Source organism: Streptomyces sp. NPDC127190 (genome assembly GCF_042672505.1).
Taxonomy (GTDB): Bacteria; Actinomycetota; Actinomycetes; order Streptomycetales; family Streptomycetaceae; genus Streptomyces.
In genome coordinates this window covers 59,120-116,790 of the sequence record NZ_JBHXVE010000012.1, presented here as the reverse complement: position 1 = coordinate 116,790, position 57,671 = coordinate 59,120, and the positions used below count along the sequence as shown (strand labels likewise).

Annotated in this window: 44 protein-coding genes (1 of these 44 cut by a window edge); 28 read left to right on the top strand and 16 right to left on the bottom strand. The window is 71.7% G+C overall.

Features of this window, described 5'->3' with window-relative positions; all coding sequences use genetic code 11:
- Together metF and ACFVIU_RS20030 are read left to right on the top strand one after the other, a co-directional pair.
- Positions 1–101: the final stretch of a methylenetetrahydrofolate reductase [NAD(P)H] gene (metF, locus tag ACFVIU_RS20035; RefSeq protein WP_385843977.1), read on the top strand. 823 nt of this gene lie to the left of the window's left edge; 101 of the gene's 924 nt are visible here — the last part of the coding sequence; its start codon lies beyond the left edge, outside the window; it ends in the stop codon at positions 99–101.
- A 56-nt stretch (positions 102–157) separates the two neighbouring features.
- A complete protein-coding gene (locus ACFVIU_RS20030) occupies positions 158–1,060 on the top strand; it encodes a hypothetical protein (RefSeq protein WP_385843976.1) in 903 nt (300 codons plus the stop codon).
- A gap of 15 nt (positions 1,061–1,075) precedes the next feature.
- On the opposite strand, the gene ACFVIU_RS20025 is transcribed toward ACFVIU_RS20030, so the two are convergent.
- From ACFVIU_RS20025 to ACFVIU_RS20010, 4 genes are all read right to left on the bottom strand, one after another.
- On the bottom strand, positions 1,076–2,587 hold the full coding sequence (locus tag ACFVIU_RS20025; RefSeq protein WP_385843975.1) for a phytoene desaturase family protein: 1,512 nt from the start codon (positions 2,585–2,587) through the stop codon (positions 1,076–1,078).
- 392 nt (positions 2,588–2,979) lie between these two features.
- Positions 2,980–3,609, bottom strand: coding sequence for a TetR/AcrR family transcriptional regulator (locus ACFVIU_RS20020; RefSeq protein WP_385843974.1), 630 nt, complete (start codon positions 3,607–3,609; stop codon positions 2,980–2,982).
- Positions 3,610–3,656: 47 nt separating this feature from the next.
- Positions 3,657–5,741, bottom strand: coding sequence for a YhgE/Pip family protein (locus tag ACFVIU_RS20015; protein ID WP_385843973.1), 2,085 nt, complete (start codon positions 5,739–5,741; stop codon positions 3,657–3,659).
- Complete coding sequence (locus ACFVIU_RS20010; RefSeq protein WP_385843972.1) at positions 5,713–6,582, bottom strand: ATP-binding cassette domain-containing protein; 870 nt, start codon at positions 6,580–6,582, stop codon at positions 5,713–5,715. The genes ACFVIU_RS20015 and ACFVIU_RS20010 overlap by 29 nt, the downstream gene beginning before the upstream one ends.
- Before the next feature lie 168 nt (positions 6,583–6,750).
- Here ACFVIU_RS20010 and ACFVIU_RS20005 point away from each other — a divergent pair, with 168 nt between their 5' ends.
- The 3 genes from ACFVIU_RS20005 to ACFVIU_RS19995 all read left to right on the top strand — a co-directional run bounded on the left by ACFVIU_RS20005 (position 6,751) and on the right by ACFVIU_RS19995 (position 8,946).
- Positions 6,751–7,323, top strand: a complete 573-nt coding sequence (locus ACFVIU_RS20005; RefSeq protein ID WP_385843971.1) for an SAV_6107 family HEPN domain-containing protein — start codon at positions 6,751–6,753, stop codon at positions 7,321–7,323.
- 124 nt (positions 7,324–7,447) lie between these two features.
- Positions 7,448–8,275 carry a methyltransferase gene (locus ACFVIU_RS20000; protein ID WP_385843969.1) on the top strand — a complete coding sequence of 276 codons (828 nt, stop codon included), beginning with the start codon at positions 7,448–7,450 and terminating at the stop codon, positions 8,273–8,275.
- A gap of 287 nt (positions 8,276–8,562) precedes the next feature.
- Positions 8,563–8,946 carry a DUF3040 domain-containing protein gene (locus ACFVIU_RS19995; RefSeq protein ID WP_385843968.1) on the top strand — a complete coding sequence of 128 codons (384 nt, stop codon included), beginning with the start codon at positions 8,563–8,565 and terminating at the stop codon, positions 8,944–8,946.
- Positions 8,947–9,038: 92 nt separating this feature from the next.
- On the opposite strand, the gene ACFVIU_RS19990 is transcribed toward ACFVIU_RS19995, so the two are convergent.
- The 4 genes from ACFVIU_RS19990 to ACFVIU_RS19975 all read right to left on the bottom strand — a co-directional run bounded on the left by ACFVIU_RS19990 (position 9,039) and on the right by ACFVIU_RS19975 (position 14,613).
- Positions 9,039–11,420 carry a DUF3488 and DUF4129 domain-containing transglutaminase family protein gene (locus ACFVIU_RS19990; protein ID WP_385843966.1) on the bottom strand — a complete coding sequence of 794 codons (2,382 nt, stop codon included), beginning with the start codon at positions 11,418–11,420 and terminating at the stop codon, positions 9,039–9,041.
- Complete coding sequence (locus ACFVIU_RS19985) at positions 11,417–12,778, bottom strand: DUF58 domain-containing protein (RefSeq protein WP_385843965.1); 1,362 nt, start codon at positions 12,776–12,778, stop codon at positions 11,417–11,419. The genes ACFVIU_RS19990 and ACFVIU_RS19985 overlap by 4 nt, the downstream gene beginning before the upstream one ends.
- Complete coding sequence (locus ACFVIU_RS19980) at positions 12,778–13,818, bottom strand: AAA family ATPase (protein WP_385843964.1); 1,041 nt, start codon at positions 13,816–13,818, stop codon at positions 12,778–12,780. Before ACFVIU_RS19980 ends, ACFVIU_RS19985 begins: the two co-directional genes overlap by 1 nt.
- Before the next feature lie 246 nt (positions 13,819–14,064).
- Positions 14,065–14,613, bottom strand: coding sequence for a beta-class carbonic anhydrase (locus ACFVIU_RS19975; protein ID WP_385843962.1), 549 nt, complete (start codon positions 14,611–14,613; stop codon positions 14,065–14,067).
- Positions 14,614–15,032: 419 nt separating this feature from the next.
- On the opposite strand from ACFVIU_RS19975, the gene rsmH reads away from it, so the two are divergent.
- From rsmH to ACFVIU_RS19895, 16 genes are all read left to right on the top strand, one after another.
- A complete protein-coding gene (gene rsmH / locus ACFVIU_RS19970; RefSeq protein ID WP_385843961.1) occupies positions 15,033–15,989 on the top strand; it encodes a 16S rRNA (cytosine(1402)-N(4))-methyltransferase RsmH in 957 nt (318 codons plus the stop codon).
- A 73-nt stretch (positions 15,990–16,062) separates the two neighbouring features.
- The gene (locus tag ACFVIU_RS19965) at positions 16,063–16,620 is read left to right on the top strand and encodes a septum formation initiator family protein (protein WP_385843960.1); all 558 of its coding nucleotides are present in this window, start codon (positions 16,063–16,065) and stop codon (positions 16,618–16,620) included.
- Between the two features lie 5 nt (positions 16,621–16,625).
- Complete coding sequence (locus ACFVIU_RS19960; RefSeq protein ID WP_385843959.1) at positions 16,626–18,590, top strand: peptidoglycan D,D-transpeptidase FtsI family protein; 1,965 nt, start codon at positions 16,626–16,628, stop codon at positions 18,588–18,590.
- A 192-nt stretch (positions 18,591–18,782) separates the two neighbouring features.
- Positions 18,783–20,303 (top strand): UDP-N-acetylmuramoyl-L-alanyl-D-glutamate--2,6-diaminopimelate ligase, encoded by a 1,521-nt coding sequence (locus ACFVIU_RS19955; RefSeq protein ID WP_385843957.1) that lies wholly within the window; start codon positions 18,783–18,785, stop codon positions 20,301–20,303.
- A 4-nt stretch (positions 20,304–20,307) separates the two neighbouring features.
- Complete coding sequence (gene murF / locus ACFVIU_RS19950) at positions 20,308–21,714, top strand: UDP-N-acetylmuramoyl-tripeptide--D-alanyl-D-alanine ligase (RefSeq protein ID WP_385843956.1); 1,407 nt, start codon at positions 20,308–20,310, stop codon at positions 21,712–21,714.
- On the top strand, positions 21,711–22,784 hold the full coding sequence (gene mraY / locus ACFVIU_RS19945; protein ID WP_385843955.1) for a phospho-N-acetylmuramoyl-pentapeptide-transferase: 1,074 nt from the start codon (positions 21,711–21,713) through the stop codon (positions 22,782–22,784). The genes murF and mraY overlap by 4 nt, the downstream gene beginning before the upstream one ends.
- Complete coding sequence (gene murD, locus ACFVIU_RS19940; protein ID WP_385843954.1) at positions 22,766–24,196, top strand: UDP-N-acetylmuramoyl-L-alanine--D-glutamate ligase; 1,431 nt, start codon at positions 22,766–22,768, stop codon at positions 24,194–24,196. Before mraY ends, murD begins: the two co-directional genes overlap by 19 nt.
- 68 nt (positions 24,197–24,264) lie before the next feature.
- Positions 24,265–25,623, top strand: coding sequence for a putative lipid II flippase FtsW (ftsW, locus tag ACFVIU_RS19935; RefSeq protein WP_385843952.1), 1,359 nt, complete (start codon positions 24,265–24,267; stop codon positions 25,621–25,623).
- A gap of 6 nt (positions 25,624–25,629) precedes the next feature.
- Positions 25,630–26,718, top strand: a complete 1,089-nt coding sequence (gene murG, locus ACFVIU_RS19930; RefSeq protein ID WP_385843951.1) for an undecaprenyldiphospho-muramoylpentapeptide beta-N-acetylglucosaminyltransferase — start codon at positions 25,630–25,632, stop codon at positions 26,716–26,718.
- 28 nt (positions 26,719–26,746) lie between these two features.
- Positions 26,747–27,538: a cell division protein FtsQ/DivIB gene (locus ACFVIU_RS19925; protein WP_385843950.1), complete on the top strand. Its 792-nt coding sequence runs from the start codon at positions 26,747–26,749 to the stop codon at positions 27,536–27,538.
- A 279-nt stretch (positions 27,539–27,817) separates the two neighbouring features.
- Positions 27,818–29,029, top strand: a complete 1,212-nt coding sequence (gene ftsZ, locus ACFVIU_RS19920) for a cell division protein FtsZ (protein WP_385843948.1) — start codon at positions 27,818–27,820, stop codon at positions 29,027–29,029.
- Positions 29,026–29,757 carry a peptidoglycan editing factor PgeF gene (gene pgeF / locus ACFVIU_RS19915; protein ID WP_385843947.1) on the top strand — a complete coding sequence of 244 codons (732 nt, stop codon included), beginning with the start codon at positions 29,026–29,028 and terminating at the stop codon, positions 29,755–29,757. Before ftsZ ends, pgeF begins: the two co-directional genes overlap by 4 nt.
- 6 nt (positions 29,758–29,763) lie before the next feature.
- On the top strand, positions 29,764–30,483 hold the full coding sequence (locus ACFVIU_RS19910; RefSeq protein WP_385843946.1) for a YggS family pyridoxal phosphate-dependent enzyme: 720 nt from the start codon (positions 29,764–29,766) through the stop codon (positions 30,481–30,483).
- Between the two features lie 128 nt (positions 30,484–30,611).
- Positions 30,612–31,253, top strand: a complete 642-nt coding sequence (locus tag ACFVIU_RS19905; RefSeq protein ID WP_385843945.1) for a cell division protein SepF — start codon at positions 30,612–30,614, stop codon at positions 31,251–31,253.
- A 61-nt stretch (positions 31,254–31,314) separates the two neighbouring features.
- Positions 31,315–31,605, top strand: coding sequence for a YggT family protein (locus ACFVIU_RS19900; protein WP_385843943.1), 291 nt, complete (start codon positions 31,315–31,317; stop codon positions 31,603–31,605).
- A gap of 54 nt (positions 31,606–31,659) precedes the next feature.
- Entirely contained in the window at positions 31,660–32,805 is a 1,146-nt protein-coding gene (locus tag ACFVIU_RS19895; protein ID WP_385843942.1) for a DivIVA domain-containing protein, read from the top strand.
- Positions 32,806–33,032: 227 nt separating this feature from the next.
- On the opposite strand, the gene ileS is transcribed toward ACFVIU_RS19895, so the two are convergent.
- Positions 33,033–36,176, bottom strand: a complete 3,144-nt coding sequence (ileS, locus tag ACFVIU_RS19890) for an isoleucine--tRNA ligase (RefSeq protein WP_385843941.1) — start codon at positions 36,174–36,176, stop codon at positions 33,033–33,035.
- A gap of 592 nt (positions 36,177–36,768) precedes the next feature.
- Between ileS and ACFVIU_RS19885 the strand changes: the two genes are divergently transcribed.
- The 4 genes from ACFVIU_RS19885 to ACFVIU_RS19870 all read left to right on the top strand — a co-directional run bounded on the left by ACFVIU_RS19885 (position 36,769) and on the right by ACFVIU_RS19870 (position 39,824).
- Positions 36,769–37,704 carry a TraR/DksA family transcriptional regulator gene (locus ACFVIU_RS19885; protein WP_385843940.1) on the top strand — a complete coding sequence of 312 codons (936 nt, stop codon included), beginning with the start codon at positions 36,769–36,771 and terminating at the stop codon, positions 37,702–37,704.
- Between the two features lie 67 nt (positions 37,705–37,771).
- Complete coding sequence (gene lspA, locus ACFVIU_RS19880; RefSeq protein ID WP_385843939.1) at positions 37,772–38,341, top strand: signal peptidase II; 570 nt, start codon at positions 37,772–37,774, stop codon at positions 38,339–38,341.
- Between the two features lie 74 nt (positions 38,342–38,415).
- Complete coding sequence (locus ACFVIU_RS19875) at positions 38,416–39,360, top strand: RluA family pseudouridine synthase (RefSeq protein ID WP_385843938.1); 945 nt, start codon at positions 38,416–38,418, stop codon at positions 39,358–39,360.
- The gene (locus tag ACFVIU_RS19870; RefSeq protein WP_385843937.1) at positions 39,357–39,824 is read left to right on the top strand and encodes a GNAT family N-acetyltransferase; all 468 of its coding nucleotides are present in this window, start codon (positions 39,357–39,359) and stop codon (positions 39,822–39,824) included. Before ACFVIU_RS19875 ends, ACFVIU_RS19870 begins: the two co-directional genes overlap by 4 nt.
- 34 nt (positions 39,825–39,858) lie before the next feature.
- Here the strand turns inward: ACFVIU_RS19870 and ACFVIU_RS19865 are convergent, their stop codons facing one another.
- Positions 39,859–45,135 (bottom strand): trypsin-like peptidase domain-containing protein, encoded by a 5,277-nt coding sequence (locus tag ACFVIU_RS19865; protein WP_385843936.1) that lies wholly within the window; start codon positions 45,133–45,135, stop codon positions 39,859–39,861.
- A gap of 11 nt (positions 45,136–45,146) precedes the next feature.
- On the bottom strand, positions 45,147–45,458 hold the full coding sequence (locus tag ACFVIU_RS19860; protein ID WP_385843934.1) for a trypco2 family protein: 312 nt from the start codon (positions 45,456–45,458) through the stop codon (positions 45,147–45,149).
- A 246-nt stretch (positions 45,459–45,704) separates the two neighbouring features.
- On the opposite strand from ACFVIU_RS19860, the gene ACFVIU_RS19855 reads away from it, so the two are divergent.
- On the top strand, positions 45,705–47,291 hold the full coding sequence (locus tag ACFVIU_RS19855; protein ID WP_385843933.1) for a Na+/H+ antiporter: 1,587 nt from the start codon (positions 45,705–45,707) through the stop codon (positions 47,289–47,291).
- A gap of 25 nt (positions 47,292–47,316) precedes the next feature.
- Here the strand turns inward: ACFVIU_RS19855 and ACFVIU_RS19850 are convergent, their stop codons facing one another.
- Positions 47,317–48,411 (bottom strand): mechanosensitive ion channel family protein, encoded by a 1,095-nt coding sequence (locus ACFVIU_RS19850; RefSeq protein WP_385843932.1) that lies wholly within the window; start codon positions 48,409–48,411, stop codon positions 47,317–47,319.
- A gap of 105 nt (positions 48,412–48,516) precedes the next feature.
- Here ACFVIU_RS19850 and ACFVIU_RS19845 point away from each other — a divergent pair, with 105 nt between their 5' ends.
- Positions 48,517–49,095 carry a dienelactone hydrolase family protein gene (locus tag ACFVIU_RS19845; RefSeq protein WP_385843931.1) on the top strand — a complete coding sequence of 193 codons (579 nt, stop codon included), beginning with the start codon at positions 48,517–48,519 and terminating at the stop codon, positions 49,093–49,095.
- A gap of 36 nt (positions 49,096–49,131) precedes the next feature.
- On the opposite strand, the gene ACFVIU_RS19840 is transcribed toward ACFVIU_RS19845, so the two are convergent.
- The 4 genes from ACFVIU_RS19840 to ACFVIU_RS19825 all read right to left on the bottom strand — a co-directional run bounded on the left by ACFVIU_RS19840 (position 49,132) and on the right by ACFVIU_RS19825 (position 53,843).
- Complete coding sequence (locus tag ACFVIU_RS19840; RefSeq protein ID WP_385843930.1) at positions 49,132–50,802, bottom strand: alkaline phosphatase D family protein; 1,671 nt, start codon at positions 50,800–50,802, stop codon at positions 49,132–49,134.
- Positions 50,803–50,892: 90 nt separating this feature from the next.
- On the bottom strand, positions 50,893–51,702 hold the full coding sequence (locus ACFVIU_RS19835) for a DsbA family protein (RefSeq protein ID WP_385843928.1): 810 nt from the start codon (positions 51,700–51,702) through the stop codon (positions 50,893–50,895).
- A 66-nt stretch (positions 51,703–51,768) separates the two neighbouring features.
- Positions 51,769–52,449 (bottom strand): hypothetical protein, encoded by a 681-nt coding sequence (locus ACFVIU_RS19830; RefSeq protein ID WP_385843927.1) that lies wholly within the window; start codon positions 52,447–52,449, stop codon positions 51,769–51,771.
- 68 nt (positions 52,450–52,517) lie between these two features.
- Entirely contained in the window at positions 52,518–53,843 is a 1,326-nt protein-coding gene (locus tag ACFVIU_RS19825; RefSeq protein ID WP_385843925.1) for a DUF2252 domain-containing protein, read from the bottom strand.
- Positions 53,844–54,019: 176 nt separating this feature from the next.
- On the opposite strand from ACFVIU_RS19825, the gene dnaE reads away from it, so the two are divergent.
- Positions 54,020–57,559, top strand: coding sequence for a DNA polymerase III subunit alpha (dnaE, locus tag ACFVIU_RS19820; RefSeq protein WP_385843924.1), 3,540 nt, complete (start codon positions 54,020–54,022; stop codon positions 57,557–57,559).
- Positions 57,560–57,671 lie beyond the last annotated feature (112 nt).

Genomic DNA, 57,671 nt, shown 5'->3' with positions numbered 1-57,671 from the left:
CCGAGGGAGTGCCCGGACTGCACTTCATCACGCTCAACAACTCCACGGCGACCCTGGAAATCTACGAGAACCTGGGCCTGCACCACCCTCCGCAGGCCTAGACCGGCCACACCGCCGTACGACACACTGCGGAACGGCCACTGGGAGAGGGGCGTACATGGGCTGGACGGTCCTCTACATCGCGTTCGGCGTCGTCGCACTGTGGTTGTTGGGCGAGGTGCTGCTTCAGTACAAGGCGCGGCTGCGCTGGCGGCTGCTCGCCTTCGCCGGCTTCCTCGGTGTCGTGCTGGGTGTGCTCATCCCGTCCGTCATCGTGATCGGCCTCGGCGCGATCGCCTTCGCGGTCGGCCAGACCTACGTCACGCTGTCGTTCCGCCGCGGCTTCGCGGCGGGCTGGGCGGTCAAGCGGCCCGAGGCGGAGTCCGGCGGCGGCAGCAAGCGCCGCCGCGGCCGGGCGGACCGGCAGGAGGCGCCCGTGGCGGGCACCGGGCCGGAGCCCGCCGCCGACGAGCCGGGCCCGGACCAGGACGCCTACGGCACCCCGCAGGGGGGCTACGAGGACTACGACCGCGACGACGTCTTCACCCCCGCCCAGCCGCTCCCGCACGCCGCCGCCGAGACCACCACCGTCTACGAGCCGCAGCCGCTGCCCGAGGACACCGGCAACTACGGCGTCTACAGCGACACCGCCTACTCGAACCCCACCCAGCCCCAGGCCAGCGAGCAGCAGGCGTACGCCTACGACTACTCGGCCTACGGCACCCAGGGGTACGGCTACGACTCCGGCGGCCAGCAGCAGGGCTACGCCAACTACTCCGACCCGTACATCGGCAGCCAGTCCTACGGCGGCGGCGCCTACGACACCGGCTACCAGCAGCAGGGCTACGCCCAGGACCCGTACGCGGGCGGCGGGTACTCCGAGACCCCGCCCGGCGGGGTGTGGGTGCCGCAGCAGCGCACCGACGAGACCCACGGCGGCGAACTCCCGCAGGAGCAGCCGTACCCGTACCACGGCCAGCCGCAGCCGGGCGCCGAGTACGGCGAGCAGTACCGCTTCTGAGGCCCCGCGGCCCGCTCACTGCGAGCCGCGGAACTCCGGGCCCTCCACGATCAGCCCCGCCACCAGCGCGCCCGACATGCCCGCGTGCGCGAGCCCGCCGCCGGGGTGGGACCAGCCGCCCGCCCGGTAGAGACCGGGCAGCCGGGTGGTGTTCGCCGGGTGCAGGAAACGTCCCTGGCCGGCGGCGAGGGCGGGAGCGGGCACCGCCCCGAGGGAAGCGCCCGTCTCCTCGGCGGTGTGGGCCGGGGTGCGCACCTCCTGCCACAGCACCCGGTCCGGCAGCCCCGGGACCGCCGCCCGCGCGGCCTCCAGTACCAGGTCCGTGTACCGGCGGACGGTGTCCGGCCGGTCCCAGCCGGCGTCGGCCGGCACCACCGCGGACAGCACCACCGACTCGTGCGCGTCGTCCGGTCTGAGCGCGGGGTCGTCGGGGCGCAGCACCGTCACCGTGGGACACCGGGGCAGATCACCGCCCGGAGAGACCAGGAAGTCCAGCTCCGCCTCCTCGTCCGGGGCGTGGACCACCGTGCGGTGCACGGCGTCCGCCTCCCGGCCGCCGCGCAGGGCCAGCGACACGGTGAACCGCCCGGGCCGGAACGCGTCGGCGGCGGCCCGCACATCGCCCTCGGCGTCCAGCGGATGCCCGGTCAGCGCCGCCAGCCGCGCCGGATGCACATCGGCCACGACCTGGTCCGCCTCCGCCACCGACCCGTCGCCCAGCTCCACGCCGGCCGCGCGGCCGTCCTTCTCCACGATCCGGGTGACCTCGGCGCCGAAGACGAACTCCACCCGCCGCGCCAGACACCGCTCGTACACCGCGCGCGCCAACTCCCGGATCCCGCCGCGCACATACCAGGTGCCGAAGGCGTGCTCCATGTACGGCAGCACCGCCGCGCTCGCCGGGGCGCTCCGCGGATCGAGGCCGTACCCGAGCACCTGGCTGTACAGCAGGGCTCCCAGCCGCTCGTCGCGCAGCTCCCAGGCGGCGATCTCGGCCGGTGTGCTCGCCCGGCGGGTGCGCAGCAGCCGCTTGTGCGGGACGGCCGGGTACGGCTCCTTCGCGGCCAGCACCTGCCAGTCGGGCCACAGCGGCTCCTCCAGCAGCGGGCGGCGGGTGCGGTCCCAGGCCTCGCGGGCGCGGATCAGGAAGTCGCCCCAGCGCTTGCCCGCACCCGCGCCGAGCGCCTCCTCCAGCGCCGCGACGACGCCCCCGCGCGAGGCGTTCGGCAACCGGACCTCGGTGCCGTCCGCGAAGAGGTGCCGCGAGGACGGGTCGACCTGGACCAGTTCGACGCAGTCCTCCAGCGGCTCCCGGCCGGTCTTGACGAACAGGTCGCGGTAGACGGCGGGCAGGGTCAGCAGCCCCGGGCCGGTGTCGAAGGCGAATCCGTCGCGCTCCAGCCGGCGCACCGCGCCGCCGTACGTCTCCGTACGCTCGTACACCGCCACCCGGTGGCCCGCGACGGCCAGCCGGGCAGCGGCCGCCATCGCGCCCATCCCGGCGCCGATCACCGCAATCCGTGCCATGCCTGCGACTTTATCGACCCGCACCGACCATCCGGTCCGCGGGCCGGGGTGCGGGCTTCTGAGTACCCGTACCTAGACCGCGAGATGAGTACCCGCGCGGATGGGCCGGGGCCCGCGCGGGCGACACAGTGGAGGCACGGCAAGGGGCGCGGCCCGGCACCGCCGGCACGGGGCGGCGGAACGGCGCCCGCCACCTGGCCGCTCCTTCCGCCGATCCGTCGGCGGAAGCGAGACGGGGGACCCGGGGACGACCACCCACGGGGGACAACGGGGACACCGTGCGGGGGAGCACGGTGCGGTACGGGGAGCGGGAGGCGCCGGTCCGGTGACGGGCCGGCGCCTCCCCGCGTCCGCCCGTCCGCCGTCACCCCTCGCGCTGCTCGCCCGCCGGCTCAGGCCCGCCCGCTGACCCGGCCCTGGAGCAGCCGGGACAGCGCCGCGTGCACATCGTCCAGGGAGCGCTCCGGCTGGAAGGACTTCCAGTCCAGCGCCGCCACCAGCACCATGCCGACCAGCGCGGCCGCCGTCAGCGGGATGTCGATCTCGTCGCTGAACTCGCCGCCCGCCACGCCCTCGCGCAGCACGCCCTCGACCACCGCGACGGCCTCCTGCCGGACCACCATCAGCGTGGACTGCCAGGCGCGGTTGGTGCGCCACAGCTCGGCCACGTAGAGCTGGGTGAAGGCCGGGTAGCGGTCGATGAAGACCAGCCCCGCGCGGACCATCGCGTCCAGCGCGTCCACCTTGCTGCCGCCCTGGGCGGCCGTCCGCTCCGCCGCCTCCTGGAGCGAGGCGGTGAGCAGGCCCACTCCGTGCCGCAGCAGCTCCTCGAAGAGGACCGACTTGCTCGCGAAGTTGTAGTAGACCGTGCCCTTCGCGACCCCGGCCCGCTCGGCGATCTCGTCCACCGTGGTGGCGGAGAAGCCCTGCTCGGCGATGAGCGTGACGGCCGCCTCGTAGAGCTTCTGCCGGGTGGCCTCGCGGCGTGTACTCCCGCCCGACCTGGCGCTGCTGCTTTCCATGGGCCAGATTCTCACAGGTACGCGCGTGTGCGGTGCGCTCCCGGGGGTCACAGGCTCAGCTCCGGGTGCAGCCGGTCCAGCGTCCACACCTGGCGGCGCCGGGCCGCGAGCGCGGTGAGCGCGAGGGCGCCCGCGGTGAACGCGGTGAGCACCGCGCACGCCTGCCACACCGGGCCGAGCCCGCCGCCCGTGATCAGCCGGCGCAGCGCCGACACGACGTAGCTCATCGGCAGGTACGGGTGGATCGCGGAGAAGAAGCCGGGGCTGGTCTGCACCGGGTAGGTGCCGCCCGCCGAGGTCAGCTGGAGCATCAGCAGCGCGAGGACGAGGATCCGGCCGGCCGCGCCGAAGCGGGCGTTCAGCCACTGCACGATCGCCGCGAAGCACGCGCTGACCAGGAACAGGAAGCCGACCGTGCCGCCCGCCCGCTGCATGTCCAGCCCGACCGCCCAGTGCAGCACGGCCATCAGGGCCGCCACCTGGAGCACGCCCACGGCGACCACCGGCAGCCAGCCGGCGAGCGCGATCCGCCAGGCCGGCGCACCGGCCGCGAGCGCACGCCGGTTGAGCGGCGCGATCAGCATGTAGGCCACCATCGCGCCGACCCACAGGGACAGCGGGATGAAGTACGGGGCGAACCCGGTGCCGTAGTTCGGCGCCCGGTGCAGGTCGTGGGAGGCCAGCTGGACGGGGTCGGCCATCACGCCGGTGCGCTTGTCCCGGTCCTGCCGGTCGTAGTCGGGGATCTTCCTGGCGCCGGAGTGCAGCCCGCCGGCCAGCTTTCCGGAGCCGTCGGAGAGCTTGTACAGGCCGCCGTTCAGGGTCTCGGCGCCCGACTTCGCCGTACCGATGCCCGTGTCCAGCGCGGTGGCGCCGGTCTGGGCGGTGCCGAGCCCGGTGTGCAGCTTCTTGGCGCCGGCGGCCACCTTCTGGGCACCGGCGTTCAGCTTGTCGATCTTCTTGACGGCGTCGCCGACGTCCTCGGCCAGGTGCGGTGCGCGCTCCTGGAGGGCCTCGGCCTGCTTCTGGAGGGTGGCGAGGTTGGCCCGCATGGTCGTCAGGTCGCCGTTCTGGTCGGCGATGAGGGTGTTGAGGTCGTCGGCGACGCCGGCCACATCGGTGGCGGCGGTCCTGGCCTTCTTCAGCTCCGGGCAGGCGGGGTCGGGCACGGTCGCGGTCTCGCAGCGGGCCGTGTAGACGTCGCTCAGGACCTTCGCCGAGGCATGCGCGGCCTTGGCGGCGCCGGGTGCGGCCTTCACCAGCGTGTCGAGGTTGTCCTTGACGGTCTTGGCGGAGTCGGCGACCAGCCGGGCGGTGTCCCCGATGGTCTTGCCGTTGTCGTTCAGGAACGGGCCCGCCTTGGCGTAGACGCCGTCGACCTTGTCGGCGAGGGCCTGGGTGCCGTCGGCGACCTGCTGCGAGCCGTCCTCGAGGTCGCCGGCGCCGGTGTTGAGCTTCTTCAGGCCCTTGAGCAGCTTTCCGCTGCCGGTCTTGGCGTCCTTCAGCCCGTCGGCGAGGTCCTTGGAGCCCTTCTCCGCCTTGCCGATGCCGGTGTCGAGCTTGTCGGCGCCCTCGGCCGCCGTGACCGTGCGGTCGTGGATGGTGGAGAAGGAGACGAAGATCCGGTCCAGGAAGGCCCGGGAGGACTTGGTCGACGCGGCCGTGCGGATCTCGCTGAAGACCGAGCGGGAGATCTGGCCGACGATGTAGTTGTTGGCGTCGTTGGTGCGCACCTGGAGGGCACCGGCCACCGGGGTGTCGCCCGAGCTGGACGCGATCCGCCTGCTGAAGTCGCGGGGCATGGTCAGCGACAGGTAGTAGGTGCCGTCCTCGACGCCCTTGCGGGCCTCCGCGTCGCTCACCCGGTGCCACTCGAAGGTCCGGCTGTGGCGGAGTCCGGCGACGATGTCGTCGCCCGCGGTGATCTTCCTGCCGTCCGCGGTGGCGCCCTTGTCGTCGTTCACCAGGGCCACCGGGATGCGGTCGAGCCGGCCGTAGGGGTCCCAGAAGGAGCACAGGTACAGGGCGCCGTAGAGCAGCGGCAGCACGAGCAGCGCGATGAGGGCGGCGCGCGGCAGCCGGCCGCGGCCGAAGCGCCTCAGCTCAAGCGCGGCCAGCCTCGGTGAGCGCATCACCGGCGTCCTCCTTCCGCTCGGTGTGCGGCTCGGTGTCCTGGTGCACGGTGCCGGCCGGCTCGGTGTCCTCGTCGGGGGTGGCGGCCGGTTCGGTGTCTTCGTCGGGGGCGCCGGTCGGCTCGGTGTCCTTGCCGGTGGTGCCGGTGGTGCCGGCGCTGCCGGTCGGCACGGTGATGCAGTCCTCGGGGGCCGTCCGGCACACGGCGGCCACCGTCGTCCCCGCGCGCGTGAGGGACCGCAGCAGGTCCCAGACCTCGGCGCGCTCGGCGTCCGAGAGCTTCGTCTCGATGTCGTCCACCCCGAGCAGCCGCGGCCGGCCGAGCAGGGCCAGTGCGATGGACAGCCGCAGCTCCTGGAGCCGCTCCAGGTCGCGTACGGCCGTCCGGGAGCCCTTGGGCAGTTCTTCCAGGTCGAGCCCGGCGGCGGCCAGGGCCGCGTCGATCCGCAGCCTCGCCTCGTGCGTGCGCTGGGGGCGGGGCCGCAGCAGCTCGCGCAGCGAGTCGCCGAACCGGCGCTGGAGCAGGGCCCGCTCGCGCAGGTGCTCCCCGACGGTCAGCGCGGGCTCCAGGTCCGTCACCCCGGCCACCCCGGCGACCGCGCTGATCCGGCGCAGCGCGGCCATCTGCCGGGGAAGTTTGGCCCCGCCGACGATGGCCACTCCCTCGGTGGGCTTCATCCGCCCGGTGAGTGCGAGCAGCAGACACGTACGGCCGGAGCCGGACGGTCCCTCGATGGCGATCAGCGAGCCGGGCTCCGCGGTGAAGGTGATGCCGCGGAAGGCCCACCCCCGCGGCCCCTTCAGCCCGAGGCCCTCGGCCGTGACGTCGACGCCGTCCACAAGCCCCCCTGCCTGGTTCCCGTATTTTTGAACTGACTGGTCAGTTCAAAAATACGCCCGAACCTGCGATCGAGGCAAAACCCCAGGTCAGAACGGATTGTCAGTGGCATACCGCACGATGTGCACATACGGCACCCGTGCCGTCACCCAGACGACAGGAGGTTCGTCATGGCCCACTCGTCCGCCGCCGCCCGCCGGCGCGCCGCCACCGGCCCTGCCCCCTCACTGACCGGCCCGGCCAGCGATGTGCACCCCGTGCTCCGCCGCGCCCCGGCCCCGCCCGCCGCCCTCGACCTGCTCGCCCAGGCCCGCGCCGGCCTGACCGAGGCGGCGCGCCTGGACCCGCCGAACGAGCGCTACGCCACCGCCCACCTCGCCGCCCTGCGCACCGCCGCCGCCGTGCTCGCCGCCCGCGGCCGCCCCGAGACCTCCCCGCGCCGCCGCGCCCGGATCCGCAGCGCCTGGGAGGTGCTGCCCGAGATCGCCCCCGAGCTGACCGAGTGGAGCGCGCTGTTCGCCTCCGGCGCCGCCCGCCGGGCCCGCGCCGAGGCCGGCATCCGGGGCGCCGCGAGCCGGCGGGACGCCGACGACCTGATACGGGACGTGGCGATGTTCCTGCGCATCGTCGAGCGGCTGCTCGTCCTCCAGCCCGTCCTGCCCCAGCCCCGCCAGGACACCGGCGAGCCGCCCGGCCCGGGCACCCCGGCGGGGACGCGGAGCGACCTTCCGGACGCGGGCTGACCACCGGCTCGTCCGCCCGGCGAGACGGACACCGCCGCCACCCCGCGCGATGAGGGGCCGGGGCGCCGAAGGCAATAGGGTGGGGTTGCCTGAAGCCGTCCAGCCCCGCGAGGAGTCAACTGCCGTGTCGGACCCGATGCGCCCGCCCGTCTCCCACCACCACGCGCAACGGGAGTCGCTGCGCTCCGGCACCCCTCGGTCCCGTGCCTCGCTCCGTACCGCCGTGGTGTGGGAGGTCCTCCAGGACGCCCTCGACGGCCGGGTCAAGGCCACCGGCCGGGAGTCGCTGGACGTCCTCGACACCGGGGGCGGCAGCGGCAACTTCGCCGTGCCCCTCGCCCGGCTCGGCCACCGTGTCACCGTGGTCGACCCCAGCCCCAACGCGCTCTTCGCGCTGGAGCGCCGCGCCGCCGAGGCCGGTGTCGCGGACCGGGTCACGGGCGTGCAGGGCGACGCCCACGGCCTGTTCGACGTGGTCGAGCGCGGCGGCTACGACGTCGTGCTGTGCCACGGTGTCCTGGAGTACGTCGACGACCCGGCCGAGGGCGTGCGCAACGCGGTCGCCGCGCTGCGCCCCGAGGGTGTCCTCAGTCTGCTCGCCGCGGGCCTCGGCGGCGCGGTGCTCGCCCGCGCCCTCGCCGGCCACTTCACCGAGGCCCGGCGGGCGCTCCAGGACCCCGAGGGCCGCTGGGGCACCGGCGACCCGATGCCCCGCCGGTTCACCGCCGAGCAGCTCACCGCGCTGGTCGAGGACGCGGGCCTCACGGTCGGCGCGGTGCACGGCGTGCGGGTCTTCGCCGACCTGGTGCCCGGCGTCCTGGTGGACACCGAGCCCGGTGCCCTGGACGCGCTGCTCCAGCTGGAGGCCGCGGCGGCCGAGTTGCCCGCCTTCCGCTCCGTGGCCACCCAGCTCCATGTGCTCGGCGAGACGCCGGGTGGCGCGGAGGCCTGAACGCATCGCCGGTGCGCCTCCCGTACCCGGCGCTGATCAGGGGCTCGGCAGCGGATGGAGTACGCCACAAGCCCCCCGAACGAGCGGTTTGCGCCGTATGATCGAGGTACACCACCCGGCATGACGGGTCGGCCGCCGGGGAATGGAAGCCTCAGCGAGCCGGATGGCCACCACGCACCGTGGTTGGTCAATTGGCGTAGAGGGGCGGGTTTCACGGGGGCGATTCCCTGCCTATCCTGAAGGGACCCCCCGGGTCGCCCCGGCGACTGCACGATGAGGAGGACTCCGTGCCGCTCTCGGAGCACGAGCAGCGCATGCTCGAGCAGATGGAGCGAGCGCTGTACGCCGAAGATCCCAAGTTCGCGTCAGCGCTTGAGGGAAGCGGGCTGCGTACGTACACCCGGCGGCGGGTCTACCAGGCGGTCGCGGGCTTCCTCGTGGGTATCGCGCTCCTCATGACCGGAATGGTCATGCAGCTGATCTGGGTCAGCGTGGTGGGTTTCCTCGTCATGCTGGGCTGTGCCGTGCTCGCCGTCACCGGCTGGCGCAAGGCGCCGAAGCCGGGTGAGCACCCGGTGGGCGCCGTGCGCCGTCAGGCCCGGCCGAAGCGCTCCATGATGGACCGGATCGAGCAGCGCTGGCAGCGTCGCCGGGACGAACACGGCCGCTAGCGGTCACACGGCCCGTACAGAGACTCCGTGAGGGGCGACCACCACTCGGTGGCCGCCCCTCACGCATGTGCCGGCGCCCTCGCGCCCCCGTGCTAGCCCCGCTGTTCGGAGGCCCTGCGCAGGGCCGGGCGGGGCATGCGGAGGCTGGAGCGCAGGGCCGACCAGCGGGCGGATGCCGCCCACAGCAGCCGGGCCGACGAGCGGGGCAGGAACCGCGCCCGCAGCCGCACCCCCGTGCTCACCGTGGCACGCAGGGCCGCGATCACCCGGCGCACATCCTCCGCCGCCCCGGTCGCCGGACGCGGCCGGGGTGCGTACAGCACCTGCTCCACCGCGCCCGCCAGCCGGTGCACCGCGTCCCCGGACGCCGGGTCCAGGCGGCCCAGCCGGACGATCCGCTCGGCGGCCCGGCGCGGGGTCAGCGACTCGTCCGGAGCGATGCCGTGGTCCCAGGCGCTGTCCGTCAGCTCCTGCCAGGCCGCCAGGGTGTGGGCCGCCGCCCCCTCCTCGGTCCGCGCGTGCCCGCCGAGCCGCGCGGAGCGCACCCGCGCCCGCCACAGCATCGGCGACAGCGGCACCGCCAGGACCAGCAGTGCGGCCAGCCCGATCAGCAGCGGCCACCAGGGGCCCGTACCGCTGTCGCCGCCGGCCGGAGCCGCCGCGGCCGAGGCGCTGGAGCAGGCGTCCAGCTTCTTGAGCTGACCGGTGCAGCTCTCGCTCGGCGAGGCCGCCGCCGAGGGCGCCGAGGAGGCGTTCCGGGACGGCAGGGCCGGGTCCGGCAGCGAGGTTCCGGGGCTGCTCGACTGGGTGTACGACGGCATGGTGCCGCGGGTGGGGGTGGGCTCGAAGCGGGTCCAGCCCACACCCTCGAAGTACAGCTCGGGCCAGGCGTGCGCGTCCTTCAGATTGACCGCGACCGTGCCGTCGGCCTGCGGGGTGCCGGGCGCGAAGCCCACCGCGACCCGGGCCGGGATGCCCAGGGTGCGGGCCATCGCCGCCATCGCGAAGGAGAAGTGGACGCAGAAGCCCTCCTTCTTCTTCAGGAAGTTGGCGATCGCGTTCGGCCCGCGGCCGACCGCCACCTGGGTGTCGTACTGGAAGCCGCCGCTGACCGCGAAGTAGTCCTGGAGCTTGACCGCTTCCTCGTAGTGGTTCGCCGCGCCCGCGGTGACCTGCTGGGCGGTGCGGGCCACCACCTGCGGCAGCGACGCCGGCACCTTGGCGTACTCGCGCTCCAGGGCCGCCGGCGGCTCCGGCGCGGAGGCCAGCTGCTGGGCCGTCGGCCGCACGTCCAGGCTGGTCACCTGGTAGTGCGCGCTGCGGGTGTTCTGGCCGTGGTCGCCGACGAGCGTCATGCCGACCGGCTCGTACCGCCAGTTGCCGTCGATCCGGACCGAGCTGGGCGGGTACGGCATCGGCAGCCAGTCCTGGGCGTACCAGTCCGCCGTCGTGACGTTCGTCCGCACCGTGCTGCGCTTGATGTCCGGGCCCAGCCCGATGGGCGTGGGGAAGGTGTCGGGTACGCCGACGATGCGCCGCTGGGCCGGCTTCCAGGTGGTGCCGTCGAAGTCGTCCAGCGAGACGATCCGCAGATACAGGTCCGAGATGTCGTTCGCGCTGGTGCGCACGGACAGCACCTCGCGGTCGTTGTTCGTGTTCAGGCTGTCGCGCAGGGACACCAGGGGGTTGACCGCGGAGATGGTGCCGCCGGCGCCGCCGTCCCCGCCCACCCCGGTGCCGGCGGCGGCCAGCAGGCCGCCCTGCATGCCGGGCAGGGCGAGCGGCACGATCAGCGCCACCCCGAGCGCGACCGCGCCGATCCGGCGTCCGGTGCGCACCGGTGCCACGGCGCCTTCGGGGACGCCCGTGGAGCGGGGGCCGCCGCCGAAGACCCGGCCCCACTGGGCGAGCCGCTCCCGGCTCTCCGCGAGCAGCAGCATCAGGTAGCCGCCCGCCGCCACCAGGAACCACAGCCAGTCGGCGCCCCCGTCGGACAGGCCCGCGGCCACCGAGTACAGGGCGAGCAGCGGCAGCCCGGCCGGAGCCGCGCTGCGGAAGGTCACCGCGAGGCTGTCCACCAGCAGACCGATCAGCAGCACCCCGCCGATCAGCATCAGCCGGATGCCGTCGGTGAGCGGTGCCGGTATCGCGTACTGGTTGACGTCCTGCGCGCCCTGCCGGAACAGCTCGGCGAAGAACCGGAAGGTGTCCGGACCCGGGATCAGCCCGAGCAGCGCGTGCCGATGGGCGAAGACCAGGGTCAGCAGGACCAGCGTGGTGAGCGCCTGCGCCGCCACGGTCAGCGGCCGGGCCAGCGGCACCCTCCGGGCCGCGGCGCCCACCCCGGTCTGCACGGCCACCAGCGGGACCAGTTCCAGCAGCCAGGTCGGCCGGTCCACCAGGGGCAGCAGCGCGGTCGACGCCATCAGCGTGGCCGCGGCGGCGAACAGGGACAGTCGTGCCCGCCCGCTCATCGAGACGCCTCCCCGCTCAGGGCGGCCAGGCCGGAGCGTTCCCGCTCGGCCTGCCGCCACAGGTCGTCCAGCGCGGCACCGCGCGGCACGCTCAGCGCCGTCCAGCCCGCCTCGCGCAGCAGGCGCAGCCGCTCGCCGTGCCGGTCGCCCGGGCGCGGCACATCGGTCGGCTCCCGCACCCAGGTGTCCGGGTCCAGCACGAAGGCGACGGCACCGCCGCTGCGCCGGCTCATCTTGGCGGCGGTCGCCGCCTGTCCCTCGTCCAGGTCGCCGAAGAAGGCGATCAGCAGGCCCTCGTGGCCGCCGCGCAGCACGTCGTACGCCCGGGACAGGCCGGTGCCGTCGGAGTGGTCGATCACCGCGAGGGTGTCCATCATCAGCCCGGCCGCGTCCGCGGTCTCCGGGCCGCTGCCCGCGAACCCGTCGGCGCCCTCGCCGGGCACCACGCTGCCGCTGTCCGTCAGCAGCCGTACCGAGAAGCCGCGTTCCAGCATGTGCACCAGCACCGAGGCGGCACCGGAGACGGCCCACTCGAAGGCCGAGTCGGGGCCCGCGCCCGCGTAGGCGCCGCCCCGGGTGTCGAGCAGCACGGTGCAGCGGGCGCGCCGGGGCTGCTCCTCGCGGCGCACCATCAGCTCGCCGTAGCGCGCGGTGGACCGCCAGTGCACCCGGCGCAGGTCGTCGCCGTAGCGGTAGCCGCGCGGGATCACGTCGTCCTCGCCGGCCAGGGCCAGCGCGCGCTGCCGCCCGTCGCCGTACCCCTGGGCCTCGCCGCCGAACCGGACCGGGGCCAGCGGCGCCACGTGCGGGACGACCGTCAGCGTGTCGAACGCCGAGAAGGAACGGGTCAGTTCGCACATCCCGAACGGGTCCGTCAGCCGCAGCTGGAGCGGGCCCAGCGGATAGCGGCCGCGCAGATCGGAGCGGACCCGGTAGGAGACCTCGCGGCGGCCGCCCGGCTCCACCCGGTCCAGCACGAAGCGCGGGCGTGGTCCGAGGACGTAGGGCACCCGGTCCTGGAGCATCAGCAGACCGGTGGGCAGCCGGGAGACGTTGTCCACCCGCAGATGCACCCGGGCCTCGCTGCCGGCGGGTACGCGCGCGGGGGACAGACGGCGGGTGCCGGCCACCTGGTAGCGGGTGCGGTACAGCACGGTCGTGCAGATCAGCGGCAGCGCGGCGAGCAGCAGACCGACCCGCAGCAGATCGCTCTGGCCCAGCACATAGGCGCAAGAAGCGGCGGCGATCCCGGCCGCCAGGAAGGAGCGGCCGCGGGTGGTGAGGCCCGCCAGGGCCGTCCGGACCCCGCCCGCCTCCCCGCGGTCCGGCTCGGCCGGGCCGGTCCCCCCGGCGCTCATCACAGACTCCGCGGGGGCTGCTGGGGATAGTCCGGCAGGTTCCGGCCGAGCACGCCGAACGCGTTCTGCTGTCCGGGGGTCGCGGGCACCGGCGTGTGCTGGAGGATCTCCAGGACGACCTGCTCGGCCGTACGGCGGTTCAGCTGGGCCTGGGCGGTGGGCAGCAGCCGGTGGGCGAGGACGGCGACGGCCAGCGCCTGGACGTCGTCCGGCAGCGCGAACTCCCGGCCGGCCAGGGCCGCGGATGCCTTCGCGGCGCGCAGCAGGTGCAGGGTCGCGCGCGGGGAGGCACCGAGTCTCAGGTCGGGGTGGGTGCGGGTGGCGGCGACCAGCTCCACCGCGTACCGCCGGACGGCCTCGGAGACGTGGACCTCGCGCACCGCCTCGATCAGCTTCGCGATCTCGTGCGCGTGCGCCACCGGCTGGAGGTCCTCCAGGGGGCTCACCCCGCCGTGCACGTCCAGCATCTGGAGCTCGGCCTCGATGCTCGGATAGCCGACGGAGACCCGGGCCATGAAGCGGTCGCGCTGTGCCTCGGGCAGCGGGTAGGTGCCCTCCATCTCGACCGGGTTCTGCGTGGCGACCACCATGAAGGGCGTGGGCAGTTCGTAGCTGTGCCCGTCGATGGTGACCTGCCGCTCCTCCATGGACTCCAGCAGCGCGGACTGGGTCTTGGGGGAGGCGCGGTTGATCTCGTCGCCGATCACGATCTGGGCGAAGATGGCGCCCGGCTTGAACTCGAAGTCCCGGCGCTGCTGGTCCCAGATGGACACCCCGGTGATGTCCGAGGGCAGCAGGTCGGGCGTGAACTGGATGCGCCGCACCGAGCAGTCGATGGACCGCGCCAGCGTCTTGGCGAGCATCGTCTTGCCCACCCCGGGGACGTCCTCGATCAGCAGGTGGCCCTCGGCGAGCAGCACGGTCAGCGCGAGCCGTACGACCTCGGGCTTGCCCTCGATCACGCTCTCCACCGAACCGCGCACCCGTTCCACCGTGGCGGTCAGATCAGTGAGGCTCGCTCGATCGTCATAGGTCGTCACCCGGCCCTCCTCGGCCCTTTTTCCGGGCCGGCACGCTCGGTGCGCAGCCGGCTCACCCCGAAACACGGACACCACGCGGAAAAGGTTCCGCGTGCCGTCCCACCCGCATTCTTGCCGCCGTTACCGATTCGTGTCACTCGCCTGTGGACAACTGCCCGCACGATGTCGGTCTTACGACTTTTCGACCGCGTCGTCGACGCGGTCGCCGCAGGGATGCCTCGGGGTGGCCCGCCGGTGCGGCCCGTCTCAGGCCGGGTCGACCTCGCGCAGCAGACCGGTGCGCACGTCGAAGACGAAGCCGCGCACATCGTCGGTGTGCAGCAGGAACGGCGAGGTGCGCACCCGCTGCATGGACTGGCGCACATCCTGGTCGACGTCGCGGAAGGCCTCCACCGCCCACGCCGGGCGCTGGCCGACCTCCATCTCCAGGTCGTGCCGGAACTCCTCGGTGATGGCCTCCATGCCGCATCCGGTGTGGTGGATGAGCACGATGCTGCGGGTGCCGAGCGCCCGCTGGCTGATCGTGAGGGAGCGGATCACGTCGTCGGTGACCACACCGCCGGCGTTGCGGATGGTGTGGCAGTCGCCGAGCTGGAGGCCGAGCGCGGCGTGCAGGTCGAGACGGGCGTCCATACAGGCCACGACCGCGACCTTGAGGACGGGCCGGGCGTCCATGCCGGGGTCGGTGAACTCTGCGGCGTACCGCTGGTTGGACTCCACCAGGCGGTCGGTGACACGGCGCTCGCCGGATATGGCGCCTTCGGATCCAGTGGGAACTGCTGCGGAAGTCGTCATACTCATGCACGTTACTGGTCGCCGACGGCCACGGCGCGCTGTGAGAGCGGACAAAGAACGCCATCATGGCTTGTTGTGGGCTACCCCACACGGAGGGCAAACCCGACCCGGACGGGTGAATCCGTTCGAACCGCGGTTCCGGCCGGGCGCCGGTGCGCGACGCGCAGGCCGGTTGATTGACCGCGAGACAGGGTGGACTAAAGTGACGCGAAGCGGGAGGCGTGGCTCTCCCTGCTGGTGAAAACCCCGGAGACCCGGCACCCGCCCGGACGTCTCCCCACGTGCGCGGCGCGTACGTACGGCTCGGCCTCCTCCCGCTCCCGGTCGGCTGACGCTTCCGGCGCCGGCGGACCGGACCGTCACGAGCTGGCGGGGACCCGGCGGTGCGTACGGCCCGCGCCGGATCCTGAGAGGCCCCCTTGAGCCAGAGTCGACACGTCCCGGTGATGCTCCAGCGGTGCCTGGACCTGCTGGCGCCCGCCCTGGAGCGCCCGGGAGCCGTGGTCGTCGACTGCACCCTCGGCCTCGGCGGCCACAGCGAGGCGCTGCTGACCCGGTTCCCCGAGGCCCGGCTGATCGGCCTGGACCGGGACAAGGAGGCACTGCGGCTGTCCGGCGAGCGGCTGGCGCCCTTCGGCGAGCGGGCCACCCTGGTGCACGCCGTGTACGACGAGCTGCCCGACGTGCTCCACCGGCTCGGCCTCGCGCGCGTGCAGGGCGTGCTCTTCGACCTCGGTGTCTCCTCCATGCAGCTGGACGAGGCCGACCGCGGCTTCGCCTACGCCCAGGACGCGCCGCTGGACATGCGCATGGACCAGACGACCGGCATCAGCGCCGCCGAGGTCCTCAACACCTATCCGGCGGGCGAGCTGGTGCGCATCCTGCGCGCGTACGGCGAGGAGAAGCAGGCCAAGCGGATCGTGGCCGCGATCGTCCGGGAGCGCGAGAAGGAGCCGTTCAGCAACAGCGCCCGGCTCGTGGAGCTGATCCGGGACGCCCTGCCGCAGGCCGCCAAGCGCACCGGCGGCAACCCGGCCAAGCGCACCTTCCAGGCGCTGCGCATCGAGGTCAACGGCGAGCTGTCCGTGCTGGAGCGGGCGATCCCGGCCGCCGTGAAGTCCCTCGCCGTGGGCGGACGGGTCGCCGTGCTGTCGTACCACTCGCTGGAGGACCGGCTGGTCAAGCAGGTCTTCGCGGCCGGTGCCGCGACCACCGCGCCGCCCGGGCTGCCCGTCGTACCCGAGCGGTACCAGCCGCGGCTCAAGCTGCTCACCCGCGGTGCCGAACTTCCCACCGAGGAGGAGATCGCCGAGAACCGCCGGGCCGCACCGGCCAGGCTGCGCGGTGCCGAGCGCATCAGGGAGGACGTCGAGTGAGGCCGGGTAAGCCGCCGGAGGGCCAGTGAACAGGAAACCCCAGCCGAGCAGGAAACCGGGGAAGAGGCCGGAGTTGCGGGGGAGGGCCGCGCGGCTCGCCCGGCTCCTGCCGGCCGGCCGCGCCCGGGCCGCCCGTACGCCGTTCGTCCTGCTCGTCGTCCTGCTGCTCGGCGGCGGCCTCATCGGGCTGCTGGTGCTGAACTCCGCGCTCAGCGCGGGCTCGTTCAGAATGAGCGACTTGCAGAAGCAGACGAAGAGCCTCACCGACGAGGAACAGGCCCTGCAACGGGACATCGACGCCTACTCCGCGCCCGACGCGCTCCAGCGCCGGGCCCGCCAACTCGGCATGGTCCCCGGCGGCGACCCGGCCTTCCTCAACCCCGACGGCACGGTCCGGGGCGTGCCCAGCCCCGCCTCGGCCGAGCCCGCCGCCCTCACCGCCCCGCTCGCCCCGGACCCCCTGACCCCGGCCGTCGGCCTCCCCGCCACCCCGGCCGCACCCGCCACGGCCCCGGCCACCCCCGCGAGCAGCCCCACCCCCACGGCCGCCCCCACAGCCGCGCCCCTCTCCGCCCCGGCCGCCCCGGCGGCCACCCCCCAGCCCGCCTCCACCCCGACCCCCGGCAGGTGACGGAAGTGTCCGACAGGGAACCGCCGCGCCGCCGTGTGCCCGGGCCCGCCAAGCCTCCCCGGTCGGGGAGTGCCGTGCGGCGGCAGGCCGGGCCCGGTGCCCGGCCGGCGCGCCGCCCGGGCGGTGCCCGGCCGCCGGCCCCGCGCCCGCTGAAGCTCGGCAGCCCCCGGCCCCGGCTGCGCATGGTCAGCCTCGCGCTGACGCTGGTGCTGATCGCCTTCGTCGTACGGCTGTTGCAGGTGCAGGCCGTGGATGCCAGTGCGTACGCCGCGCGGGCCGAGCAGAACCGGTATGTCGTGCATACGCTGACCGCCGAGCGCGGCGGGATCACCGACCGCAACGGCGTGGCCCTCGCCGTCAGCGAGGACGCCTACGACATCACCGCCGACCCGACGATGTTCACCAGGAAGCAGCTGAAGATCGGCGACGGCCCGGAACAGGCCGCCGCGCTGCTCGCGCCCATCCTCGGCCAGGACCAGGCCGCGCTCGTGAAGAAGCTGCGGCCGGCGAACCGGAACTCCCGGTACGCCAAGCTCGCCGCCCGGCGGACCCCGCAGGTCTGGAAGCAGATCAAGGACCTGAAGGCGGCGCTCGCCAAGAAGGCGGAGACGGACAAGAACACCGCCAACGTGCTCGCCGGCGTCTTCGCCGACCCCAGCAGCCAGCGCGTGTACCCCAACGGCGACCTCGCCGCCGGGATACTGGGCTGGGTCAACGCCGACGGCCGCGGCGGCGGCGGTGTCGAGCAGGCGCTGGACAAGGAGCTGACCGGGAAGAACGGCACGCTCCGGTACGCCCAGTCGGGCGGGCGGGAGGTGCCGACCGTGGGCTCCACGGAGACGCCCGCCGTACCCGGCAGCGACGTCGAGCTGACCATCGACCGCGACATCCAGTGGGCCGCGCAGAACGCCATCACCGAGCAGGTGCAGAAGTCCCGGGCCGACCGGGGCTATGTCATCGTCCAGGACACCCGCACCGGGCAGATCCTGGCCATGGCCAACTCGCCCGGCTTCGACCCCAACGACCTGTCGAAGGCCGACGCGGAGGCCATGGGCAACGCGGCCGTCCAGGACGCCTACGAGCCCGGCTCCACCGCCAAGGTGATGTCCATGGCGGCCGTGATCCAGGAGAACGCGGCCACCCCGCTCACCCATGTCGTCGTACCCAACCGGCTGCACCGCGGCGACCGTCTCTTCCAGGACGACGTCGACCACGGCACCTGGTACCTCACGCTCAACGGCGTGCTCGCCAAGTCCAGCAACATCGGCACCATCCTCGCCACCGGCCAGCTCGGCAGGACCCAGCCGGAGGCCAACCGGGTCCTGTACTCCTATCTGCGCAAGTTCGGCATCGGCAGCTACACCGGACTCGGCTTCCCCGGCGAGACCCCGGGCATCCTCGCGCCGTACCAGAAGTGGTCCACCTCGCAGCAGTACACGATCCCCTTCGGCCAGGGGTTCTCCATCAACGCCCTGCAAGCCGCCTCCGTGTACTCGACCATCGCCAACGGCGGGGTGCGGATCCAGCCGACGCTGGTGCGCGGCACCAAGGGGGCCGACGGACGCTTCACGCCCGCGCCCAAGCCCAAGGAGACCCGGGTCGTCAGCGCCCGAACCGCCAGGGCCGTGGCCCAGATGCTGGAGTCCGTGGTGGACGACGAGCAGGGCACCGGCATCAAGGCCCGCATCCCGGGGTACCGCGTGGCCGGTAAGACCGGCACGGCCAACCGCGTGGATCCGGCCACCGGCAGGTACCGCGGCTACACCTCGTCCTTCGCCGGTTTCGCGCCCGCCGACAACCCCCGGATCACCGTGTACTGCGCCATCCAGAACGCCACCTCCGGCAGCTACTTCGGCGGCCAGATCTGCGGCCCCGTCTACAAGCAGGTGATGGAGTTCGCGCTGAAGACCCTCCAGGTCCCGCCGACCGGGGCACCCCCCGCCAACCTGCCCGTCGACTACAAGCCCTGACCAGTTTTGACCACCCCTGATCAGCCCGAACAGCACCGGAAGACCAGGAACGCACCTGTGACAACGATCACCCCTCACCCTGGGAACCACGACGGCCCGGAGTCCTCACTTCGCCCCGGAGCGGGTACGCCCGGTACGCTCACCGCCGTGCCACACGCTGATCAGTCCCAAACCACCCAGAAGGGCGCTTCCGTGACATATCCGGGACCGCCGCGACCGGTTCAGGTCTCCGCCACACCCCTCGCGGAACTGGCCGATCAGCTGGGTGCCGCCGCTCCGGACACCGCCGCCGAGGTCACGGGGATCACCCACGACTCGCGCGCCGTCCGCCCGGGCGACCTGTACGCCGCCCTCCCCGGCGCCCGTCTGCACGGCGCCGACTTCGTCACCCAGGCCGCCGGTCTCGGCGCGGTCGCCGTGCTCACCGACCCGACGGGCGCCGAGCGCGCCGCGGCGAGCGGACTGCCGGTCCTGGTCGTCGACGACCCGCGCGCGCGGATGGGCGAGCTGGCAGCGACGATCTACGGCCGCCCCGGCCGGGACCTGCTCCAGATCGGCATCACCGGCACCTCCGGCAAGACCACCACCGCCTACCTGGTCGAGGGCGGACTCAGGACCGCGAAGTCCACCGGTCTCGTCGGCACCGTCGAGATGCGCATCGGCGACGAGCGCATCAAGTCCGAGCGCACCACCCCCGAAGCCACCGACCTCCAGGCCCTGTTCGCCGTCATGCGCGAACGCGGGGTGGAGGCCGTCGCCATGGAGGTCTCCAGCCACGCGCTGGTGCTCGGCCGGGTCGACGGCTGCGTCTTCGACATCGCCGTCTTCACCAACCTCAGCCCGGAACACATGGAGTTCCACTCCGACATGGAGGACTACTTCCGGGCCAAGGCGCAGCTGTTCACGCCGGAGCGCAGTCGGCTCGGCGTGGTCAACGCCGACGACGAGTACGGCCGCCGGCTGGCCGAGGAGGCCACGGTCCCCGTGGTCACCTTCTCCGCCGAGGGCCACCCCGACGCCGACTGGCGGGCCGAGCACGTCCAGGTCGGCCCCATGGACTCGACGTTCACCGTCGTCGGCCCGAACGGCGAGCGCGTCCACGCCCGGTCGCCGCTGGCGGGCCCCTTCAACGTGGCGAACACCCTCGCCGCCATCGTCGCCCTCGCCGCGGCCGGCCTCGACCCGCAGGCCGCCGCCGACGGCATCGCCGCCGTACCCGGCGTCCCCGGCCGCCTGGAGCGCGTCGACGCCGGGCAGCCCTACCTCGCGGTCGTGGACTACGCCCACAAGACCGACGCGGTCGAGTCGGTGCTCAAGGCGCTGCGCAAGGTCACCAAGGGCCGGCTGCACATCGTCCTCGGCTGCGGCGGCGACCGCGACCAGACCAAGCGGGCCCCGATGGGCGCCGCCGCGGCCCGGCTCGCCGACACGGCCGTACTGACCTCCGACAACCCCCGCTCCGAGGACCCCCTCGCGATCCTCGCGACCATGCTCCAGGGCGCGGCCTCCGTGCCCGCGCACGAGCGCGGCGAGGTGCTCCTCTTCGAGGACCGGGCCGCCGCGATCACCGCCGTCGTGGGCCGTGCCCAGGCCGGTGACACCGTGCTGGTCGCGGGCAAGGGTCACGAGCAGGGCCAGGACATCGCCGGCGTGGTCCGTCCCTTCGACGACCGCCAGGTGCTTCGCGAAGCTATCCAGAAGACCCAGGGATGAACTTGTGATCGCCCTCTCCCTCGCCGAGATCGCAGCAGTCGTCGGCGGGCAGACGCACGACATACCGGATCCGTCCGCAGCCGTCACCGGGCCGGTGGTCCGGGACTCCCGCGAGGTGGTGCCGGGCAGCCTGTTCGCCGCCTTCGTCGGCGAGCGGGTGGACGGCCACGACTACGCGTCGCAGGTCATCGAGGCGGGCGCGGTCGCCGTACTGGCGTCGCGCCCGGTCGGCGTGCCCGCGATCGTCGTGGACGACGTCCAGACCGCCCTCGGCGCCCTCGCCCGGCACGTCGTACGCCGGCTCGGCGCGACCCTCGTCGCCCTGACCGGCTCGGCGGGCAAGACCAGCACCAAGGACCTGATCGCCCAGGTGCTGCGGCGCAAGGCGCCGACGGTGTTCACGCCCGGCTCCCTCAACAACGAGATCGGGCTGCCGCTGACCGCGCTGACCGCCACCGAGGAGACCCGGTTCCTCGTGCTGGAGATGGGTGCCCGCGGCATCGGCCACATCCGCTACCTCACCGGCCTCACCCCGCCCAAGATCGGCCTGGTGCTCAACGTCGGCAGCGCCCACATCGGCGAGTTCGGCGGCCGCGAGCAGATCGCCCAGGCCAAGGGCGAACTCGTGGAGGCGCTGCCCGAGGACGGCACGGCGATCCTCAACGCCGACGACCCGCTGGTCCGGGCCATGGCGTCCCGTACCAAGGCGAAGGTGCTCCTTTTCGGAGAGTCGGCCGAAGCGGACGTACGCGCCGAGAACGTACGACTCACGGACAGCGGACAGCCCTCCTTCAGGCTTCACACACCCTCCGGTGCAAGCGATGTGACCATGCGCCTGTACGGTGAGCACCACGTGTCGAACGCGCTCGCCGCGGCCGCCGTCGCCCATGAGCTGGGCATGTCCGCGGAAGAGATCGCCACCGCGCTCTCCGAGGCGGGCTCCCTCTCCCGCTGGCGCATGGAGGTCACCGAGCGCCCGGACGGCGTGACCATCGTCAACGACGCCTACAACGCCAACCCCGAGTCCATGCGGGCCGCCCTCAGGGCGCTCGCGGCCATGGGCAGGGGGCGGCGCACCTGGGCGGTGCTCGGCAAGATGGCCGAGCTGGGGGACGAGGCGCTCGCCGAGCACGACGCCGTCGGACGGCTCGCCGTCCGGCTCAACGTCAGCAAGCTCGTCGCCGTCGGGGGGAATGAGGCCTCCTGGCTGCAACTGGGCGCATATAACGAGGGTTCGTGGGGTGAGGAGTCGGTGCACGTGTCCGACGCACAGGCGGCGATCGACCTGTTGCGCAGCGAGTTGCGCCCGGGGGACGTCGTGCTCGTGAAGGCGTCCCGTTCGGTGGGGCTCGAGAGCGTTGCCCAGGCGCTCATCGAGACCGGTGCCCAGGGTGAGGTTGCCGCCCGATGATGAACCAGATCCTGTTCTCGGGCGTCATCGGTCTCTTCCTGACGCTGGTCGGCACCCCGCTGCTGATCAAACTGCTCGCGCGCAAGGGCTACGGCCAGTACATCCGTGACGACGGCCCGCGCGAGCACGCCAGCAAGCGCGGTACGCCGACCATGGGCGGTATCGCGTTCATCCTGGCGACGGTCGCCGCCTACTTCCTGTCCAAGGTGATCACCGGCAAGCCGCCGACGTTCTCCGGTGTGCTGGTGCTCGGCCTGATGGTCGGCATGGGCCTGGTCGGCTTCCTGGACGACTACATCAAGATCGTCAAGCGGCGTTCGCTGGGTCTGCGGGCCAAGGCGAAGATGGCCGGCCAGCTGATCGTCGGCATCGCCTTCGCCGTGCTGTCGCTGATGTTCTCCGACGCGCGCGGCAACACCCCCGCCTCCACCAAGCTGTCGTTCATCACCGACTTCGGCTGGTCGATCGGCCCGGTGCTGTTCGTGATCTGGGCGCTGTTCATGATCCTCGCGATGTCGAACGGCGTGAACCTCACCGACGGTCTGGACGGTCTCGCCACCGGCGCCTCCGTGCTCGTCTTCGGCGCCTACACGTTCATCGGCGTCTGGCAGTACCAGGAGTCCTGCGCCAACGCGATGACGCTGACCAACCCGCACGCCTGCTACGAGGTGCGCGACCCGCTCGACCTCGCCGTGGTCGCCTCCGCCCTGATGGGCGCCTGCCTGGGCTTCCTGTGGTGGAACACCTCGCCGGCGAAGATCTTCATGGGTGACACCGGCTCGCTCGCCCTCGGCGGTGTCCTCACCGGCCTGGCCATCCTCTCCCGCACGGAGCTGCTGGTGGCCATCATGGGCGGTCTGTTCGTCCTGATCACCATGTCGGTCGTCATCCAGGTCGGCTCCTTCCGGCTCACCGGGAAGCGCGTCTTCCGGATGGCACCGCTCCAGCACCACTTCGAACTCAAGGGCTGGTCCGAGGTCCTGGTGGTGGTCCGGTTCTGGATCATCCAGGGCATCTGTGTGATCGTCGGACTTGGTCTCTTCTATGCAGGATGGGCAGCGGAAAAGTGACCTCCAGCTCGGAGCTCTTCCAGGGCAAGCACATCACCGTCGCCGGACTCGGTGTCTCCGGCGTCCCGGCGGCGAAGGTGCTGCACGCGCGTGGTGCGGTCGTCACGGTCGTCAACGACGGCGACGACGCACGCGCGCGCGAGCAGGCCGCGGAGCTGGAGGCGCTCGGCATCACCGTGCGCCTCGGCGACGGGGCGACCCTGCCGGAGGGCACCGAGCTGATCGTCACCGCGCCCGGCTGGAAGCCCGACAAGCCGCTGTTCCAGGCGGCCGCGCAGGCCGGTGTGCCGGTCTGGGGCGATGTCGAGCTGGCCTGGCGGCTGCGCGGCCCCGACGCGGCCCCCTGGCTCGCGGTCACCGGCACCAACGGCAAGACCACGACCGTGCAGATGCTCGCCTCCATCCTGACGGCGGCGGGCCTGCGCACGGCCGCCGTCGGCAACATCGGTGTCTCCCTGCTGGACGCCGTCCTCGGCGAGGAGCGCTACGACGTCCTCGCCGTCGAGCTGTCCAGCTACCAGCTGCACTGGGCGCCCTCCCTGCGCGCCCACTCCGCCGCCGTCCTCAACCTCGCGCCCGACCACCTCGACTGGCACGGCTCCATGGAGGCCTACGCCGCCGACAAGGGCCGCATCTACGAGGGCAACACCGTCGCCTGCGTCTACAACGTGGCCGACAAGGCCACCGAGGACCTGGTGCGCGAGGCCGACGTCGAAGAGGGCTGCCGCGCCATCGGGTTCACCCTGGGCGCCCCGGCTCCCTCCCAACTCGGCGTCGTGGACGGCATCCTGGTCGACCGCGCCTTCGTGGAGAACCGGCAGAAGAACGCGCAGGAGCTGGCCGAGGTCTCCGACGTCAACCCGCCGGCCCCGCACAACATCGCCAACGCCCTGGCCGCCGCCGCCCTCGCCCGCGCCTTCGGGGTGCCCGCCACGGCCGTACGGGACGGTCTGCGGGCCTTCCGCCCGGACGCCCACCGCATCGCGCACGTCGCCGATCTGGACGGCGTGGCGTACGTGGACGACTCCAAGGCGACCAACACCCATGCCGCGGAAGCGTCGTTGGCGGCATATGAGTCGATCGTATGGATTGCGGGCGGTCTGGCGAAGGGCGCGACCTTCGACGAGCTGGTCGCCGCGTCGGCGAAGCGGCTGCGCGGCGCCGTGCTGATCGGCGCGGACCGGGAGCTGATCCGCGAGGCCCTGGCGCGACACGCCCCGGAGGTCCCCGTGGTGGACCTCGACCGGACCGACACTGGGGCGATGCTCCAGGCGGTGACGGAAGCGAAGCGGCTTGCCCGGCCCGGGGACACGGTGCTCCTTGCCCCGGCCTGCGCCTCCATGGACATGTTCACCAACTACAACCAGCGCGGTGACGCGTTCGCGGCGGCGGTCCGCGAACTCCGCGCCTGACCCCGGCCGCCCGCCGGGCGGATCCTGGGAGGGACGCGTGGGACGGCCGACGTTCAGTGGAGGCGCCGATGCCCAGTAGCCGTACCGGTCGTCCGCCCGTGCAGCGGGCGTCCCGGCGTCCCGTCGTACCCCGGCCCCCGCGTGAGAACCCCGTGCAGCGGCTCTGCACGCGCGCGCGAAAGGCGTGGGACCGGCCGCTGACCGCCTACTACCTGATCGTCGGCGGCAGTGTGCTGATCATCGTGCTGGGCCTGGTGATGGTCTACTCGGCCTCCCAGATCACCGCGTTGCAGCTGTCCCTGCCCGGGTCGTTCTTCTTCCGCAAGCAGTTCCTCGCCGCGGCCATCGGCGGCGCGCTGCTCTTCGTGGCCTCCCGGATGCCGGTGAAGCTGCACCGGGCGCTGGCCTACCCGATCCTCGCGGGCGCCGTCTTCCTGATGGTCCTGGTGCAGATCCCCGGGATAGGGATGGCGGTCAACGGCAACCAGAACTGGATCTCCCTCGGCGGCTCCTTCCAGATCCAGCCCAGCGAGTTCGGCAAGCTCGCGCTGGTGCTGTGGGGCGCGGACCTGATCGCCCGCAAGCAGGAGAAGAAGCTGCTGAACCAGTGGAAGCACATGCTGGTGCCGCTGGTGCCGGTCGCCTTCCTGCTGCTCGGGCTGATCATGCTCGGCGGCGACATGGGTACGACGATCATCCTGACCGCGATCCTGTTCGGGCTGCTCTGGCTCGCCGGGGCGCCGACCCGGCTGTTCGCCGGGGTGCTGGGCGTGGCCGTGGTGCTCGGCGCCATCGCCATCGAGACCAGCCCGCACCGGATGGCCCGGCTCGACTGCATCGCGGCCACCGACCCCGGCCCCAACGACATGTGCTGGCAGGGCGCCCACGGCATCTACGCGCTCGCCTCCGGCGGATTCTTCGGATCCGGGCTCGGCGCGAGTGTGGAAAAATGGGGTGAACTCCCGGAAGCGCACACCGACTTCATCTTCGCCGTGACCGGTGAGGAACTGGGCCTGGCGGGGACGCTGTCGGTGCTCGCCCTGTTCGCGGCTCTAGGCTATGCGGGTATCCGCGTGGCCGGACGCACGGAGGACCCCTTCGTGAGGTATGCCGCGGGAGGCGTGACCACCTGGATCACCGCCCAGGCGGTGATCAACATCGGTGCGGTGCTCGGCCTGCTGCCGATCGCCGGTGTCCCCCTCCCGCTGTTCTCCTACGGAGGGTCCGCCCTGCTGCCGACCATGTTCGCCATCGGGCTGCTGATCGCCTTCGCGCGCGACGAGCCCGCTGCGCGGGCAGCGCTTGCGATGCGGCAACCTCGCTTTGGTAGAAAGCGGGCGGGAGGCTCCGGTGCGGAGCGGGGGCCTCGGAGATGGAACACGATGCGACGGCGTGCCTCGGCGGCGCGTTCGTCCGGAGAGCGGTGAATTTCGGTGCATGTCGTACTCGCCGGTGGGGGGACCGCCGGCCACATCGAGCCCGCGCTCGCCCTCGCGGACGCCCTGCGCAGGCAGGACCCGACCGTGGGAATCACGGCCCTGGGCACGGAGCGCGGCCTGGAGACCCGGCTCGTCCCGGAGCGCGGCTACGAGCTGGCGCTGATCCCGGCGGTGCCGCTGCCCCGTAAGCCCACCCCCGAGCTGATCACCGTCCCGGGCCGGCTGCGCGGCACCATCAAGGCCGCCGAGCAGATCCTGGAGCGCACCAAGGCGGATGTCGTGGTCGGCTTCGGCGGCTATGTGGCGCTGCCCGGCTATCTCGCCGCCAAGCGGCTCGGCGTGCCCATCGTGATCCACGAGGCCAACGCCCGGCCCGGTCTGGCCAACAAGATCGGCTCGCGGTACGCGGCCCGGGTCGCCGTCTCCACGCCGGACAGCAAGCTGCGCGACGCCCGCTACATCGGGATCCCGCTGCGCCGCTCCATCGCCACCCTGGACCGCGCCGCCGTCCGCCCGGAGGCCCGTGCCGCGTTCGGGCTCGACCCGAACCTGCCGACGCTGCTCGTCACCGGCGGCTCGCAGGGTGCCCGGCGCCTCAACGAGGTCGTCCAGCAGGTCGCCCCCTGGCTCCAGCAGGCCGGTATCCAGATCCTGCACGCGGTCGGCCCGAAGAACGAACTGCCGCAGGTGCACCAGATGCCGGGGATGCCCCCCTACATCCCGGTAAGTTACCTGGACCGGATGGACCTGGCGTACGCCGCGGCCGACATGATGCTCTGCCGCGCGGGCGCGATGACCGTCGCCGAACTCTCCGCCGTCGGGCTCCCGGCCGCCTATGTCCCGCTGCCCATCGGCAACGGCGAACAGCGGCTCAACGCCCAGCCGGTGGTGAAGGCCGGCGGCGGACTCCTCGTCGACGACGCGGAACTCACGCCCGAGTGGGTGCAGCAGAACGTCCTGCCCGTGCTCGCCGACCCGCACCGGCTGTACGAGATGTCCCGCGCGGCAAGCGAGTTCGGCCGCCGGGACGCCGACGAGCTGCTCGTCGGCATGGTGTACGAGGCGATCGCCTCGCGCCGTTAGGACCGTATGACGAAAGGGCAGTGAGAGCGTGGCCGGACCGACGACCGCCGAGCGCGGGGAACGCCAGCAGGAGTCGTCCGGCCCGCCGCCCGTCCGCCGCCTCGGCCGGGTCCGCCTTCGTGCGGTGGTCGTCCTGGCCGCGGCCGTCGTGCTCCTCGGCGCCGGCGTCTGGGTGCTGTACGGCTCCGAGTGGCTGCGGGTGGAACGCGTCACGGTGTCCGGCACCCGGGTGCTGACCCCGGCCGAGGTGCGCGAGGCGGCCGCCGTGCCGGTCGGGGCGCCGATGATTTCCGTCGACACGGATGCCATCGAGGCGCGTCTTCGCCGGAAATTGGCCCGAATTGACGCCGTTGATGTGGTTCGTTCCTGGCCCCATGGAATCGGCCTGAAAGTGATTGAGCGCACTCCGGTTCTCCTGGTGCCAAAGGGCGCGAAGTTCATCGAAGTCGACCACGAAGGTGTCCGTTTCGCCACGGTTTCCCAGGCACCGAAAGGCGTTCCGCTGCTGGAATTGTCCGCATCCCGTTCCGGTTCCGGCGCCGCCAGCTTCCGGCGCTTCGGCGTGGACCGGCTGGACCGCGAGGCGGTGCGGATCGCGGCCGACCTGCCGGCCGCCGTCGCCGGGGCCACCAGGGCCGTCCAGGTGCGCTCCTACGACGACATCGTCGTGGAGTTGGGCGACGGGCGCACCGTGGCCTGGGGCAGCGACGAGAACGGCCGCGCCAAGGCACGGGCCCTCACAGCTCTCATGAAAGCAGCTCCCGGCGCGCGGCACTTCGATGTCAGCGTTCCCACCGCCCCTGCGTCCTCGGGGAGTTGACGCACATCAGCGCAGGCCAGCACCCTGGTTGGGCACTGCTATGGCTGATCACATAGGGTGAAAAGAAAAACGGGAGGTTCGGCGTGTTCGTTGAACGGGCGCCACTTGTCGACTTAGTGTCCTGTTCAGAAGACTCCAGGGAACAGACACACTGGTAACCCTAAACTTCAGGGTTAGGGTTCGGGTCGGCGCTACGGACCGTCCCATTCGGCATCCGTCGTCCCGGCGCGGGGCACCGCCCGGCGGCGACAACGTAATTCGAGGCGAGAGGCCTTCGACGTGGCAGCACCGCAGAACTACCTCGCAGTCATCAAGGTCATCGGTGTCGGCGGCGGTGGTGTCAATGCCATCAACCGGATGATCGAGGTCGGTCTCAAGGGCGTCGAGTTCATCGCCATCAACACCGACGCGCAGGCGCTGTTGATGAGCGACGCCGACGTCAAGCTCGACGTCGGCCGCGAACTCACCCGCGGACTCGGCGCCGGCGCCAACCCGGCCGTCGGCCGCAAGGCCGCCGAGGACCACCGCGAGGAGATCGAGGAGGTCCTCAAGGGGGCCGACATGGTCTTCGTGACGGCCGGTGAAGGCGGCGGCACCGGCACCGGCGGCGCGCCCGTCGTGGCCAACATCGCGCGCTCCCTGGGCGCCCTCACCATCGGCGTGGTCACGCGCCCGTTCACCTTCGAGGGACGGCGCCGCGCCAACCAGGCCGAGGACGGCATCGCCGAGCTGCGCGAAGAGGTCGACACCCTCATCGTCATCCCCAACGACCGGCTGCTGTCCATCTCGGACCGCCAGGTCTCGGTCCTGGACGCCTTCAAGTCCGCCGACCAGGTCCTGCTCTCCGGTGTGCAGGGCATCACCGACCTCATCACCACGCCCGGTCTGATCAACCTGGACTTCGCCGACGTCAAGTCGGTCATGTCCGAGGCCGGTTCGGCCCTCATGGGCATCGGCTCGGCCCGTGGCGACGACCGCGCGGTGGCCGCGGCCGAGATGGCGATCTCCTCGCCGCTGCTGGAGGCGTCCATCGACGGCGCCCGCGGGGTGCTGCTCTCCATCTCCGGCGGCTCCGACCTCGGTCTGTTCGAGATCAACGAGGCGGCCCAGCTGGTCAGCGAGGCGGCCCACCCCGAGGCCAACATCATCTTCGGCGCCGTCATCGACGACGCCCTCGGCGACGAGGTCCGGGTCACCGTGATCGCGGCCGGCTTCGACGGCGGCCAGCCGCCGGCCCGCCGGGACAACGTCCTCGGCTCGGCCTCGGCCTCGGCGCCCACCCGCCGCGAGGAGCCCGCTCCGGTACGGCAGTCCGAGCCCAGCCGTCCCTCCTTCGGCACGCTCGGCAGCGTCAAGCCCAAGGAGGAGCCGGAGCCGGTCGCCGAGCCGGTGGCCGACATCCCGGTCGCCCCGCCGGTGACCCCGGCGCCGCGCCCCTCCTACACGGACAGCGCGGCCGAGGAGCTGGACGTCCCGGACTTCCTCAAGTGATAGGACAGCAGGAGAGCGTGAGCGGCGCGCACTTCGCCTTCACCGACCGGTGGGGCGGGGTGAGCGCCGCTCCGTATGAGGAGCTCAACCTCGGCGGCGCGGTCGGCGACGACCCGGCGGCCGTACGGGCCAACCGGGACCTCGCCGCCGCATCCCTGGGCTTCGGCCCGGACCGGGTCGTCTGGATGAACCAGGTGCACGGCGCCGAGGTGGCCGTGGTGGACGAACCGTGGGGCGAGCGGCCGGTGGTGCCGGAGGCCGACGCGGTCGTCACCGCCCGGCGCGGACTCGCCCTCGCCGTGCTCACCGCGGACTGCGTGCCGGTGCTGCTGGCCGACCCCGTCGCCGGGGTCGCCGCCGCGGCCCACGCGGGCCGGCCCGGCATGGTCAAGGGGGTCGTCCCGGCCGCCGTGCGGGCCATGATCGAACTCGGCGCCGTCCCCGGGCGGATCGTCGCCCGCACCGGACCGGCGGTGTGCGGCCGGTGCTACGAGGTGCCGGAGGCGATGCGCGCCGAGGTGGCCGCCGTCGAGCCGGCGGCGCACGCCGAAACCAGCTGGGGCACGCCGGCGGTCGATGTGAGCGCCGGGGTGCACGCACAGCTCGACCGGCTCGGGGTGTGCGACCGGGCGCAGTCGCCGGTGTGCACGCTGGAGTCGGGGGACCACTTCTCGTACCGCCGCGACCGCACCACCGGTCGGCTCGCGGGCTATGTCTGGCTGGACTGATGGGGCATGACGGACCGTAAGACCGAACTCGCCGCGAACCTGGCGAATGTGGAGGAGCGCATCGGCGCCGCCTGTGCGGCGGCCGGCCGGGCGCGGGAGGAGGTGACCCTGATCGTGGTCACCAAGACCTACCCGGCGAGCGATGTGCGGATCCTGTCGGAACTCGGTGTGCGCCATGTCGCCGAGAACCGGGACCAGGACGCGGCCCCGAAGGCCGCCGCATGTGCGGATCTGCCCCTGAAGTGGCATTTTGTCGGCCAGTTGCAGACCAACAAGGTCCGTTCCGTGGTCGGTTACGCGGATGTCGTGCAGTCCGTGGACCGTTCCAGGCTCGTCACCGCTCTGTCGAAGGAGGCGGAGCGGGCCGGGCGCGAGGTGGGGTGCTGCATCCAGGTCGCGCTGGACGCGGGCGAGAGCGGCCGCGGTGAGCGCGGGGGCGTGGCTCCCGAGGGAATCGAAGAGTTGGCCGACCTCGTCGCCGCCTCGCCCGGGCTGCGGCTCGACGGACTGATGACCGTCGCCCCGCTGACCGGCGAGTACGCGGGACGCGAACAGGCGGCGTTCGAGCGGCTCATGGATTTGTCGACTGACCTGCGCCGAGCCCATCCGGCTGCAACCATGGTGTCCGCAGGGATGAGTGCGGACCTCGAACAGGCCGTGGCCGCCGGGGCGACACATGTACGCGTCGGCACCGCGGTACTCGGAGTCCGCCCGAGGCTCGGGTAACGTCGCCAGGAAGTCGGACCACAGCAGAAAATATGGTCAATGCCCGTGAAGGTGGGCGCAACGACCACGTGGATCGCGGGCACTTGGCAGTCGTCAGTCGATCCACCACAGAGCGGAGGACTCAGAGCATGGCCGGCGCGATGCGCAAGATGGCGGTCTACCTCGGCCTCGTGGAGGACGATGGGTACGACGGCCGCGGATTCGACCCCGACGACGACTTCGAGCCCGAACTGGACCCGGAGCCCGAGCGGGACCACCGACGGCACGAAGTGTCGCATCAGTCACATAATGCACATCAGTCCCAAAGGGACGAAGAGGTGCGAATCGTCCAACCGCCCGCGCCTCGCGAGCCGGTGGCCCGTGCGACCTCGCTCACCGCGGAATCCTCGCGTCCGGCACGGATCGCGCCCGTGGCGTCCATCACACAAGAACGTCAGTCCCTGGAGAAGAACGCACCGGTGATCATGCCCAAGGTCGTGTCCGAACGAGAGCCTTACCGGATCACCACGCTCCACCCGCGGACCTACAACGAGGCCCGTACCATCGGGGAACACTTCCGTGAGGGCACCCCGGTGATCATGAATCTGACTGAGATGGATGACACAGACGCGAAGCGACTTGTCGACTTTGCGGCCGGTTTGGTGTTTGGTCTTCACGGCAGCATCGAGCGGGTGACGCAGAAGGTGTTCCTGTTGTCTCCTGCTAACGTCGATGTCACGGCGGAGGACAAGGCCCGCATCGCAGAGGGCGGGTTCTTCAACCAGAGCTGAGACGCAGACCGGACCGAAGTACGGAAGAGCACGGGAAACAGGGGAGAGGGAAGCGCAAGCCATGAGCGTGTTCGCGCAGGTGATCTACATCGCGCTGATGGTGTTCCTCGTCGTGCTGATCTTCCGGCTGGTCATGGACTACGTCTTCCAGTTCGCCCGCTCGTGGCAACCCGGCAAGGCGATGGTGGTGCTCCTGGAGGCCACCTACACTGTCACCGATCCACCGCTGAAGCTTCTGCGGCGGTTCATCCCGCCGCTGCGTCTCGGGGGCGTGGCGCTCGACCTGTCCTTCTTCGTACTGATGATCATCGTCTACATTCTCATCGCCGTCGTGCAGAACTTCGTGAGATGAGCGTGTGGACGACCCGGTCTTGCCGACTGCCGATGACTACGTTGAGGTGAAGAGATGCCGTTGACCCCCGAGGACGTGCGGAACAAGCAGTTCACGACCGTCCGCCTCCGAGAAGGCTATGACGAGGACGAGGTCGATGCCTTCCTCGACGAGGTCGAAGCCGAACTGACCCGTCTGCTCCGCGAGAACGAGGATCTGCGCGCCAAGCTGGCCGCCGCCACGCGTGCCGCCGCGCAGAACCAGCAGAACATGCGCAAGGGTCCGCCGGAGCAGGACCAGCAGCAGAACCCCCAGCAGCAGCAGGGCATGCGAGGTCCCGGCGCGCCGGTGCCCGCCGGCATATCGGGCCCGCCGCAGCAGCAGATGGGCGGCCCCATGGGTGGCCCGCCCCAGCTGCCGAGCGGTGCCCCGCAGCTGCCCGCCGGTCCCGGCGGCCAGGGCGGCCCGCAGGGTCCCGGTCCGATGGGCCAGGGTCCGATGGGTCAGGGTCCGATGGGTCAGGGCCCGATGGGTGGACAGCCCCCCATGCAGCAGCAGATGGGCATGGGCGGCCCGATGGGCGGTCCGATGGGCGGCCCCGGCATGCCCGGTCAGGGCCCTGGTGGCGACAGCGCCGCCCGTGTCCTCTCGCTGGCCCAGCAGACCGCCGACCAGGCGATCGCCGAGGCCCGCTCCGAGGCCAACAAGATCGTCGGCGAGGCCCGCAGCCGCGCCGAGGGTCTGGAGCGTGACGCCCGTGCCAAGGCCGACGCCCTGGAGCGGGACGCGCAGGAGAAGCACCGCGTCGCGATGGGCTCCCTGGAGTCCGCCCGCGCCACGCTGGAGCGCAAGGTCGAGGACCTGCGCGGCTTCGAGCGCGAGTACCGCACGCGTCTGAAGTCGTACCTGGAGTCGCAGCTGCGCCAGTTGGAGACCCAGGCCGACGACTCCCTGGCCCCGCCGCGCACCCCGGCGACCGCCTCGCTGCCGCCGTCCCCGGCGCCCTCCATGGCCCCGGCCGGTGCGAGCACCCCGTCGTACGGCGGCAACCAGACGATGGGCGGCAACCCCGGCCCGTCCGCCCCGTCCTACGGCGGTCAGCAGCAGATGACCCCCGCGATGACCCAGCCCATGGCCCCGGTCCGTCCGCAGGGTCCGTCCCCGATGGGCCAGGCGCCGTCGCCGATGCGCGGCTTCCTGATCGACGAGGACGACAACTGAGCACCCCACGGTGAGTAGTACGCCGTAGGCGTCGGCAGCGCTCAATAGGGCGGGCCCCTGGACTCCGGTCCGGGGGCCCGCCCTTTTTACGCGTGTTGCGTGACGGAACCGCGTGTTGCGTGACGGAACCCGGAAGGGCCCGGCCTCCGCGGGGAGACCGGGCCCTTCTCGGTCAGCGCTCGGCGCCGACGCGCTGTGCCTGCGCCTTGTGCTTTACAGCGTGTGCCTTACGCCTTGTGCAGCCGGAACGTCAGGGACAGTCCCTCGTCGGTGAACGGCTCACCGAAGCTGTCGTCCCCCTCGCCCTGCTGGAAGTCCGTCGACAGGACCTCCTCGGCGATCAACTCGCTGTGCTCGGCCAGCGCGGCGACCACCGCCGGGTCGGTCGACACCCACCGCAGCGCGATCCGGTCGGCCACGTCGAGACCGCTGTTCTTGCGGGCCTCCTGGATCAGCCGGATCGCGTCCCGGGCCAGACCCGCCTGCCGCAGCTCCTCGGTGATCTCCAGGTCCAGGGCGACCGTGGCACCGGAGTCGGAGGCCACCGACCAGCCCTCGCGCGGGGTCTCGGTGATGATCACCTCGTCCGGGGCGAGGGTGACGGTCTCGCCGTCGACCTCCACGGACGCCGTTCCCTCGCGCAGCGCCAGCGACAGCGCGGCCGCGTCGGCGTTCGCGACCGCCTTCGCCACGTCCTGCACCCGCTTGCCGAACCGCTTGCCCAGCGCACGGAAGTTGGCCTTGGCGGTGGTGTCCACCAGGCTGCCGCCGACCTCCGACAGGGACGCCAGGGAGGTGACGTTCAGCTCCTCGGTGATCTGGGTGTGCAGCTCCGGGTCCAGGGACTCGAAGCCGGTCGCGGCGATCAGCGCGCGGGACAGCGGCTGGCGCGTCTTGACGCCCGACTCCGCGCGCGTGGCCCGGCCCAGCTCAACCAGCCGGCGGACCAGGACCATCTGCCGCGACAGCTCCGGGTCGATCGAGGACGGGTCCGCCTGCGGCCAGGCGGCCAGATGCACCGACTCCGGGGCGCCCGGGGTCACCGGCACGACCAGGTCCTGCCACACCCGCTCGGTGATGAACGGCGTGATCGGCGCCATCAGCTTGGTGACCGTCTCCAGCACCTCGTGCAGCGTGCGCAGCGCGGCCTTGTCGCCCTGCCAGAAGCGGCGCCGCGAACGGCGGACGTACCAGTTGGACAGGTCGTCGACGAACGCGGACAGCAGCTTGCCGGCGCGCTGGGTGTCGTACGTCTCCAGCGCCTCGGTGACCTCGCCGACGAGCGCGTGCAGCTCGGACAGCAGCCAGCGGTCCAGCACCGGGCGCTCGGCCGGGGCCGGGTCGGCAGCGCTGGGCGCCCAGTTCGTCGTACGGGCGTACAGGGCCTGGAAGGCGACCGTGTTCCAGTAGGTCAGCAGCGTCTTGCGGACGACCTCCTGGATGGTGCCGTGGCCCACCCGGCGGGCCGCCCACGGGGAGCCGCCGGCCGCCATGAACCAGCGCACCGCGTCCGCGCCGTGCTGGTCCATGAGCGGGATCGGCTGGAGGATGTTGCCCAGGTGCTTGGACATCTTGCGGCCGTCCTCGGCCAGGATGTGGCCGAGGCAGACGACGTTCTCGTACGACGACTTGTCGAAGACCAGGGTGCCGACCGCCATCAGCGTGTAGAACCAGCCGCGGGTCTGGTCGATCGCCTCGGAGATGAACTGTGCCGGGTAGCGGCTCTCGAACAGCTCCTTGTTCTTGTACGGGTAGCCCCACTGCGCGAACGGCATCGAGCCCGAGTCGTACCAGGCGTCGATGACCTCCGGCACGCGCGTGGCCGTCTTGCCGCAGCCGTCGTGGCGGCAGGCGAAGGTGATCTCGTCGATGTACGGCCGGTGCGGGTCGAGGCCCGACTGGTCGGTGCCGGTCAGCTCGGTCAGCTCCGCGCGGGAGCCGACGCAGGTGAGGTGGTCGTCCGCGCAGCGCCAGATCGGCAGCGGGGTGCCCCAGTAGCGGTTGCGGGAGAGCGCCCAGTCGATGTTGTTGTTCAGCCAGTCGCCGAAGCGGCCGTGCTTGACCGTCTCCGGGAACCAGTTGGTCTTCTCGTTCTCCTGGATGAGGCGGTCCTTGATCGCCGTCGTACGGATGTACCAGGAGGGCTGCGCGTAGTAGAGCAGCGCGGTGTGGCAGCGCCAGCAGTGCGGGTAGCTGTGCTCGTACGGGATGTGCTTGAAGAGGAGGCCGCGCTGGGACAGGTCCTCGGTGAGCTTTTCGTCCGCCTTCTTGAAGAAGACGCCGCCGACCATCGGCACGTCCTCCTCGAAGGTGCCGTCCGGGCGGACCGGGTTCACCACGGGCAGGCCGTAGGAGCGGCAGACCTTGAGGTCGTCCTCACCGAAGGCGGGGGACTGGTGGACCAGACCCGTACCGTCCTCGGTGGTGACGTAGTCGGCGTTGACGACGTAGTGCGCCGGCTCCGGGAACTCGACCAGCTCGAAGGGCCGCTGGTACGTCCAGCGCTCCATCTCGGCACCGGTGAAGGTCTGCCCGGTGGGCTCCCAGCCCTCGCCGAGGGCCTTGGCGAGCAGCGGCTCGGCGACGACGAGCTTCTCCGTGCCGTCGGTCGCGACGACATAGGTGACCTCGGGGTGCGCGGCGACCGCCGTGTTGGACACCAGGGTCCAGGGGGTCGTCGTCCACACCACGAGCGCGGCCTCGCCGGCGAGCGGACCGGAGGTGAGCGGGAAGCGGACGTACACGGACGGGTCGACGACCGTCTCGTAGCCCTGCGCCAGCTCGTGGTCCGACAGACCGGTGCCGCAGCGCGGGCACCAGGGGGCGACGCGGTGGTCCTGGACCAGCAGCCCCTTGGAGAAGATCTCCTTCAGCGACCACCAGACCGACTCCACGTACTCCGGGTCCATGGTGCGGTAGGCGTCGTCCAGGTCGACCCAGTAGCCCATGCGGGTCGTCAGCTCGGCGAAGGCGTCGGTGTGCCGGGTCACGGACTCACGGCACTTGGCGTTGAACTCGGCGATGCCGTACGCCTCGATGTCCTGCTTGCCGGAGAAGCCCAGCTCCTTCTCGACCGCCAGCTCCACGGGCAGGCCGTGGCAGTCCCAGCCGGCCTTGCGGGCCACGTGGTAGCCGCGCATGGTGCGGAAGCGAGGGAAGACGTCCTTGAAGACGCGGGCCTCGATGTGGTGCGCGCCGGGCATGCCGTTGGCGGTGGGCGGGCCTTCGTAGAACACCCATTCAGGGCGGCCCTCGGACTGCTCCAGGCTCTTGGCGAAGATCTTCTGCTCACGCCAGAAGTCGAGCACGGCGTGCTCAAGAGCGGGCAGGTCGACCTGTGCGGGCACCTGGCGGTACGTCGGCGCTGTCATCTGCGAGCATCCTCCAACGGACTTGCTGCCTTCCGTCGGAGGGACGAGAGCCTGCTGTTCAGCCTGCGCCGGTGCGGCGCGCTCCCGCGGTACCACCCTCCTTGGCCCGCCGCCGCGCCGTACGCGTCGGTGAGCCCGCTCATTGGCTCGCGAAGCCGGTTCTACCGGCCCACAGGGGGCTTTCTTCCGGCGGCTCCGGGGTGATCTTCACGTCGCGCTCACCCCCGGGCTCACACCGTCCCCGGGTCGCTCTGGGCTGCGTACGCCGCTACTCGTCCCCATCCACGCTTTTCGCTCCGCCCAGTGTACGGCGCCCCGCGGACAGCGGCCGACCGAATTCCGGGGCGGCGCGGCGGACGGCGCGGAGGGCGGCCGGATGACCCGAATGGCGAGGGGGCGGGCGGACGTGTCCGGGGAGCCCCGGCCCGGCGGATTACCCGGCGGGGAGCTGGGCACAACGGTTGCAGGCCCGCTGCGCGGGGGTGCGGGCGGGCGAATCGGGCGGTGTGCCCCGTTGCCGCGGGACTCGAGTCGATTTATCGTCCCAGCACGATTCGCGAGCAAGATCACAATATGTGAAGGGGCCGCGGCCATGGTGGCGAAAAAGACCGCCGTACAGCAGGGTGCCGCCTCCACGGGCCGGGCGGGACCGGTGAAGACGGCCGCCGGGAAGCCGGCTGCCGGTAGGACGACCGCCGGTGCCGGGAAGACGACGACGACTGCCAGGAAGGCGACCGCGCAGAAGGCGGCCGCGAAGAAGACGGCGGCGAAGAAGACTGCCGTGAAGAAGACAGCCGTGAAGGAGCCGGCTGGGCAGAAGGCGGCCGCGAAGAAGAGTGTGGCGAAGAAGACGGTGGCCAAGAAGACGGTGGCGAAGGACGCAGCCGTGAAGGAGCCGGTCGGGCAGCACGCTGTCGGCCGGCAGGCCGCCGAGACGACGGTCGCCGGGAAGACGGCCGCCGGGACGACGGTCGCCGAGCGGGCCGCCGGAAAGAGCACGGCCAAGAAAGCGGGCGCGGCGCGGGCCGCGAAGCAGACGGGAGCCACGACAGTGGGTGCGAAGAAGACTCCTGGTACGGCCACGGCCGAACAGACCGCAGTGCCCAAGGCGCGGGCCTCCGCGGCGGACCCCGGCGAGCTGGCGGTACGCCCCGGAGAGGACCCCTGGACCGCGGAGGAGGTCGAGGAGGCCCGTACGGAGCTCCAGTCGGAGATGACGCGGCTGCGCGAGGAGATCAGCTCCTCCGAGGCCTCCCTGGTCGGCCTGATGCGGGACTCCGGGGACGGCGCCGGCGACGACCAGGCCGACACCGGCACCAAGAACATCACGCGCGAGCACGAGCTGGCGCTGGCCGCCAACGCGCGCGAGATGCTGACCCAGACCGAGCGCGCCCTGGAGCGGCTGGACGCGGGCACCTACGGCCTCTGCGAGAACTGCGGCAATCCCATCGGCAAGGCGCGCATGCAGGCCTTCCCGCGGGCCACCCTGTGCGTGGAGTGCAAGCAGAAGCAGGAACGTCGCTCCTGAGCGTCCGGGGCCGTCGGACCGTGCCGTAGTCTCGTCCTCAGTCAGGCACCTAGGTCGAGGGACTCACGTGGCAGAGGCGGAGCGCATCATCGGTACGCCGGATACCCCGGACGACACAGAGCAGCCGGCGGCGGCCCAGCAGCGGACGGGCCGCCGGCGCCGGATCGGCGTGCTGTTCGCGGTGGCCGCGTTCGCCTACGCGCTCGACCTGGTCAGCAAGCTGCTCGTGGTCGCCAAGCTGGAGAAGCACGCGCCGATCCAGCTGCTCGGGCAGTGGCTGGAACTGCACGCCCTGCGCAACCCGGGGGCCGCCTTCGGTTTCGGGGCGGCCTTCACGGTGATCTTCACGCTGATCGCCGCGGCCGTGATCGTCGTGATCATCCGCCTGGCCCGCAAGCTGTACAGCCTGCCCTGGGCGATCGCGCTCGGCCTGCTGCTCGGCGGTGCCCTCGGCAACCTCACCGACCGGATCTTCCGCTCGCCCGGCCTCTTCGAGGGCGAGGTCGTGGACTTCATCGCGCCCAAGGGCTTCGCGGTGTTCAACCTCGCCGACTCGGCGATCGTGTGCGGCGGCATCCTGATCGTGCTGCTGTCCTTCCGCGGCCTGGACCCGGACGGCACCGTCCACAAGGACTGAAGGCCAAGGCCGTCCACAGGCGGTTTTCCACAGGCTCGTGCGGGCCGGTTCCCGCCGTCCGGCATACTCGACGGGTGAGCACGATTCCCGAGATCCGTACCCTGCCCGTGCCCGACGGCCTGGAGGGCGAGCGCGTCGACGCCGCCATCTCCCGCATGTTCGGCTTCTCCCGCACCAAGGCCGCGGAGCTGGCCGCGGCCGGCAAGGTCCAGGTCGACGGCGCGGTGGTCGGCAAGTCCGAGCGGGTGCACGGCGGCGCCTGGCTGGAGGTCGAGATGCCGCAGGCGCCCCAGCCGGTGCAGGTGGTCGCCGAGCCGGTCGAGGGCATGGACATCGTGCACGACGACGATGACGTGGTCGTGATCGTCAAGCCGGTCGGCGTGGCCGCGCACCCCTCCCCGGGCTGGACCGGCCCGACCGTCATCGGCGGTCTCGCCGCCGCCGGATACCGGATCTCCACCTCCGGCGCCGCCGAGCGCCAGGGCATCGTGCACCGGCTGGACGTCGGCACCTCGGGCCTGATGGTCGTCGCCAAGTCCGAGTACGCGTACACCTCGCTCAAGCGCCAGTTCAAGGAGCGCACGGTCGACAAGCGCTACCACACCCTGGTCCAGGGCCACCCGGACCCCACGAGCGGCACCATCGACGCCCCGATCGGCCGCCACCCGCAGCACGACTACAAGTGGGCGGTCACCGCCGACGGCAAGCCCTCGGTGACCCACTACGACCTCGTCGAGGCGTTCCGCGCGGCCTCCCTGCTGGACGTGAAGCTGGAGACCGGGCGCACCCACCAGATCCGCGTCCACATGGCCGCCCACCGCCACCCCTGCGTCGGCGATCTCACCTACGGCGCCGACCCGACCCTCGCCAAGCGGCTGCGGCTCACCCGCCAGTGGCTGCACGCCGTACGCCTCGGTTTCGAGCACCCCGGGGACGGCAGCTGGGTGGAGTTCGAGAGCGACTACCCCGAGGACCTCCAGCGGGCCCTCGACCAGGTCCGCGAGGAGACCTACGCGTGAGCGTGCCGTACACCGTGCGGGTCGCCGAGGACCCCGCCGACCGCGAGGCCTGCTTCGCGGTCCGCAAGGAGGTCTTCGTCCGCGAACAGGGCGTCGCCGAGGACATCGAGTACGACGCCTACGACGCCGTGGCCGTCCATGTGCTGGCGGTCCGGGGGGACGGGGTGCCGCTCGGCACCGGGCGGCTGCTGCACGGCGAGGCGGCCGCCGCCAAGACCGGCGGCGACCCGCAGGTGGGCTCCCTCGGGCGGCTCGCCGTCTCCCGGGAGGCCCGCGGGCTCGGCGTCGGCGTGGCCCTGGTGCGGGCCATCGAGGACGCGGCACGCGCCCGCGGCCTCACCGCGGTCGATCTGCACGCCCAGACCCACGCCCTCGGCTTCTACGAGCGGCTGGGCTACGCGGCGTACGGCCCGGAGTTCCCGGACGCCGGCATACCCCACCGGGCGATGCGCCGCGCGCTGTAGCGGCGCACCGCCGGGCCACCGGCCGGCCCCGCTGTCAGGCGGCCTGATCGAACACGGCCGCGAAGCGCCTGGCCTCGGCGGCCGTGTCCGCGCCGATGTCCGGGCGGGCGAGCAGCAGCTCCACGATCTCCCGCCCGGGGCGCTGCCCCGAGGTGGCCAGGATGATCTCCTGGTTCTCCCGGAGCCAGCGCAGCGCGTGCTCCTCGGCCGCCCGGAGCTGCTCCGCCGCCAGCAGGTCCAGCGGCAGCAGCGACCTCAGCACCAGCCGTGCCTTGAAGTGCGGCATGTGCAGCCCGAGCCACTGGAGGGACCAGCCCACCACCGAGCCGAGCCGCTCGGCCGGGAAGGTGCGGACCCGGAGCAGGGCGTCCAGGTAGAAGCAGATCTCGAAGCCCGTGGGGTCGGGGCGGACCTGGTCGTGGGTGAGCCCGGCCAGCGGTTCGGCGACATGCCAGGGGATGTCGCTTCGGGCCAGCAGGGACTTCAGCAGCCGGGGTGCGCTGACCTCCCCGAGATGGGTCGCACCCCAGCGCACGGCGCAGGACGCGATGATCTCCATCTGCTCCGGTGTGAGGTCGGAGCGTTCGAGGAGGGGTTCCAGCACGAGCTGGACGTCGTGCCCGGACCGTTCGTCGGTCACCCAGTCCCGGGAGTGGCCGACCAGCCGGGCGAGGTCGGCCGCCGTGGGCCAGCGCGACGCGTTGAGCCGATGGAGCACGTCCGTCGCCTGCGGGGTGCCGCCGTGCAGCTCCAGCCAGCGCAGGGCGGTGCGCACCGTCTTCCGTCCCTCCTCCGGTGCCATGTGCCGCTTGAGCAGCGTCTTGAGGACGAACTGCGCCTCGTGCAGCAGGGCGTGACGCTGCATCCAGCGTTCGGTGTGCTCCAGCGCGGTCGCGGCCTGGGCCGGGCTGAGGTCCTCGCGCATCAGCAGCCCGCGCAGCACCAGACGTGCCTGGGGCGTGTCCCCCTGCTGCTTCAGCCACCGTTCCGCCGTGGCGACGGCCCGGCTGTGCATGGCGCCGGCGAGGCGGCGCCGGGTGAGGACCCGGTTGAGATGGTGCGCGCTGTCCGGATCGGTGAAGTGCGCGTCGACCCGGTCCAGCACGAGCGCGGCGAGCGAGTCGAACTCCTCCTGGGACAGGCCCTTCTGGCTGAGCAGGGCGCCGACCAGGTCCAGGCTGGGAAGCCCGTCCCCGCTCTGCCGCAGATGCGCGACGGCGTCGGCGATCGAGTCCCCGGCCGCGGCGGTGCGCCCCTGCGCCCTGACCTTCGCGGCGTGGACGGCGGCGAGCTTGACGTGCCCGGGGTTCTTCTCCAGCCAGGTGGTGGCCGCTTCCAGGGTGATGGTCAGCTGCTCTTCGGTGATGTCGGGCCGCCCCAGCAGATCGGCCAGGAGCAGGCCCGCCAGGTGGTGCTCGCAGTGCGTGGCGCCCCAGACCGTGGCGAGTTCGACCGCGGTGCGGGTGTCGGTCTCGTTCAGTTCCTCGCGCCGCAGCAGGGCACGCACCGTACGCTCCGAACGGTAGGTGTCCAGATGCTCCCGCGCCCAGGACAGCGCACGGCTCACCGCCTGTTCGACCTCCTGCTCGGTGAGGTCGTTGCGGAAGAGCAGGTTGCCGAGGATGCGGCTGGACAGCAGGATGTCGCTCTGGTGCTGCTCTATCCAGCCGAGGGAGAGGCCGAAGACGGTGCGCAGCTGCGGGCCGTCCATCTCCCAGCCGTTGAGCAGGTGTTGCAGGACGAAGCCCGCCCCCTCCTCGTCGCCGTGCCCGGTCAGCCAGCGCACCGCCTTGGCGACCGTCTGCGGGACGGCGGCCGCCGGCAGATCGGTCCGGGCGAGGAGCGCGGCGAGGACCCAGCTGCTGCCGGTCTCGGGCTGGTGTCCGTCGAGCCAGGAGAGCGCGGTGGCGGACGCCCGGGCGACCGTGTCGGCGGTCAGCCCCTGGCGTTCGAGCAGCGCGCCGATGACATGGCTCGCCGAACTGCCGTCGCCGTGTGCCACGAGCCAGTCGAGCGCCGCCGCGACATGCCGTTCGGCGTCCTGGGCGGACACGTCGCGCTGCCGCAGCAGCCGTACCAGGGCGTAGCTGTTGTCCTCGTCGTGGGGCTGGCCCTGGAGCCGCTGCTCCGCGTAGCGCGTCGCCATGCCGCGTTCCTCGGGGGTGAGGCCGTGGCACTCGAGCAGCGAGTTGATGAGGCGGTCGGCCTGGTGGGCCAGCGCGTGCAGCCCCAGCCAGTGGTCGGCGTGGGCCACGAAGCGCCGGGTCTCCGCCGGCGTCAGGTCCGGCCTTTCGATGACGACGCGGATGAAGAAGTCGGCGGCGGAGTCCGCTGCATGCTGGTCCAGCCACTCGTCGGCGAGCCGGACCGCTCTGTCGCGTTCCGCCTCGGTGAGGTCCCGCCGTCTGAGCAGCACGTCCAGCACATAGGTCCAGTCGGAATCCTTGGGCTGCTCCTCGGTCCACAGGATGCCCCGCCGCACGGCGGAGCGAAGCTCCTCGCCGGCGAGGTCCTCGCGGGCGAGCAGCCTGCTGAGCACATGGCTGGCGTCCTGGCGGGTGCCGTACAGGTCGAGCCAGGCGTCGGCCCAGGCGAGGACCTTCCGGGTCTCCTCCTGGTTGGCGCCGGGCCGGCCGACCAGAGGGCTGATCACATGGCTCGCCTCGGGCGTGAGACCGTTCTTGTCGAGCCATTCCCCGGCCCGCAGGGCGGTCTGCCGTCGCACGGCGGGGACGAGGTCGTCGCGGGCGAGCAGCTTGGACAGCACATGGCTCGCCTCGTGCAGGGTGCCGTGTTCCCGCAGCCACGGGCCGGTGCGGCTGATGGCCAGGTGCGCGTCCTTCTGCGGCAGCGTGGGGTGTTCGAGCAGCTTGCCGAGCACCTGCGCGGCCTCGCGCTTGCCGCCGTGGTACACCAGCCACCGGCCGGCGGCGGCGAAGACGCGCTGCTCCTGCTGCCGGGCCAGATCCCGGCGGGCCAGGATCCTGGTGAACAGGACACCGGCCTCGGCGAGCTGGGAGTTGTTCTCCAGCCACTGCACGGCCGCCTGGATCACCTCGGCGAGGAACTCCGTGCTGACCTCCTCGCGGTCGAGGAGGATGCTCAGCACATAGCCGCCCTCGCGCCGCCGGCTGTAGGTCTCCAGCCACTGGAGCGCGGTGGGCACCAGGCGCCGGGCGGCGGCCACGGGCAGGTTCTTGATCCCGCGGCGCAGCACATGCCGGGCGTTGACGGTCCCGCCGTACTCCTCCATCCAGGGATCGACGATCGCCTGCCAGTGCTCCACCAGGGGGCCGGCCCACGGGGGCCCGGAGCAGATCGCGCCGAGCGCGTAGCCGCCGACGTCGGGGTCGCGCTGCATGACCTGGCCGATGGCGGGCGCGTTCGCGGCGAACCAGTCCGAGAGACAGTCGCGGACCTCCGTGTCGCGTTTGCGGAGCGCGAGGTCGTTCAGCTGGCGGGCGAGGTTCGTCGAGTAGCGGCCGATGGTGCGGGGTTCCGTGAAACAGCCGGACAGCAGGTCGTAGGTGCGCCCTGGGTCGACCGTCATGCCGTCGGGCAGGATCACCGACTCGACCAGCTGGTCGCAGACGATGTCGTGCGCCACCTCCAGGTGCCCGTCCCCGTCGCCTTCCAGCCAGCCGAGGCCGACCAGGGCCGTCAGGACGGTCTCGGCGCGGGCGGCGCCGCCGGGCTGCGCGGCGAGCGCGGTGGCGGCCGCGTCCAGCACCGCGGGCCGGGCCTGCGGGCAGGCGGCCGCGGCCGCAGCGGCGGCGACCAGGTCGTCCGAGGCGTGCACGCCGTCCAGGGACGACTTGGCGGCGGGCACGGTGAGCGCGTCCTCGTGCAGCCGCGCATGGAGCCATCTGGCCAGCTCGGTGCCCTCCCGCAGGCCCGCGAGATCGGGCTGGGGGATGCGGTCCCGGGCCCGGCGTTCCAGTTCGCAGGCGATGAGCAGCGCGAGGATGGGGCGGCGCCCGCACAGCTGCCGCATGCGCTCCGCGCCGATGTCGGCCATGGCGGTCGGGGCGAGCTGGTGGAGGGCCTGGTCCGCGACCAGCCGCAGGAACTCCTCGTCCTGCCGCAGATGCACCTCGCCGAAGAAGGACCGCAGTCTGGCCCGGTGCTGTTGCAGCCAGCCCGGGCGCACCGACGCCAGGAAGACCACCGAGATGTTCTCGCGGGCGGCATCGGGCAGCAGCCGGCCCTTGACGGCCTCCAGGTCGAGCGGTGACTCCCCTTCCCGCTCGGCCAGGAACAGGTTCAGGTAGTCCAGTACGACGAGGACGTCCCGCGAGTCGGACTGGACCGCCCGCGCGATGTCCTCGGTGAGGGACGGCGAGCCGCCCGGCCGCACGTGCAGCACCCGCCAGCCGGCCTCCTGGGCCAGCCGGCCCACCTCGATGCCGGTGCGGGTCTTCCCGGTGCCCGCCTGCCCGACGAGCAGCAGGCCGTCGTCGTTGCCGTCCAGGATGCGGTCCCAGATCCGGCGGGGGTCGGCCTCGTGGTCGGTGCCCGGGAAGACGAAGGGCAGATGGTCGGAGATGAGGTTCTTCTTGAACCCGGTCAGACCGGCCAGCAGGTCGTCCTGGTCGACGACGGCGGCGAGGGGGTCGGCGTCCCCGGGGTGGGTGAGGTGGATGTCCCGGATCTTGACCATGACACCGTCGCTCTTGAGCACGGTCTTGAACTCGGGATCGTCCCAGGCCAGGGCGATCGGCTCGGCGGTGAGGCTGCCCGGTCCGGCCGGGGTCTGGCGGTGGCTCTGGACCCCGACGAGCCAGCCGTCGTCCTCGGTGAAGAAGGCGGCACCCGACATGCCCTTCCAGGGATCGGGCCCGGTCAGAACGGGTGCGTCCGGGGTGGCGATGTCCAGGTGGCCGGACTTCAGGTTCGAGCCGAGCCGGACGACGCCGTGCACCTCGACGTTGCCGCGCCCGGGGAGACCGGGGATCTCCTCCCGGCGGGCGTGCCGGGGAAAGCCGTTGCCGAACACCTTCACCGTGCCGGGCCCGGACGGCAGCCGGCCGAACGCGACCGGCCCCGTGCCGGGCAGGGGATCACGCAGCTGGAGAAGTGCCAGGTCCTGCGTCTTCGAACGCCATGCCACGTGGGCGAGGAGCCGCTCCGCGGAGCCGCCGAGCATGACGCTGATGGTGCGCGGTCCTCCGGTGTCCGTCTTCCGGAGCAGATGCTCGGCCGTCAGCACCAGACTCTTGGTGATGAGGAACCCCGAGCCGTAGTCGCCGTCCCCGCCCTGCTGTACGAGGATCTCCGCGACGCGAGCGGTGTAATTGATGCGACCCCCCATGTGCTGTTCCCCTACGCGAGCAGGTCGGAGACGTCGTCACCGGTGAGCACGGTGGTCGGCTGCCCGTGCTCGTCGTACGTCTCGGCGCTCAGCCGCAGCTTGATCACATGGGTGCGGGTGTTCTTGCTCCCGCCGGAGGCCTCCCCGGAGAGCACCCAGAACTTCACCCCGCCCTTGGCCTGCTTCGACTTCTCGACGGCGACCTGGAGCTCCAGGTCGAGGGATTCGATGCGGAACCGGACGTCCTTGCCGTCGGCCTCGGCCCGGGCGGTCTCGATCTCGGATCGCAGGGACGCGAGAAGGTCGGAGAGTTCGATGTCCATGGTGGCCTCCAGACATGCCGAGGGCGGTGACCGGCGCGGCGGGTTCGGCGGATGTCACTGACATTACGTCAATTCTCCGGAAAAGAGCGGAGGTTGGCGATGCTGCTCGTTCCGTCCGGGGTGGGCGTGCAGTGTATGCGAGCGTGCCAGAGGCATGAAAGTCCCTCACGCCTGACCCGTTCGCCGCAGGTCGCGGTGGCAGACTGGGAGGCCTGCCGTGTGATCGTCGACCCCCGGAGCGCCGGCGTGGATCAGTTGGCCCTGTTGTTCGTGCTGCTGCTCGGGGCGCTGGTGAGCGTCCCGGTGGGGGACCGGTTCGGGGTGCCGGCTCCGGTGCTGATGACGCTGTTCGGCGGGGTGCTGGCGGTGGCCGACTTCGTGCCCAACGTGGACATCCCGCCCGAGCTGATCCTGCCCGGGCTGCTGCCGCCGCTGCTCTACGCGGCCGTACGGCGCACCTCCTGGCGGCAGTTCACGGCGAACAAGCGTCCGATCTTCCTGCTGGCCGTCGCGCTGGTGTTCGTGACGACGGTGTGCGTGGCGGTCGTCGCCGCCGCGATCGTGCCGGGGCTGCCGATCGCCGCGGCCGTGGCGCTCGGCGCCCTGGTCGCCCCGCCCGACCCGGTCGCGGCGACCAGCGTCGCCGGTCAGCTCGGCCTGCCGCGCCGTCTGGTGTCGATCCTGGAGGGCGAGGGGCTCTTCAACGACGTCACGGCCATCGTGCTGTACCACGTGGCGATCGCCGCCGTGGTGAGCGGCGCCTTCTCGCCCTGGCGGGCCGGCCTGGACCTGGTGCTGTCCGCCGTCGTCGCGGTGTGCGTGGGGCTGGTGCTCGGCTGGGGCGCGAACCGGCTGATGAACCTGCTGGGCGATCCCACCCTCCAGATCGGCATGACGCTGCTGGTGCCGTACGCCTCCTATGTGCTCGCGGAGAAGCTGCACGGCTCCGGGGTGCTCGCCGTGCTCACCACGGCCCTCTTCCTCGCCGAGTACTCCACCGACGCCGACGACGTGATGACCCGGCTGGCCGGGCACACCTTCTGGGACATCATCGACACCCTCGTCACGGGCGTCGCCTTCGGGCTGATCGGCCTGGAGCTGCACAACGCCGTCAACACGGCCCGGGGCCGCTGGGGCGAGCTGCTGGGGTGGGCGGCGACCGTGGTCGCGGTGGTGGTCGTCGTACGGCTGCTGTGGCTGCTGCCGGCCACCTGGCTGACCAAGCGGCTGCACGCCCTGCGGGACTACGACGAGGAGATCCCGATGAGCTGGCGGGAGACCGTGGTGATGTGGTGGTCCGGGATGCGCGGGGTGGCCTCGGTGGCGCTGGCCCTGGCGATCCCCTTGCGGACCGACGCGGGCGCCCCCTTCCCGCAGCGGGACGTCCTCGTCTTCATCGCCTTCGGGGTGATCATCGCCACGCTGGTGCTCCAGGGGCTGACCCTGCCGTGGCTGGTGCGGCGGCTCGGGGTGCGGGCCGACTCCGAGCGGGAGAAGGAGTTCGAGAAGGAGCTGGCGGTGCGGGCCGCGAAGGCGGCGAAGCGCAGGCTGCGGGAGATCGAGCAGGTGGAGGAGTTGCCCGAGGACCTGTCCGAGCAGATGCTGCGGCGGGCCTACGACATCGGGATCCGGATCAGCCCGGACATGGGGGAGGAGGAGCGGCGGGACGCCCAGCACCAGCGGGCCAGGCGGCTGAAGCGGATCCGCCGCATCCAGGGGGAGATGCTGAGCGCGGCCCGGCACGAGGTGCTGGCGGCGCGCAGCGAGCCGGGGGCGGACCCGGAGATCGTGGACCGGGTGCTCCGGCATCTCGACGTGCGCTCGCTGCGGTGATCCGGACGGCGTCTCCCACGGCCGGTCAGGAGGTGCGGCGGGCGTGGGGTATGTCCGCCCGCTTGTGCAGGGGGACCGTGTTCGGGGGCCGGTGGGGTACCGGGGTGGTGGTGACGCGGGGCAGGGCGTACGGGTGGTGTTCCGCCAGCCAGGTGATCATCTCCTCGCGGACCGTGACCCGTGCCGTCCAGATGTCGTCGGCGTCCTTGGCGGTCACCAGCGCGCGGACCTGGATGGTGGTCGGTGTGGTGTCCGTCACCACCAGGCCGTAGGCCCGGCCGTCCCAGGCCGGGCAGGAGCGCAGGATGTCGCGCAGCTTGTCGCGCATCGCCTCGATGGGCGCGCTGTGGTCGAGGTGCCAGTAGACGATGCCGGTCATCTGCGGGGTGCCCCGGGACCAGTTCTCGAAGGGCTTGGAGGTGAAGTACGACACCGGCATGGTGATCCGGCGCTCGTCCCAGGTCCGTACGGTCAGGAAGGTCAGGGTGATCTCCTCCACCGTGCCCCACTCGCCGTCCACGACGACCGTGTCGCCGATGCGGACCATGTCGCCGAAGGCGATCTGCAACCCCGCGAACAGGTTGGACAGCGTCGACTGGGCCGCGACACCGGCGACGATGCCGACGATGCCGGCGGAGGCCAGCAGCGAGGCACCGGCCGCGCGCATCTCCGGGAAGGTCAGCAGCATCGCGGCGATCGCGACGACGGCGACCGTCGCCGACACCACCCGCATGATCAGCTCCACCTGGGTGCGCACCCGGCGGACCCGGGCGGCGTCCCGGTGGGCGCGCGCATAACGGCTGTAGCTGGTCTCCACGACCGCCGCGGCGATCCGGATCACCAGCCAGGCGGCGGAGCCGATCAGCACCAGGGTCAGCGACCGGCCGATGCCCGCCTGGTGCTGCTCCAGCAGTTTCGTCTGGTCGTAGGAGCCGCGCAGCAGGGCGGCGCACAGGACCAGCTGGTACGGGATGCGGCCGCGGCGCAGCAGCCCCCACAGCGGGGTGTCGGGGTGCGCCGCGTCGGCCTGCCGCAGCAGCCGGTCGGTGAGCCAACCGACGGCCACGGTGATCAGCACCGAGCCGCCGAGGACGACGAGAGGTCGGAGCAGGTTCTCCATGACTGCGCGTCTAACCCGCCTCCGCCGGGCATGAACATGTGACTTCGGCGGCGTGCGGGGTACGGCGGCACCGGCACTGTCGTACCCGGCTGGCACCATGGCCTCATGAACATCATGCTCTTTCACTCCACCTACGGACTCAGGCCCGCGGTGCGCGAGGCCGCCGACCTGCTGCGCCGGGCGGGCCACGAGGTGTGGACGCCCGACCTCTTCGAGGGGCGGACCTTCGACACGGTCGAGGACGGCATGGAGTTCAACAAGGGCATCGGCAAGGAGGAGCTGCTGAAGCGGGCGGTGCTGGCGGCGGCGCCGTACTCCGACCGCGGGCTGGTGTACGCGGGCTTCTCACTCGGCGCCTCCCTCGCGCAGACCCTCGCCCTCGGCGACGACAAGGCGCGCGGCCTGCTGCTTCTGCACGGCACGTCGGACATCGCCGAGACCGCGCAGGTGGACGGCCTGCCGGTGCAGCTGCACGTGGCCGAGCCGGACCCGTTCGAGACGGACGACTGGCTGACCGCCTGGTACCTCCAGATGGGCCGGATCGGCGCCGAGGTGGAGATCCACCGGTACGCGGGCGCCGGCCACCTGTACACGGACCCCGGCCTGCCGGACTACGACCGCGAGGCCGCCGAGGCCACCTGGCGGGTGGCGCTCGGCTTCCTCGACGAACTCCGCTCGGCGTAGCGGCGGCCGCCCTCGGGGGCCGTGCCGTGCCGGGGGTTACACCGGGTCGTAGCTCCGCTCGACCTTCTGCGTGCCGCTGCGGGTGCGGTAGGAACGCTCCCAGCGGGAGGTCGCGTTCGGGTCGGTGCGGTCGGACAGGACGTAGTAGTCCATCTGCACCCGGGCGGCGGTGACGTCCAGGACGCCGTAGCCGTGCCGGTCGGTGTCCACCCAGTGGACGTGCCGGTTGGCGGCCTCGATGAGCGGGGCGGCGACCGCGGAGACGGTGCCCTCCGGGACCTTCACCATGTCGTCGAGGTTGTCGGAGGTCACCGAGGTGATCACGAACTCGGTGGCCGCCGACGCCGACAGCGGATAGGTGCCCGCGTCCACCGGCACGTCGTTGGCCCAGGACATGTGGATGTCGCCGGTCAGGAAGACGGTGTTGCCGATGGCGTTCGAGCGCAGGTGGTCGAGGAGTTCACGGCGGTCGTGGGTGTAGCCGTCCCACTGGTCGGTGTTGACGCCTATGCCGTCCTGCGGCAGGCCGAGCAGCTTGGCGAGCGGCTTGAGCAGGTCGGCGGAGAGGGAGCCGATGACGAACGGCGCGATCATCACCGAGTTGCCGACCAGCCGCCAGCTGGTGTCGGACGTCTTCAGGCCCGCCTTCAGCCAGTCGAGCTGGGCGCGGCCGGTCATCGTCCGGTTCGGGTCGTCCACCGAGCCGCTCCCCGTGGCCGCCTGCTGGGAGCGGAAGGAGCGCAGGTCCAGCAGGGAGAGGTCGGCGAGCTTGCCGAAGCGCAGCCGCCGGTAGGTGGTGCCCTCGATCGCCGGGCGGACCGGCATCCACTCGAAGTAGGCCTGCTTGGCGGCCGCCTGCCGGGCCGCCCAGGTGCCCTCTGCGCCCTCGGTGTGGTTGACCGCGCCGCCCGACCAGGCGTTGTCGGCGAACTCGTGGTCGTCCCAGATCGCGATGACCGGGGCCTTCAGGTGCAGCGCCTGGAGATCGGGGTCGGTCTTGTGCTTGGCGTGCCGGATCCGGTAGTCGGCCAGCGTGATGATCTCGTTGGCGGGCTCGTGCGGCCGCACGACCGTGCCGCGGTGCGCGTACTCGCCGGACTTGTACTCGTAGATGTAGTCGCCGAGGTGCAGCCAGGCGTCCAGGTCGTTGCGGGCGGCGAGGTGCCGGTAGGCGGAGAAGTAGCCCGCCTCCCAGTTGGCGCAGGTCGCCACGCCGAAGCGCAGGCCGGCCACGTCCGCGTCGGCCGCCGGCGCGGTGCGGGTGCGCCCCACCGGGGAGTCGGTTCCGCCGGCCGAGAAACGGAACCAGTAGTCGGTGGCCGGCCGCAGGCCGCGGATGTCCGCCTTCACGGTGTGGTCGGCGGCGGCCGTCGCGGTGGTGGAGCCCTTGGCGACGATGTCCGTCAGCGCCTTGTCGCGGGCGACGACCCAGCCGACCTCGGTGGCCGGGCCGAGCCCTGAGCCGGGGGCCGCCTCCGGGACCGGGGTCACCCGGGTCCACAGCAGAATGCCGTCGGGCAGCGGATCGCCGGAGGCGACACCGTGCAGGAAGGCCGGGGCCTCGGAGGCGGCGCGGGCCGGGAGCGCCGCGGCCAGCGGGCCGGCCAGGACAGCGGTCGCCGCCGCGGCCTTGACGACCGTACGGCGGCGGGGAAAGCGGGATCCGAGGGCCTCGGGCGCCTCGGATGATCTGTATCGACTGGTCACGAGTGATCAGGTTACTGATCAGTATGAACGAGAGCGGGCGAACATCGAAAGTTCGCCCGCTCTTCATCCGAGGGCCGGCCGCGGCCGGTGTCAGCCCTTGAGGGCCGCGTCCACCACCTGCCGGTACTTGTCCACCGTCAGCAGCGGCTTGCCGCCGTTGAGCTGCTTGCCGTCCATGACGAAGGTCGGGGTGCCGCTCACGCCGTCCTTGTTGTCGTCGAAGGTCTTGGACATGCGCATCGCCCAGGCGTCGTAGGTGCCCTTCTTGACCGCGTCCTGGAACTTCGCGTTGTTCTTCAGCGCCGGGACGGTGTCGGCGACCTTGAGCAGGTAGCTGTCGTCCTTGAACGTGTCCGTGGTCTCGTTCGGGTGCCACTTCGCCGAGTACAGGGCGCTCTTGTACTCCATGAACGCCTCCGGGCTGACGTTCAGCGCGGCGCCCAGGGCGCTCAGCGCGTTCTTCGAGCCCTCGCCGTTGTCGTGCAGGTCGATGAAGGTCGCGCCGACGTACTGGAACTTGTACTTGCCGTCGTCGATGTCCTTCTTCAGCGTCGACCCGACGGTCTGCTCGAACTGGGCGCACACCGGGCAGCGCGGGTCCTCGTAGATCTTGAGGGTCTTCTTGGCGCTCGCCTTGCCGATGACGACCGTGGTGCCGTTCTCGCCGGAGGTGTTGGCCGGCGCGACGACCTTGGCGGTCTTCATGCTCTCCCAGTAGGTGGGCTTGTTGGCCTGGACGACGGCGTAGCCGATGCCGCCGGCCGCGGCGAGCACGGCCACGACCGAGGCGGCCACGATCACCTGCCGCTTCGTCTTGTCGCGCTTGGCCTGGCGCTCGCGCTCCTGGCGCAGCCGCTCCCGGGCCGCCGTCTTCGCCGTCTGGCTGTTCCGCTTGCTCATGGTGGTGATCTCCGTGTGGGACGCGCACATGCCGTACGCGGGATACGTGTGGGGACTTGGTCGTGCTCAGGCGAAGGCCGGTGAGCACGGCGGTCCCCGGCGTCCCAGGGAGTGCGCGAGGAGCCGGTCGCGGGCCACCGCCGGTCGCGGGGCCGGGCGGAGCGGCGGGCCCGCCGGAAGGCGCCGGACCCGGACCGCGGCGACCGCCAGCAGCAGTGGCCGGAAGGTGCCGGCGGCGACCGCCCGCAGCAGCTGGGCCAGCGCCCGCTCGCCCCGGCGCAGCCAGGCCGCGGCCAGCAGGCCCACCCCGACGTGCGCGGCGAGCAGCAGCCAGGCGGCGGCCGGGCCGCCCTGGGTCACCAGGGCGGTCGCGCGGTCCGTGCCGCCGGCCATCTGCGCCAGCGGGGTGCCCACCCGGCCCGCGCACAGCACGTCGAAGCCGAAGGCGTGCAGCGTCCCGGCGACCGGGCCGCCGGTGCGGCCGTAGCAGGCCTGCTGGCCGGTGGTGAAGACGGTGTCGGCGGCCAGCTCCAGCGGCACCAGCAGGGCCGCGATCCGGCCGAAGCCGCGCTCGCGGCCGGCCAGCGCGTACGCGCTGCCGAAGACCCCCGCCGCCACCGCCGCCACCGTCACCAGCGGCAGCGGGGACCGGGACAGCAGCACGTGCGACGCGGCGCCGATGGTCACGACGAAGGCCGTGAACAGCGCCGCGCGCACGGCTCTGAGATGGGTCCCGGATATGTCCATAGCGAGAGAAGAGTCTGTCACGGAGGCGGTTAAGCGACCCCTAAAGGGTGCCTAGGAGACCGCGGAAATCACAGCCCCGGAATCCGGCCGTTGCGGAACAGGTCCACGAAGATGTGGTGGTCCGCACGCGCGCGTGCCCCGTAGCTGTGCGCGAAGTCCACCAGGAGCGGGGCGAAGCCGTCCTCGTCGGCGGCGATCGCCGCGTCGATGGCCCGCTCGGTGGAGAACGGCACCAGGGACTCGCCGGACTGGTCGTCCGCCGCCGCGTGCATGGTCGCCGTGGCCCGGCCCAGGTCGGCCACCACCTGCGCGATCTCCTCGGGGTCGTCGATGTCGCCCCAGTCCAGGTCCACCGCGTACGGCGAGACCTCGGCGACCAGCTGGCCGGCGCCGTCCAGCTCCGTCCAGCCCAGCCACGGGTCGGCGTGCGCCTGGAGGGCGCGCTGGGAGATCACCGTGCGGTGGCCCTCGTGCTGGAAGTACCCCGCGATGGCCGGGTCCGTGATGTGCCGGGAGACGGCCGGGGTCTGGGCCTGCTTGATGTAGATCACGACGTCGTTCTCCAGGGCGTCGCTGTGCCCCTCCAGCAGGATGTTGTACGACGGCAGGCCCGCCGAGCCTATGCCCACGCCCCGGCGGCCCACGACGTCCTTCACCCGGTAGGAGTCGGGGCGGGCCAGCGAGGAGTCCGGCAGCGTCTCCAGATAGCCGTCGAAGGCCGCCAGGACCTTGTAGCGGGTCGCCGCGTCCAGCTCGACGGAGCCGCCGCCCGGCGCGAAGCGGCGCTCGAAGTCCCGGATCTCGGTCATCGAGTCCAGCAGCTCGAAGCGGGTCAGCGAACGCGCGGTGCGCAGCGCGCCCAGCAGCGGGCCCTCGGCGGTGTCCAGCGTGAACGGCGGCAGCTCGTCGCTCTTGGCGCCGGTGGCCAGCGCGTGGATCCGCTCGCGGTACGCGCCCGCGTAGATCCGCACCAGCTCGGTGATCTGCTCGTCACTGAGCGCCTTCGCGTACCCCACCAGCGCGATCGAGGCCGAGAAGCGCTTCAGGTCCCAGGTGAACGGGCCGACATAGGCCTCGTCGAAGTCGTTGACGTTGAAGACCAGGCGGCCGCCCGCGTCCATGTAGGTGCCGAAGTTCTCCGCGTGCAGGTCGCCGTGGATCCACACGCGCGAGGTGCGGTCGTCCAGGTACGGTCCGCCCCGCTTCTCCTGGTCGAGGTCGTGGTAGAAGAGGCACGCCGTGCCCCGGTAGAACGCGAACGCCGAGGCCGCCATCTTCCGGAACTTCACGCGGAACGCGGCCGGGTCGGCGGCCAGGAGCCGTCCGAAGGCGGTGTCGAAGACGGCGAGGATCTCCTCGCCGCGCTGCTCGTCGCTGAGCTGGGTGATCGACATCGCGGGGTGCCTCCTGGTGCATGTACGTGTACGACAGCGTTTCTGCCGTCTCAACGGGCGACGCCGCTGGGGAGTGCCCGGTTCCCGTGGGACGGTACGTGTGGAAGCGCCGCGTGTGTCAGTGCCGAGGCATAGACTTCGACGCTGTCCACCCGTTCCCCCTGGAGGCCCGAACCGTGTCAAAGCCGCCCTTCACGCACCTGCACGTCCACACCCAGTACTCGCTGCTGGACGGTGCCGCGCGGCTCAAGGACATGTTCAACGCGTGCAACGAGATGGGCATGACGCACATCGCCATGTCCGACCACGGCAACCTGCACGGGGCGTATGACTTCTTTCACTCCGCGAAGAAGGCCGGGATCACCCCGATCATCGGGATCGAGGCGTATGTCGCCCCCGAGTCCCGCCGCAACAAGCGCAAGATCCTCTGGGGTCAGCCGCACCAGAAGCGGGACGACGTTTCCGGTTCCGGTGGTTACACCCACAAGACGATGTGGGCGGTGAACAGGACCGGCCTGCACAACCTCTTCCGGCTCTCCTCCGACGCCTACGCCGAGGGCTGGCTCCAGAAGTGGCCCCGGATGGACAAGGAGACCATCGCCCAGTGGTCCGAGGGCATCGTCGCCTCCACCGGCTGCCCCTCCGGCGAGGTGCAGACCCGGCTGCGCCTCGGCCACTTCGACGAGGCCCTCAAGGCCGCCGCCGAGTACCAGGACATCTTCGGCAAGGACAAGTACTTCCTGGAGCTGATGGACCACGGCATCGAGATCGAGCGCCGGGTCCGGGACGGCCTGCTGGAGATCGGCAAGAAGCTCGGCATCCCCCCGCTGGTCACCAACGACTCGCACTACACCTACGCGCACGAGGCGGGGGCGCACGACGCCCTGCTGTGCATCCAGACCGGCAAGAACCTCTCCGACCCGGACCGCTTCAAGTTCGACGGCACCGGCTACTACCTGAAGTCCACGGACGAGATGTACGCCATCGACTCCTCGGACGCCTGGCAGGAGGGCTGCGCCAACACGCTCCTCGTCGCCGAGATGGTCGACACCACCGGCATGTTCGAGAAGCGCGACCTCATGCCCAAGTTCGACATCCCGGAGGGCTACACCGAGGTCACCTGGTTCAAGGAGGAGGTCCGCCGCGGCATGGAGCGCCGCTTCCCGGACGGCATCCCCGAGGACCGCCAGAAGCAGGCCGAGTACGAGATGGACACCATCATCTCGATGGGCTTCCCCGGCTACTTCCTCGTGGTCGCCGACTTCATCATGTGGGCCAAGAAGCAGGGCATCGCGGTCGGCCCCGGCCGAGGCTCCGCGGCCGGCTCGATCGTCGCCTACGCCATGGGCATCACCGACCTCGACCCGATCCCGCACGGCCTGATCTTCGAGCGGTTCCTCAACCCCGAGCGCATCTCGATGCCCGATGTCGACATCGACTTCGACGAGCGCAGGCGCGTCGAGGTGATCCGGTACGTGACCGAGAAGTACGGCGCCGACAAGGTCGCCATGATCGGCACCTACGGCACCATCAAGGCCAAGAACGCGATCAAGGACTCCGCGCGCGTGCTGGGCTACCCGTACGCGATGGGCGACCGCATCACCAAGGCCATGCCCGCCGACGTCCTCGGCAAGGGCATCCCGCTGTCCGGCATCACCGACCCGAGCCACCCCCGCTACAGCGAGGCCGGCGAGGTCCGCGCGATGTACGAGAACGAGCCGGACGTGAAGAAGGTCATCGACACCGCGCGCGGTGTGGAGGGCCTGGTCCGGCAGATGGGCGTGCACGCCGCCGGCGTGATCATGTCCAGCGAGACCATCACCGAGCACGTCCCGGTCTGGGTCAGGCACACCGACGGGGTGACCATCACCCAGTGGGACTACCCGAGCTGTGAGTCGCTCGGCCTGCTGAAGATGGACTTCCTGGGCCTGCGCAACCTCACGATCATGGACGACGCCGTCAAGATGGTGAAGGCCAACAAGGGGATCGACATCGACCTCCTGGCCCTCCCGCTCGACGACCCCACGACCTTCGAGCTGCTCCAGCGCGGCGACACCCTCGGCGTCTTCCAGTTCGACGGCGGCCCGATGCGCTCGCTGCTGCGGCTGATGAAGCCGGACAACTTCGAAGACATCTCCGCCGTGTCGGCCCTGTACCGGCCGGGCCCGATGGGCATGAACTCCCACACGAACTACGCGCTGCGCAAGAACGGGCAGCAGGAGATCACGCCGATCCACCCGGAGCTGGAGGCGCCGCTCAAGGAGGTCCTGGACGTCACCTACGGCCTGATCGTCTACCAGGAGCAGGTGCAGAAGGCCGCCCAGATCATCGCGGGCTACTCGCTCGGCGAGGCCGACATCCTCCGCCGCGTGATGGGCAAGAAGAAGCCGGAGGAGCTGGAGAAGAACTTCGTCATCTTCCAGGCCGGCGCCCGCAAGAACGGCTACAGCGACGAGGCCATCCAGGCGCTGTGGGACGTGCTGGTCCCGTTCGCCGGCTACGCGTTCAACAAGGCGCACTCCGCCGCGTACGGCCTGGTCTCCTACTGGACCGCGTACCTCAAGGCGAACCACCCCGCCGAGTACATGGCCGCCCTGCTCACCTCCGTCAAGGACGACAAGGACAAGTCGGCGGTCTACCTCAACGAGTGCCGCCGCATGGGCATCCGGGTGCTCCCGCCGAACGTCAACGAGTCCGAGTCGAACTTCGCCGCCCAGGGCGACGACGTGATCCTCTTCGGCCTCTCCGCCGTCCGCAACGTCGGCACCAACGTCGTCGAGTCGATCATCAAGTGCCGCAAGGCCAAGGGGAAGTACGCCTCCTTCCCGGACTACCTCGACAAGGTCGAGGCGGTGGTCTGCAACAAGCGCACCACGGAATCGCTGATCAAGGCCGGCGCCTTCGACACCATGGGCCACACCCGCAAGGGGCTCATGGCGCAGTACGAGCCGATGATCGACAACGTGGTCGCGGTCAAGCGCAAGGAGGCCGAGGGCCAGTTCGACCTCTTCGGCGGCATGGGCGAGGAGAGCAGCGACGAGCCCGGCTTCGGACTCGACGTGCAGTTCACCGACGACGAGTGGGACAAGACCTATCTGCTCGCCCAGGAGCGGGAGATGCTCGGTCTGTACGTCTCCGACCACCCGCTCTTCGGCCTGGAGCACGTGCTGTCCGACAAGGCCGACGCCGGCATCGCCCAGCTCACCGGCGGGGAGCACGCCGACGGCGCGGTGGTCACCATCGGCGGCATCATCTCGGGCCTCCAGCGCAAGATGACCAAGCAGGGCAACGCCTGGGCGATCGCCACCGTCGAGGACCTCGCCGGCTCCATCGAGTGCATGTTCTTCCCGGCGACCTACCAGCTGGTCTCGACCCAACTGGTCGAGGACGCCGTGGTCTTCGTCAAGGGCCGGCTCGACAAGCGCGAGGACGTGCCGCGGCTCGTCGCCATGGAACTGATGGTCCCCGACCTGTCCAACGCGGGCACCAACGCGCCGGTGGTCCTCACCATCCCGGCGGTGAAGGTCACCCCGCCGATGGTCAGCCGGCTCGGGGAGATCCTCAGCCACCACAAGGGCGACAGCGAGGTCCGCATCAGGCTCCAGGGCCCGCGCAAGACCACCGTGCTGCGCCTGGACCGGCACCGGGTCAAGCCCGATCCGGCGCTGTTCGGCGATCTGAAGGTGCTGCTCGGCCCGGCCTGCCTCGCCGGCTGAGACCCCGGGTGAGAACAGGCAGAAGGGGGGGGCCCCCGGGGCGGGGGGGCCCACAGTGTGGGGGTGGGGTGTCAAACCTGGGTGTTTTTCTCGAAATCGGCGCGGGTAGTGT

Bases quoted from the DNA above. Each gene is read 5' to 3' on its own strand.
- ACFVIU_RS20030 (WP_385843976.1), top strand. From the start codon at position 158: ATGGGCTGGACGGTCCTCTACATCGCGTTCGGCGTCGTCGCACTGTGG.
- ACFVIU_RS20025 (WP_385843975.1), bottom strand. From the start codon at position 2,587: ATGGCACGGATTGCGGTGATCGGCGCCGGGATGGGCGCGATGGCGGCC.
- ACFVIU_RS20020 (WP_385843974.1), bottom strand. From the start codon at position 3,609: ATGGAAAGCAGCAGCGCCAGGTCGGGCGGGAGTACACGCCGCGAGGCC.
- ACFVIU_RS20015 (WP_385843973.1), bottom strand. From the start codon at position 5,741: ATGCGCTCACCGAGGCTGGCCGCGCTTGAGCTGAGGCGCTTCGGCCGC.
- ACFVIU_RS20005 (WP_385843971.1), top strand. From the start codon at position 6,751: ATGGCCCACTCGTCCGCCGCCGCCCGCCGGCGCGCCGCCACCGGCCCT.
- ACFVIU_RS19990 (WP_385843966.1), bottom strand. From the start codon at position 11,420: ATGAGCGGGCGGGCACGACTGTCCCTGTTCGCCGCCGCGGCCACGCTG.
- ACFVIU_RS19985 (WP_385843965.1), bottom strand. From the start codon at position 12,778: ATGAGCGCCGGGGGGACCGGCCCGGCCGAGCCGGACCGCGGGGAGGCG.
- ACFVIU_RS19975 (WP_385843962.1), bottom strand. From the start codon at position 14,613: ATGACGACTTCCGCAGCAGTTCCCACTGGATCCGAAGGCGCCATATCC.
- mraY (WP_385843955.1), top strand. From the start codon at position 21,711: ATGATGAACCAGATCCTGTTCTCGGGCGTCATCGGTCTCTTCCTGACG.
- murD (WP_385843954.1), top strand. From the start codon at position 22,766: ATGGGCAGCGGAAAAGTGACCTCCAGCTCGGAGCTCTTCCAGGGCAAG.
- ftsW (WP_385843952.1), top strand. From the start codon at position 24,265: ATGCCCAGTAGCCGTACCGGTCGTCCGCCCGTGCAGCGGGCGTCCCGG.
- ACFVIU_RS19910 (WP_385843946.1), top strand. From the start codon at position 29,764: ATGACGGACCGTAAGACCGAACTCGCCGCGAACCTGGCGAATGTGGAG.
- ACFVIU_RS19905 (WP_385843945.1), top strand. From the start codon at position 30,612: ATGGCCGGCGCGATGCGCAAGATGGCGGTCTACCTCGGCCTCGTGGAG.
- ACFVIU_RS19900 (WP_385843943.1), top strand. From the start codon at position 31,315: ATGAGCGTGTTCGCGCAGGTGATCTACATCGCGCTGATGGTGTTCCTC.
- ACFVIU_RS19895 (WP_385843942.1), top strand. From the start codon at position 31,660: ATGCCGTTGACCCCCGAGGACGTGCGGAACAAGCAGTTCACGACCGTC.
- ileS (WP_385843941.1), bottom strand. From the start codon at position 36,176: ATGACAGCGCCGACGTACCGCCAGGTGCCCGCACAGGTCGACCTGCCC.
- ACFVIU_RS19885 (WP_385843940.1), top strand. From the start codon at position 36,769: ATGGTGGCGAAAAAGACCGCCGTACAGCAGGGTGCCGCCTCCACGGGC.
- ACFVIU_RS19865 (WP_385843936.1), bottom strand. From the start codon at position 45,135: ATGGGGGGTCGCATCAATTACACCGCTCGCGTCGCGGAGATCCTCGTA.
- ACFVIU_RS19860 (WP_385843934.1), bottom strand. From the start codon at position 45,458: ATGGACATCGAACTCTCCGACCTTCTCGCGTCCCTGCGATCCGAGATC.
- ACFVIU_RS19850 (WP_385843932.1), bottom strand. From the start codon at position 48,411: ATGGAGAACCTGCTCCGACCTCTCGTCGTCCTCGGCGGCTCGGTGCTG.
- ACFVIU_RS19845 (WP_385843931.1), top strand. From the start codon at position 48,517: ATGAACATCATGCTCTTTCACTCCACCTACGGACTCAGGCCCGCGGTG.
- ACFVIU_RS19835 (WP_385843928.1), bottom strand. From the start codon at position 51,702: ATGAGCAAGCGGAACAGCCAGACGGCGAAGACGGCGGCCCGGGAGCGG.
- ACFVIU_RS19830 (WP_385843927.1), bottom strand. From the start codon at position 52,449: ATGGACATATCCGGGACCCATCTCAGAGCCGTGCGCGCGGCGCTGTTC.
- ACFVIU_RS19825 (WP_385843925.1), bottom strand. From the start codon at position 53,843: ATGTCGATCACCCAGCTCAGCGACGAGCAGCGCGGCGAGGAGATCCTC.